This window comes from Saccharibacillus qingshengii, from assembly GCF_013185195.1.
Taxonomy (GTDB): Bacteria; Bacillota; Bacilli; order Paenibacillales; family Paenibacillaceae; genus Saccharibacillus; species Saccharibacillus qingshengii.
Genome location: NZ_JAAZWC010000016.1, coordinates 54,855 through 112,525, shown reverse-complemented (window position 1 = coordinate 112,525; position 57,671 = coordinate 54,855). Strand labels below are relative to the sequence as shown.

At 52.8% G+C, this 57,671-nt stretch carries 48 protein-coding genes (2 of these 48 cut by a window edge); 16 read left to right on the top strand and 32 right to left on the bottom strand.

The features are described from left to right. A protein-coding gene (locus HRQ60_RS14810; protein ID WP_172196684.1) for an S-layer homology domain-containing protein crosses the window boundary here: on the bottom strand, positions 1-96 show its beginning. It extends 933 nt beyond the left edge of the window; only the first 96 of its 1,029 coding nucleotides appear in the window; the start codon lies at positions 94-96; its stop codon lies beyond the left edge, outside the window. Between the two features lie 221 nt (positions 97-317). On the opposite strand from HRQ60_RS14810, the gene HRQ60_RS14805 reads away from it, so the two are divergent. From HRQ60_RS14805 to HRQ60_RS14790, 4 genes are all read left to right on the top strand, one after another. Beyond that, a complete protein-coding gene (locus HRQ60_RS14805; RefSeq protein ID WP_172196682.1) occupies positions 318-1,076 on the top strand; it encodes a Crp/Fnr family transcriptional regulator in 759 nt (252 codons plus the stop codon). Between the two features lie 147 nt (positions 1,077-1,223). Next, a complete protein-coding gene (locus tag HRQ60_RS14800) occupies positions 1,224-1,523 on the top strand; it encodes a hypothetical protein (RefSeq protein ID WP_172196680.1) in 300 nt (99 codons plus the stop codon). Between the two features lie 4 nt (positions 1,524-1,527). Continuing rightward, entirely contained in the window at positions 1,528-1,953 is a 426-nt protein-coding gene (locus HRQ60_RS14795; RefSeq protein ID WP_172196678.1) for a hypothetical protein, read from the top strand. Positions 1,954-2,242: 289 nt separating this feature from the next. Further along, positions 2,243-2,503, top strand: coding sequence for a hypothetical protein (locus HRQ60_RS14790; RefSeq protein WP_172196676.1), 261 nt, complete (start codon positions 2,243-2,245; stop codon positions 2,501-2,503). A gap of 228 nt (positions 2,504-2,731) precedes the next feature. On the opposite strand, the gene HRQ60_RS14785 is transcribed toward HRQ60_RS14790, so the two are convergent. From HRQ60_RS14785 to HRQ60_RS14765, 5 genes are all read right to left on the bottom strand, one after another. Continuing rightward, entirely contained in the window at positions 2,732-3,049 is a 318-nt protein-coding gene (locus HRQ60_RS14785; protein ID WP_172196674.1) for a hypothetical protein, read from the bottom strand. Positions 3,050-3,168: 119 nt separating this feature from the next. Continuing rightward, positions 3,169-4,293, bottom strand: a complete 1,125-nt coding sequence (locus tag HRQ60_RS14780; RefSeq protein ID WP_172196672.1) for a hypothetical protein — start codon at positions 4,291-4,293, stop codon at positions 3,169-3,171. Between the two features lie 121 nt (positions 4,294-4,414). Beyond that, on the bottom strand, positions 4,415-6,280 hold the full coding sequence (locus tag HRQ60_RS14775; RefSeq protein ID WP_172196670.1) for a hypothetical protein: 1,866 nt from the start codon (positions 6,278-6,280) through the stop codon (positions 4,415-4,417). 740 nt (positions 6,281-7,020) lie between these two features. Further along, positions 7,021-9,096 (bottom strand): DUF927 domain-containing protein, encoded by a 2,076-nt coding sequence (locus tag HRQ60_RS14770; protein WP_172196668.1) that lies wholly within the window; start codon positions 9,094-9,096, stop codon positions 7,021-7,023. Positions 9,097-9,270: 174 nt separating this feature from the next. After that, positions 9,271-9,453 carry a helix-turn-helix transcriptional regulator gene (locus HRQ60_RS14765; RefSeq protein ID WP_172196666.1) on the bottom strand — a complete coding sequence of 61 codons (183 nt, stop codon included), beginning with the start codon at positions 9,451-9,453 and terminating at the stop codon, positions 9,271-9,273. Positions 9,454-9,724: 271 nt separating this feature from the next. Here HRQ60_RS14765 and HRQ60_RS14760 point away from each other — a divergent pair, with 271 nt between their 5' ends. Then, positions 9,725-10,840, top strand: coding sequence for a tyrosine-type recombinase/integrase (locus HRQ60_RS14760; protein WP_172196664.1), 1,116 nt, complete (start codon positions 9,725-9,727; stop codon positions 10,838-10,840). Between the two features lie 86 nt (positions 10,841-10,926). Here the strand turns inward: HRQ60_RS14760 and HRQ60_RS14755 are convergent, their stop codons facing one another. The 4 genes from HRQ60_RS14755 to HRQ60_RS14740 form a co-directional block, all read right to left on the bottom strand. Next, positions 10,927-11,427 (bottom strand): TIR domain-containing protein, encoded by a 501-nt coding sequence (locus tag HRQ60_RS14755; protein ID WP_172196662.1) that lies wholly within the window; start codon positions 11,425-11,427, stop codon positions 10,927-10,929. Positions 11,428-11,439: 12 nt separating this feature from the next. Next, on the bottom strand, positions 11,440-12,894 hold the full coding sequence (locus HRQ60_RS14750) for an SIR2 family protein (protein WP_172196660.1): 1,455 nt from the start codon (positions 12,892-12,894) through the stop codon (positions 11,440-11,442). A gap of 274 nt (positions 12,895-13,168) precedes the next feature. After that, positions 13,169-13,747, bottom strand: coding sequence for a hypothetical protein (locus tag HRQ60_RS14745; RefSeq protein WP_172196658.1), 579 nt, complete (start codon positions 13,745-13,747; stop codon positions 13,169-13,171). 546 nt (positions 13,748-14,293) lie between these two features. Beyond that, positions 14,294-15,244 (bottom strand): sulfurtransferase, encoded by a 951-nt coding sequence (locus HRQ60_RS14740; protein ID WP_172196656.1) that lies wholly within the window; start codon positions 15,242-15,244, stop codon positions 14,294-14,296. 335 nt (positions 15,245-15,579) lie between these two features. Between HRQ60_RS14740 and HRQ60_RS14735 the strand changes: the two genes are divergently transcribed. From HRQ60_RS14735 to HRQ60_RS14720, 4 genes are all read left to right on the top strand, one after another. Continuing rightward, complete coding sequence (locus HRQ60_RS14735; protein ID WP_172196654.1) at positions 15,580-16,884, top strand: hemolysin family protein; 1,305 nt, start codon at positions 15,580-15,582, stop codon at positions 16,882-16,884. 101 nt (positions 16,885-16,985) lie between these two features. Further along, positions 16,986-18,050, top strand: coding sequence for a hemolysin family protein (locus HRQ60_RS14730; protein WP_172196652.1), 1,065 nt, complete (start codon positions 16,986-16,988; stop codon positions 18,048-18,050). Between the two features lie 341 nt (positions 18,051-18,391). Then, positions 18,392-19,810, top strand: a complete 1,419-nt coding sequence (locus tag HRQ60_RS14725) for an aldehyde dehydrogenase (RefSeq protein ID WP_172196650.1) — start codon at positions 18,392-18,394, stop codon at positions 19,808-19,810. A 258-nt stretch (positions 19,811-20,068) separates the two neighbouring features. Next, positions 20,069-20,779 carry an S-layer homology domain-containing protein gene (locus HRQ60_RS14720; RefSeq protein WP_172196648.1) on the top strand — a complete coding sequence of 237 codons (711 nt, stop codon included), beginning with the start codon at positions 20,069-20,071 and terminating at the stop codon, positions 20,777-20,779. 342 nt (positions 20,780-21,121) lie between these two features. Here HRQ60_RS14720 and HRQ60_RS14715 read toward each other — a convergent pair whose 3' ends face one another. The 12 genes from HRQ60_RS14715 to HRQ60_RS14660 form a co-directional block, all read right to left on the bottom strand. After that, complete coding sequence (locus tag HRQ60_RS14715) at positions 21,122-22,003, bottom strand: CHAD domain-containing protein (protein WP_172196646.1); 882 nt, start codon at positions 22,001-22,003, stop codon at positions 21,122-21,124. Between the two features lie 153 nt (positions 22,004-22,156). Further along, on the bottom strand, positions 22,157-23,083 hold the full coding sequence (locus tag HRQ60_RS14710) for an NADP-dependent oxidoreductase (protein WP_172196644.1): 927 nt from the start codon (positions 23,081-23,083) through the stop codon (positions 22,157-22,159). A 219-nt stretch (positions 23,084-23,302) separates the two neighbouring features. Then, a complete protein-coding gene (locus HRQ60_RS14705) occupies positions 23,303-25,330 on the bottom strand; it encodes a beta-galactosidase (RefSeq protein ID WP_172196720.1) in 2,028 nt (675 codons plus the stop codon). 583 nt (positions 25,331-25,913) lie between these two features. Then, positions 25,914-26,792, bottom strand: coding sequence for a carbohydrate ABC transporter permease (locus HRQ60_RS14700; protein WP_172196642.1), 879 nt, complete (start codon positions 26,790-26,792; stop codon positions 25,914-25,916). A gap of 51 nt (positions 26,793-26,843) precedes the next feature. Next, entirely contained in the window at positions 26,844-27,734 is an 891-nt protein-coding gene (locus tag HRQ60_RS14695; protein ID WP_172196640.1) for an ABC transporter permease, read from the bottom strand. A 180-nt stretch (positions 27,735-27,914) separates the two neighbouring features. Next, entirely contained in the window at positions 27,915-29,603 is a 1,689-nt protein-coding gene (locus tag HRQ60_RS14690; RefSeq protein WP_172196638.1) for a type 2 periplasmic-binding domain-containing protein, read from the bottom strand. 265 nt (positions 29,604-29,868) lie between these two features. Continuing rightward, positions 29,869-31,527: a response regulator transcription factor gene (locus HRQ60_RS14685; RefSeq protein WP_172196636.1), complete on the bottom strand. Its 1,659-nt coding sequence runs from the start codon at positions 31,525-31,527 to the stop codon at positions 29,869-29,871. A 28-nt stretch (positions 31,528-31,555) separates the two neighbouring features. Next, a complete protein-coding gene (locus HRQ60_RS14680; RefSeq protein WP_172196634.1) occupies positions 31,556-33,331 on the bottom strand; it encodes a sensor histidine kinase in 1,776 nt (591 codons plus the stop codon). Positions 33,332-33,512: 181 nt separating this feature from the next. Beyond that, positions 33,513-35,246, bottom strand: coding sequence for a methyl-accepting chemotaxis protein (locus HRQ60_RS14675; RefSeq protein WP_172196632.1), 1,734 nt, complete (start codon positions 35,244-35,246; stop codon positions 33,513-33,515). A gap of 183 nt (positions 35,247-35,429) precedes the next feature. Beyond that, on the bottom strand, positions 35,430-36,182 hold the full coding sequence (locus tag HRQ60_RS14670; RefSeq protein ID WP_172196630.1) for an amino acid ABC transporter ATP-binding protein: 753 nt from the start codon (positions 36,180-36,182) through the stop codon (positions 35,430-35,432). Positions 36,183-36,206: 24 nt separating this feature from the next. Further along, positions 36,207-36,875 (bottom strand): amino acid ABC transporter permease, encoded by a 669-nt coding sequence (locus HRQ60_RS14665; protein ID WP_172196628.1) that lies wholly within the window; start codon positions 36,873-36,875, stop codon positions 36,207-36,209. Between the two features lie 227 nt (positions 36,876-37,102). Next, positions 37,103-37,939: an amino acid ABC transporter substrate-binding protein gene (locus HRQ60_RS14660; RefSeq protein ID WP_172196626.1), complete on the bottom strand. Its 837-nt coding sequence runs from the start codon at positions 37,937-37,939 to the stop codon at positions 37,103-37,105. A gap of 275 nt (positions 37,940-38,214) precedes the next feature. Here HRQ60_RS14660 and HRQ60_RS14655 point away from each other — a divergent pair, with 275 nt between their 5' ends. The 4 genes from HRQ60_RS14655 (at position 38,215) to HRQ60_RS14640 (ending at position 43,720) form a co-directional block, all read left to right on the top strand. Continuing rightward, positions 38,215-39,309 carry an AI-2E family transporter gene (locus tag HRQ60_RS14655; protein ID WP_172196624.1) on the top strand — a complete coding sequence of 365 codons (1,095 nt, stop codon included), beginning with the start codon at positions 38,215-38,217 and terminating at the stop codon, positions 39,307-39,309. Positions 39,310-39,622: 313 nt separating this feature from the next. After that, on the top strand, positions 39,623-40,711 hold the full coding sequence (locus tag HRQ60_RS14650; protein ID WP_172196622.1) for a YsnF/AvaK domain-containing protein: 1,089 nt from the start codon (positions 39,623-39,625) through the stop codon (positions 40,709-40,711). Positions 40,712-40,876: 165 nt separating this feature from the next. Further along, entirely contained in the window at positions 40,877-42,007 is a 1,131-nt protein-coding gene (locus HRQ60_RS14645) for a YsnF/AvaK domain-containing protein (RefSeq protein WP_172196620.1), read from the top strand. Between the two features lie 147 nt (positions 42,008-42,154). Then, positions 42,155-43,720, top strand: coding sequence for a methyl-accepting chemotaxis protein (locus HRQ60_RS14640; protein WP_172196618.1), 1,566 nt, complete (start codon positions 42,155-42,157; stop codon positions 43,718-43,720). Between the two features lie 193 nt (positions 43,721-43,913). Here HRQ60_RS14640 and HRQ60_RS14635 read toward each other — a convergent pair whose 3' ends face one another. Next, entirely contained in the window at positions 43,914-45,020 is a 1,107-nt protein-coding gene (locus HRQ60_RS14635; RefSeq protein ID WP_172196616.1) for a M23 family metallopeptidase, read from the bottom strand. Further along, a complete protein-coding gene (locus HRQ60_RS14630) occupies positions 45,017-46,162 on the bottom strand; it encodes a WD40 repeat domain-containing protein (RefSeq protein WP_172196614.1) in 1,146 nt (381 codons plus the stop codon). The genes HRQ60_RS14635 and HRQ60_RS14630 overlap by 4 nt, the downstream gene beginning before the upstream one ends. A 96-nt stretch (positions 46,163-46,258) precedes the next feature. On the opposite strand from HRQ60_RS14630, the gene HRQ60_RS14625 reads away from it, so the two are divergent. Then, positions 46,259-47,028 (top strand): IS5 family transposase gene (locus tag HRQ60_RS14625; RefSeq protein WP_246281339.1). Its coding sequence is split into 2 segments (ribosomal slippage): positions 46,259-46,606 and positions 46,609-47,028, totalling 768 coding nucleotides; the frame shifts between segments, so codons are not numbered across the junction. A gap of 205 nt (positions 47,029-47,233) precedes the next feature. Continuing rightward, complete coding sequence (locus HRQ60_RS14620) at positions 47,234-49,078, top strand: flagellar assembly protein A (protein WP_172196613.1); 1,845 nt, start codon at positions 47,234-47,236, stop codon at positions 49,076-49,078. A gap of 108 nt (positions 49,079-49,186) precedes the next feature. Here the strand turns inward: HRQ60_RS14620 and HRQ60_RS14615 are convergent, their stop codons facing one another. Further along, positions 49,187-49,828, bottom strand: a complete 642-nt coding sequence (locus tag HRQ60_RS14615) for an XTP/dITP diphosphatase (RefSeq protein ID WP_172196612.1) — start codon at positions 49,826-49,828, stop codon at positions 49,187-49,189. Then, complete coding sequence (rph, locus tag HRQ60_RS14610; RefSeq protein WP_172196611.1) at positions 49,825-50,583, bottom strand: ribonuclease PH; 759 nt, start codon at positions 50,581-50,583, stop codon at positions 49,825-49,827. The genes HRQ60_RS14615 and rph overlap by 4 nt, the downstream gene beginning before the upstream one ends. A gap of 252 nt (positions 50,584-50,835) precedes the next feature. Between rph and HRQ60_RS14605 the strand changes: the two genes are divergently transcribed. After that, positions 50,836-51,393, top strand: coding sequence for a phosphatidylglycerophosphatase A family protein (locus HRQ60_RS14605; RefSeq protein ID WP_172196718.1), 558 nt, complete (start codon positions 50,836-50,838; stop codon positions 51,391-51,393). Positions 51,394-51,503: 110 nt separating this feature from the next. On the opposite strand, the gene HRQ60_RS14600 is transcribed toward HRQ60_RS14605, so the two are convergent. The 6 genes from HRQ60_RS14600 to HRQ60_RS14575 all read right to left on the bottom strand — a co-directional run. After that, positions 51,504-52,289, bottom strand: coding sequence for an enhanced serine sensitivity protein SseB C-terminal domain-containing protein (locus tag HRQ60_RS14600; protein ID WP_172196610.1), 786 nt, complete (start codon positions 52,287-52,289; stop codon positions 51,504-51,506). Between the two features lie 199 nt (positions 52,290-52,488). Continuing rightward, complete coding sequence (locus HRQ60_RS14595; protein WP_172196609.1) at positions 52,489-52,641, bottom strand: hypothetical protein; 153 nt, start codon at positions 52,639-52,641, stop codon at positions 52,489-52,491. A 229-nt stretch (positions 52,642-52,870) separates the two neighbouring features. After that, positions 52,871-54,601, bottom strand: coding sequence for a copper amine oxidase N-terminal domain-containing protein (locus tag HRQ60_RS14590; RefSeq protein WP_172196608.1), 1,731 nt, complete (start codon positions 54,599-54,601; stop codon positions 52,871-52,873). Positions 54,602-55,044: 443 nt separating this feature from the next. After that, positions 55,045-56,037, bottom strand: coding sequence for an MBL fold metallo-hydrolase (locus tag HRQ60_RS14585; protein ID WP_172196607.1), 993 nt, complete (start codon positions 56,035-56,037; stop codon positions 55,045-55,047). Positions 56,038-56,057: 20 nt separating this feature from the next. After that, positions 56,058-57,305, bottom strand: coding sequence for a sensor histidine kinase (locus tag HRQ60_RS14580; protein WP_172196606.1), 1,248 nt, complete (start codon positions 57,303-57,305; stop codon positions 56,058-56,060). A gap of 56 nt (positions 57,306-57,361) precedes the next feature. Beyond that, positions 57,362-57,671, bottom strand: partial view of a class I SAM-dependent methyltransferase gene (locus HRQ60_RS14575; protein WP_172196605.1) — the 3' portion only. Its footprint extends 431 nt past the window's final position; only the last 310 of its 741 coding nucleotides appear in the window; the start codon falls outside the window, past its right edge — the gene reads right to left on this strand; it ends in the stop codon at positions 57,362-57,364.

Sequence of the window (57,671 nt, the reverse complement as noted above, 5' to 3'; positions counted from 1 at the left end):
TGTTACAGCTGCCGCACTTACGCTCCCCGCTACAAGCGTTACGGAAAGCGTAACCCCTCCGATCACCCCCAGCAATTTCTTTTTAAAAGTGTTCATTCTTTTATTCCTCCATCATTTTCAAAGTGAACTACCCGTTCATCAAAAAATCCGTATCGTTTGCTTGTCAAGAACCGTGTCCATGGGATACGGGCATTTCTTGTTGCTTCGGACACCCGCCTACAAGCAAACTCTAAAAAGGGCTTATGCAAATCAAACACTAAGTTTTATAATAAAGATTGGAAAATAAAAGATACACAAGAGAATTGAGGGGTGCGCCATTGTACCGTTCCGTAACCGACACACCGTTTTTTAAAGATATTGTTCATCAAGAAGATCACGAATGGGTTGCGACCAAATTTCGAGAAAAGAAATTCAACAAAGGCCAAGTGCTGTACATGCACGGCGATGAAGGTCACGAGATGTACATCATTAAATCCGGTGCGCTCAAGATCTACCGTCAGGACGAGAATCGGGAAATTATCTTCGGACACCAATTCCCTGGAGAAGCGATTGGCGAACTTGAGATCTTCCACCACGATAACCATCGTACAGCGTCTGTAGCTACCATGGAGAAAACATCTCTTTGGGTAGCGACCCGTACTGCAATGGAAGAACTGGTTTCACGCTATCCTGCCATTTTACGAAAAACGATCTACATACTCAGCGAACGTCTTAGCCAAGCGGATCGGAAGCTCGAATATCTGGTGTTCCTTGACGTCAGGATTCGTGTAGCCAATCTTCTGCTGGATCTTCATTCCAATTTCGGAAAAGAAACTGAAACAGGCACACTAATCGATTGGAAAATCACACAACAGCATTTGGCCAACATGATCGGTGCAGGTCGGGAAAGTGCCGCAAGAATCCTGAACGAATTTCACGATCAAGACATCATCGAACTGAAAAATCGCCGGATCTACATTTTGAAATTGGACGCGCTAAAAAGGCTGGCTGGGGGAGAAACCCAACCGGGCGATGAACGTCTTTGGCACTCCACACATAAGTATGACCTTAACACGTCACATTTTCGAAATCTATGATGCTTTGTAACCTGCTTCCATTATAGCGGATTGACGCCGGTTTTTCTGTGCGTACTTCCGCTATTTTTTTGTGTCCTTCCGCACAAATCCACTTTTCGGATACAGGGGTACATTGGATCTTATTGTCGAACTCCAGTGGACCATGCTTTGATCGTTTTAGATTTTAGTAAAGGAGGAAGCGCAATAGGGAAATTTCTTTTAGGTAAAATTCTAGTAACGGAAGGCGTACTGAAAAGCGTCAGTGAAACGGATCAAATGATCGCATTGAACCGTCATGCACAAGGAGACTGGGGAACAGTTTTTGAGAACGAAGCGTTGACCAACAATAAAGGAATGCTTAAAGGCGGTCGTTTGTTATCCAGTTATTTGAGTGAACGGGGCATCCCCTTCGATGTCGTGACGGAAGCGAATCGGTCATTGACTTGGCTTAAACTTCGGGAGGAATAATAATTTGAGCTGCACAGCCTTTTATGAAGCGGCCTTTTTGCGATTTCTGGGTCGCTTGAGCGAAGAAACCGAACCGGACTTGGGGCTGTTACATGCGGACAGCGATGAACACTGCGAATTCTTTCTTCAAGTCTCTCCGGTTCTGCTCCAAAATCGTTTACGTGCCATTCTTAACGCGATGATTAGCGAGTTTAGCATGGAGAATGCCGAAGACGTTGCCATGGAAGCCCATGTAGATCCGCACCGAATCCGAGTACAGGTGACGGAATCTTGGATCGAAATTCTGGTCGTACAGGAGAACGACCAAATGATCTTTGCCGGCGTGAGGTACAGCAAGGAAACGAAAAAACTGGTGTACCATCTGCGACTCGAAGCACTAAGAAAAAGCTTACAGGATTTGATTTTGCTTGACCGTATGGGTGCTTTGTGAAAGATAGTCTGGTTGTCTTGGAAGTGTACGAATACGAAAACATCCGTTATCGAGGACACCCATGTACAGTTGTGCAGGGGCTGGTTCTGGAAGCCGGTTTATCGGCCGCAGATTTTACACTTATTATTCGCTCCAAGAGAAAGGATGTGGTGAAACTACGACTCGAAGACCATCGATTGTTTCCTATGCTAAGTCGCAACCTGGACGTTATTCTGAGATTCCTCGATCTCAGGGAGAACACCTGATAACCGGAAAGAAGCTTTGTTCAGATACAAGAAAAACTTGTCACATGTACGGTACACTTTGGGAAGACGTGCTTATAAAACTCCGGCCGCTACTGTCAGTTAAGGACTACACTCGCTTTAAACAAGCCCGATTGATAGACATTTTGGAGAGCCGAGCTTACATCAGGCTTGCTCGTAAGTCTCACGAACCCCACATTAAAGAAGGTTACGAAGGAATGGTGGCCGCCATTCTGTATGGGCTTCTTGGTATGGAACTTGAAGTTAACATCATTGGTGAGGATGAACCACTCAAGCACGTTGAATAAATCAAAAACCTTTAAAAGAAAGGAGCACAACCATGCCAAGACCTTTACCACGCGCCGATTGGGTAAAGAAATGTCTGAACCCTGAATGCGAAAGTACAGATCTCTTGCTTAATCCCAACGGCAAGAAGCACACGAATGCTGTAGTAAAATGCAACAGTTGCAAGATGAAATTTGAGGTAATGGCTTTATAAAACAGAGTGGGAGGCCACTTGGCCTCCCGTTTTTGTATCAATGTGCTGCTTGAATACTATTCCAAGCTCTTTCCAAAAAATCACGAATATCGCCGCAGCCTAACTCCACGTAGGTTGGACCCACTTGTATATCTCGTGGATCAGTATCATTCGTTCGTTGTTTTACAAAAATATCTTTGCTTGTTTGAACAACAACTACAGAGGTTCTCCCCTCCGTTACACGCACCACCGTTTCACCATTCGGTTGAGTAGCGGGAAATACTTCGGCCCCACCTACAGAAAATACAGCTTTTTGCCCAATCTTTGCTTTCACTAACCCGGCTGTAACATCGCTTGCGAATTGTTTAGCGTCCATAAAAACCTCCATGTATTAAGTTCAAGTTCGTTTACGAGCAAAATATGGAAATCCTTTTTTCGTCAAGGTATTTTAAAAGCGGGGAAGAGCACCAGCCTAGCTCCTCCCCACGCAACTTCTTAAAAGTCGTCGAAATCCCCCATATCTTTAGAAAGGATGCGAACACTTTTCAGCTTTTGGCTTTGATTGAACAGATTTTGCTGTTTCGCTGACTCGATCTGATGCCGGAGATACCGATCACCATCCTTACCTTTCTCCCGGTACTTATCGCCACAGGGGGATTCTTTAAATATTTTCCGAATTTCGTCAGGAGAAACCCCACCTTCTGCGAGTCGTGCACAGATGTGAAAATCCCGTTCACTTCTGGTTCTAGCCTTTGAGTTTTTCACGAAACTCCGATATGCATCCAAATTCGGAGCGTTGATCTTGCTTGCTAGATTTTTATCGAATTTTTGCGTTCGCTTCAAAATCTGAGCCACGCTCTTACTCACCAGAATATCAGAAAAAATAACGGGGGCAAAATCCACGTCAGGCCTCTTCTGTACCTGTGGGAAATGTTCAAAATCTGTAAGTGTGTATCGAAGACCCGGATCAAAGTGAATAATTTTTACGCGCTTCGGGCTGTTGGGGTTTTTACGATGATAGCCTGCCGGCACTCGCATAAGTCGCATCGCATCACCACACGCATCGGCGCCCGTGTAAGCTTCAAGACGACGATTCATCTGGACTACATCTTCGACGGGATAAGCAGCATCGAGCAAAAAATACAGGTGGTAGCCTCCTGGTGTGGAAACGATGATGCTTGGGAAGGGCTTTAAATTCGCAATGATCTCGGCCGCTTTCGCTTCAGCTACTTGAAGATCTGCATCAAGAAGTTTGAAGTCGATGTCTAGCCAGCATGATGGTGCTACAGAAACGTCCGAGCGCGCGGCTCTGACATACCTTTCAGTGTTCCGGTCATAAATCCCGCGATCTCTCGGACACACTGTGTAAAAAATGCACCCGCTCTGATTACTGGCACAAGCGTGTTTACAAATCTTGCTGAGATTTTCTCTCTGGATGCGAAATGTTTTGGTTCGCATATACGTTTCCCTGATTGGCTTATCACAAATTTCGATAAAATGCTTTGATCCCATACTTTCGTCAAGAATTGGCATATACAGTGCTTCCAGGAAATCGCTCAGGTCAACAGGTTTGTTTACCGACTTGAATGCTACATGTTCACAAAATGTTTGAATGGTCATCAGGATTCCCCCAGTTATGTGGTTTGGTATTCATGTTAGTCAGAGCGCTGTACCCGCGCTCTGACTGCATTCAGGATCTTACATCTGCTCTAACATGACGCCCTGTTGATGTCAGTTCGAATCAGAAAAAGTCGTCGCCATCTTTCATCAGATCTTCGAAATCTCCAGGCTCGAACTCGTCCGGATAAGTTTCGCATAGCTGCGTGAGATCAATCGAAAGTACGCGATGCGTACGTCCGGCAATGGATTTTAGGAAGTTGACAGATTTTACGAATCCACCATCGTCAGCATTATCTCGAAGCTTCATCACGATAGCACGCGCAGACAAGCTGTCCTTGCTATAGCCTCCGGCCACAGCTTCGATTAACGGTTGCTGCTTGAAGTGGCCGAAAAGCCGATCGTTCTTAAGCTCAACAAGAAACTCGCCTGGTTTGAAGATTTTGTCATAACGGTCGCGTACGGTGGCCATGATCTCGATGAGCTGGTCGCCGAAAGTATTTTCCGGACCTGCGGCAAGGGATGCAACTGCCTCAACAGCTTCATCGAGCGTGTACACCTCGATACCGAGCTCGTTACATAGCTGTAGGCCAAGCAGTAACCCAAACATTACACAAGCCGCATTCTTCCTGTTTCTCGGCGAAGAAAAATCTTTCTCAGCTACAGCTTCTGTCGCTTGTTTAAAAAGCCCATTCCAAGAACTTTCATTTTGCAGCAGCCAGCGCATGTACCCACCAACGAACTCGATTTTCTTTGGAATTTTGCAAAGTTCGGCAAAGGCCTCGGGATTTTGCTCTTTGCTTCGTATGGCGACCGCAACAATGCGCTCTTGGCAGGCTTGGTCAAGTATGGGATCTTCGCCTGCTACGATGAGCGGAGCTAAAAGATCGTAACGAACAAGTTCTTGACTCGACTGCCCTCGGCTGTCGTCCCTTCGATCGTAGGCATTTCGAAGAATTTGCTTAATGGAAGCTGCTTGCGGCAAACTTTCCCGATATTCGTCAAGGTACACCGGCAGTGAATTGGTCATGCTGAGTCGTTTGAGCACTGGAAAGCGTCTTTCTGTCGGCAATGCCTTTGGGTCTTTGTGGCCTAGAAACTTCAGCAGTTCTGAAATCGTCGACGTTTTGCCCGCACCCTTCGAACCGTAAAGTTGAAGCGACGGGAACTTTACGCCAAAGTGCTGGAATAGCGGCTCTTTGAGCACACTGGCAAGAATCCAACCCAGCAAGACAAGCAATTTTTGTCGCGCTCCGATGCCGAGAACCGTGCTTAAGAACTGCTTCGCCAGAACCTTCCAGGCATCGCGTTCAGGTACCGGTACATCGTACAGATCACTATGAGAATCACCTTTTTTAGGAAGCAAGACAACAGCATCCGAAATGCCTTCCGGTTGGATCACGCCATCCATGACAAGGAATCCTTCACGACGGAATCCCAGTACATCGCTGGCTTTTACCGTTCCTCGTACAGATTTTCGCAGGTACATTACGAGAAGTGCGTATTCTGCCGCAGTGCCTGTAACCACAAGTCCCATGATCCCAAGCGCTTGAATAAGATTCGACGCGGTTGAGATGTCTGAGACTTCGACTCTCCGTTTTCGGTATACGCGCCCACCAGACTCCACAGTCATGATGTACTCCTCGTGTCCCGTTTTTTCGTTAACCAGCAGAGTTGCTTCCAGCGTGAAGTTCGTGAGGCTTTTGGTTTGATAGCTATCGCCGACCTTCGATTTGACGATGTACCCCACCGGGGTTAAAAATAGTTTTGAGCCGTTGTGCTCCGCCAGCCAAGCAATCGGCTTGCCTGCAATAGGCGCTGGGATTGCGGATTGTTCAGCTTGTACCGAAGAGTCTTCGACATCTGGCGTTTCGCTTACAGGGGCCTGCCCGTCTTGCAGAATATTCGAGACGGCTCCTTCAACGGTAACTAACTGCTTCGATGTTGCCTCTTCTTGCACTTCTGATCGTTTTTTCTCGACGTTCGCCATAATTTGGCACCTCCGAAATGTAGTTTGACTTCCAGCGTTCCGCACTTGCACGTGCCCGAATCCGGTTTTCAGGCACAAAAAAATGCGCACCCGTAACCGAAAGGCCAGACTAAGGCCGTCGATTATTCGGGCAACGCACATCATTCATAGACTATTCAACATTTATTCAACACAAATGTACTCGAAGTTTAGAGTTACGTCAACCCCGAAATTGTCAGAAAAAACGACTTAAAATTGCTCCACCCTCGCGTAGCGAAGGAATAGAGATCCAAAAAAATTTTTGCTGGCTGTTTACCGCTCTGCATACACGGGTGCACATAAAAACAGCCTTTTGTCAGCAAAGCTACATAGCATTGAAAATCTCTTTAATTATTCCGATCGGTTTGTTTGGTTTACAGGCGGTCCGTATATGCTATCGAAGTCAGGTTCTTTGCCAACAAGCTAAGAAAGTTCTAATCAGACCTGTAGACCGTTTAATGTGCCCAGAAAATATAAAATACACAAAACGAATATATATCCATGAACATATGTGAAGATCAGTCTGCATGGTATACGGGTATACAGAAGAGGAAGAGAGGATATTTTTTATTTTTTATTTATTTTATTTTTATTTTTACTTTATTAGTTTTATTATGTAGACCATGTATCTTCGAACGTAGACCACCCCTATTTTGATTGTAGACCGCATCCGTATAAAGAAGCCCCAGCTGGATTGGCCGGGGCTTGTTCAGTCTTTTCTATTAAAGTCTAGACGCAATTTTCACTACATTGCTCAAGTCTGCCCGTTCAGCCCCTGTATCAAGGGCTTCTTCTGCGGCAAGCAACTCTTTCACTCGACTCATTCTAATAACGGAACACGAAATGCGCGCCCCTCCGATCATAACGGAGCTTACATAGAGCATCTTTGTTTTTCCGTTGCCGCGATTCACAATTTGTCCGTTTAAAACGCCAAGCTCTTTCCACTCGTCTATGATGTTATCTGCAATGTAACCAGCATTGTTTAGGTACTTTTTCAGTTCGTCATTTGTGAAGAAAAGTACATCGCATTGCACGCCTGCTATCTCCCTTGTACCAAACTTCCCAAGCTGAGCGTGGTTCTTATTATTCCCTGCAAAATGCTTTTCGTGGTTTGTAACGGCGAAGTTATAGACATCAGACAAAGCTTCTACGCTTTTTGACTTTCCTGCGCAGAGCGACTCCATGTAAGAGATCACGTCACTGCAGAGCGCAGCTACCTCTTCTTTTGTAACGACATCAAGATCTAGAATTTCTACAAGCAGATCGAGAACCAAGTGCATGCACGCCGCATATGTGAAGAAAGTCTTGTACTTCTCGTTATCAAACAGCACGGATGCCTTTTTGCTTGGATTCTCGTACATAGACAGATAATCTGCAAACCTATCTGCTACATCTTTACGGTTAGGAATCACGTAATCAAGAAAGGCGTCAAGCGCCAGGCCATAGCTATCATTAAGTGCAGCCCCAAGTTCCTTGTGCATACTACCCATAGCAGCAGGATCATTAAAAATGCTGCTGAATACATCTCTGACGTTTAGCGGAATCACACGCCGTGTAAGTCCGTCATTCTTCACACGAGATAATATAGAGCTTTCACCGCTTGCTACTATAATGGACGAAAACCGTCCGTCATCCCGGCTTGTCCCTTCAGATGTAGCTTTGTCGCTAAGAGTCGAATTGAATACATTGTAGAGCGCATCTTCAAGCACTTCGACGCTCGCTCTATGGGACTCTTCATAGCAAACTACATGGCTATTATGGAACCTGACTACGGAGTTCATCCCAGCGACTGTAAGTCTCGCGCACGACCGCATGAGTTCAGATTTTTCTTTTGAGCACCCAATGGGATTAATTGCTGTGTACTGTAGCAAGTTCTTGCCTTTGCCTTTTGGACCGAAAATGTCTATTGTTAGGCAGTTTCCCGGAATTACGGCCCCATCTATGATCGCGTTTATGAAAGGCGCTGCGTACACGATAAGCGACAAAGGGTGCTTAACAAGTACGTTTAGAATGTCTGATACATTTTTCTTTACATCACTACCAAGCGTTACATATCCAAGGTCCAGGCCACGTTTTAGCTTGATGTCGTTTACGTTTATGATCTGGTCACTTGATCTCGGATTTATAAATTCGCTGTAATCTTCCGTCCATCCTATGGAGGTGTAAACCTTCAGTGTTGGAATCAGGTGCTTGTTCAGATCTAGATAGCCTTTCAGGTATTCAGACAGTTCGTCAAACTCCGATATCCTTCTGTTTTTCAGCAAAATAAGGCCGTTTGAAATGCACTCATCGCTGAACTTCTTGCTTGATGTATATATCTCTGTATCTGCGACGCTAAAATACGTCCAGGCTTTTCTCCGTTCATCAAAGAAACAGACCTCTGTGTAGGGCTTGTTTGTCGTTTCGGACATGCGGTTTCTTTTCCCAACAGCTTTGCCATCATTCATATGCTGGCTAATGTGGATGCCAAGTGCTACAAACTTTTGGTGTGCGGGTGCAACAGCAGCTTTGTGACCAGGGAACGTGGGGTCGTGATATAGCATATAATCGAAGACGGCCGATGCTTGGATATTGGGATCACATATAATATCAGCAACTACGCCTTCTTCCGTTTTATCGGGATGCAACTTCAAGATATGTTTTATGATTTCTTGTCTAGCTTCAATATAACTCAACTTGTTCTCTCTAGCTGTAGATACGATGCCGCAGTTCAAGGCGTGAATCGCATTTCCAAGCGTAGCGCTGTATTCCATAGATTGTCCATTTTCTAAAACGAATTTTTCTATATAGTTTTGCATCGTTATTGTCTCCTTTTATTTGGAGGCGTCCGATACCCAAATCTTGACGAAAAATTTTTCTGCATATTTTAATTAAAGTGAAGATTTGGGTATCGGACGCCTGTTCTTATTTGCTTTTTTCAACTCCGACGTGGGCGTCGGGGTTTTCTTTTTATCCGGCTTATGCAGTTCTAATCAAACTGTTCTTTTAGCATTTTCTCGCATCCATTCACGCACTTCACTGTAATCGAATCTTGGTCTTCCATTTTGCGAAATGATATAGACGGGCATGCCTTTGTTTCTCAAGCGAAGAACATGTCGACGACTGATTTTTAATTTTACACATAGTTCTTGTAGCGACAGCAGTTCTTCCATCATATTTGTGCCTCCTTTCACTTTTATCAAAACATGGCCCTGTATTCTCGCACAATTATTTCATGTCCCCAAAAGTCCCGGCGTGTCTCCTTGTGTCTTACCAACAAATCGAGATCGTTTCATAATCTTGACGCCTGTGACGCTAACAAACTGGCAATTTGGGTTTAACGGCGTTCTCCCCAGTTAAACGCGTTTAACTCCGTTATACGAAGTCCCTTGATTCGTTGAGTTTTCGCATTGTTTGCTTTTCTCGAAATGAGAGAGGAGGAATGAGATGCGAGGCTGCGTCTCCAAACGAAAAAACGGAACGTACGCGTACACGGTCGAGATGGGCAAACATCCGGAAACGGGAAAACGTCGGCAAAAGATGAAAGCGGGGTTCGCCACCAAGAAAGAAGCCGAGCAAGCATTAGCCAAAACGCTAACAGAACTTGGGCGGGGAAGTTACATTGAGGAAACGACGGAGAGCGTGCAAGATCATTTCCTGAACTACTTGGAGTTAAAGCGCCCTAACGTCAGGCCGGGAACAATGAAGACCTACAAGTGGCTGGTGAACTACCACATCATCCCAAAACTTGGGCAGATCCCGATAGCCAAGCTCAAACCGGCGCATCTTGTCGCGATGTACGAAAGACTGCGGGTTGAAGATGGATTGTCGCCGCAGTCTGTGAACCACGTTCATAAGGTTTTGCATGATGCGCTAGCTATAGCTGTAAGACATGAGTCTCTTCATAGAAATGTGGCTACACTGGTCAAGCCGCCGAAAATCCCAAAAACCAAAACGAAAGTCTGGACGAATGAGGAGCTTTCACAGTTCCTCAGCTACGCAAAGCCCTACCGCTACTACATGATCATCCTGCTGGCAGCCGCTTGTGGACTACGCCGAGGCGAAGCTCTTGCACTCCGCTGGATCGACGTTGATCTGGAGGCAAAAACCCTTACTGTCAGGCAATCCTACACGCGCGGCGAGCATGGTCACGCCTTCCATGAGCCAAAGACGAAAGCCGGGATTCGAACGATTGCGATGCCGGAAATTGTAGTTGCAGCGATGAAACGACAAAAAGCCCTGCAAGCGCAGGACAAGCTGGCCGCAGGACCGAACTACACAGATTGTGGGCTGGTTAGTCAAACCAAACGCGGTTTGCCGATCAACCCGTATTATTTTGAGGCACGATGGCTAGACATGCTGAAGAAATCCGGTATGCCTAAGATCCGGTTTCACGATCTCAGGCATACGCATGCTTCGCTGCTGCTCAAGCAGAATGTGCATCCGAAGATTGTATCGGAACGGCTTGGACATTCTTCCGTAGGCATTACGCTTGATCGTTATTCGCATACGTACGGGATTGATTACAAGGCTGCTAAAGAAATGGATTCTCTCTTACATTAAATGAAGCAAGATAGCTTCCCATTAGTTTAATCATTGGGAAGCTACCTTACAACCTCTTAAATCCAATATAGATTAATTTTACGAACTTATTTATAGTTTTTTCGAATTCTAATCGCTTCATCAACCCAAGCGGAGATATTCGTACTAATATTATCGTATACATAAGTACTAGTTTTAAAAGGAGGATCGTAAGTTTTTACAACACTAGACATCTTTACTTTTTCATTCCCTATTGTGAAACTATCGAACGGGTTTTTTCCTTTTGGGGATTGCACTCCTTTTATATCTTTTAAATTGTGTATATGAATTCCCAGTACACCTTTATTATTATTCCAAGACTCTCTTATCTCATAGTCAATCCACTTTCTCCCTGCAGTCTTACTACCAATAAGTACTATCGTACAAGACCTGCCTTTCAATTGATCGTCAATCCAACTTTTTATTGCTTTTTCTCCACCTCTTTTAACTTTTTCCCAATCGTTATCTGAGATAGTCGCATTTCCAGAAATAGAACCTACATTTCGAACTTGAGAAGCACGCCAATTATCCGGTTCATAATGAAAACTGTAAAACGCTTTGATGGCCATATAAAGTTCTCCTTAGGATTTTAGGGATTTTTGAATCGCAGTTTTAATAAACTTAAAGATGTTATCAACCATTTTTTCGTTAGATATCTCCTTATCAGCAAGACTGCTGAATAACTCTTCAAACTCTGTATCCACTGTGAACGGATAGTAAGAGGAAAGATCAAGCTTCATTTTTTCCCACAGTTTTTCTGCAACATATCCCGTAGCACCAACTGGCACCAAAATATTATCGAGTGATTTTGCAATTTCGAATTCGTTTTCAATTCCTTTTGCTTCAACAACTATTGAGTCAACTAATTTGTTACCAAAAACAAAAATGCTGATACCAGCTCTAGATATCATATCTTCACGATATTTTTTCCATAACTCATCTCTATTCATACTTCCTGTTTCACTTTGGGGAAAAGGTCTTAAAGTTAATTGCCCTTCATTATTTCTTTTTTGTTCTACATATATTTCTTCCAAAGATCCATTTATTACAAAACTCCCTACACCCAAACCGAATCCCGACACTATATCAAAGTTTTTTTGAATCGCAGATTTGCTTAATAGATGTATGAACTGTTGAGCCTTCTTTTCTTCCCATGCACCATATTCATGCGCACTTCCCGAAATGAATACAGTATTACGTTTTAAATTTTTTTCTAGAGCAGATAATATAACCGTTATTTCATTGTAGTCCTCTAAAAGTAACGTATTGATATTAAATCGTTTTAAATCTTTGATAAAGAGTTCTTGTTTTCTTACTCTATATTGATACTCCATTTCTGGCTCATTTTCGTTCTGCATAACTTTTTTCATCATGCAGTAATGTCTTCTTTGGTGATTATTGTAAGTGCTTCTTACTCTACTAAGAATGTAATCAAGATTGGGATCAGTAAAACTAAATCCCAGAAACAAAAATGTTTTAGATACTAAGTCTCCGCTAAGTGCAGTTATAAAAGGAGCCATTTTTGAGAAATAAACTTCATAATCATCTTTAATAATTACGGCACTGTCTGCATGACTAGCATCTCCATGCATCTTGTATACTACTGCATCTCTTTTAGGTGTTGTAGTAGCTAACTGATTCACAGTAAATTTGACATCAGATACTTTCCCTTCATCTTCAAGAGATTTTTCAATCAATTTATCATAATTAGTTGTCCAATATGTTGAAATCGGGAGTCTAGCTAAAATCTTATGATTTTCTGTCGCTCTCTTATTGCGTGTGAACTCTGCAACAATACGTTGATTAATTGCATTCCTGTTACCTAAATTCTCATTAGCATGGTATTGAGCTAAACCTACCAAATCATATTCTTTGTCTATATCTAAAGATAACTCATCTGCAAGGGGTCTTAACAACTCATTCCAATCCACAAAGCCTGCTGGCATAGACAATCCAGCCCCTGCAAATACAACAGCATTATTTTCCTGAAGTTCCTTCGTATAAAATTTAATAAATTCCTCTATTTCTTTCTTCAAATAACCCACCCCTTATATTGGTTGCTAAGAACAAAAGTTGCATGTGTTCTACTATGATCATCAAAACTATTCTATAATTTTTGCAATTCAGGTTTTAGCTGATATAGCACATCTAAAGGATGAATATTGTTTGAAGGGAGAGATTTATACGCCTCATATTTTCGTTCCCACATTTGTATTTCATCTTCAGATAAACTAAGAAGGTGCTCAAGCGGCACATCATAATTAACTTTTAAAGTTCCTTCTTGAGCATATGTTGCCCTTACATCTGTCCTCACATATGTGCGGTGTGACGGTGCACTTTTTTTCGTAATTTTTCTGATGTAGCTAACTCATGGTAAATCCAAGGGGAATATGTTTTATTGATCGCTTGTTGTGTATTGATAGAATTTGGAGTGTTGAGAAAAAATAGAGTTTCAGTCTTATCCATCATTTTGGTGAGTGCTGTAGATAGCATCATATGAACATGACTTGTGGAGTAATTGCGTAAATTATAATCATACATCCCATCTTCTTTTCTAAAGCAGTATTCATTATCAATTTGCTTTAATAAATCATTACAATATCCCCATATGCACGAATCGATAAAAGCAACTAAACCAAATCGTACTTTTAACCATCCAGCTATTTCTAATGCTGAGTTTTCATCGTCATGAGAATGTGAGATAAAGACATCTGCTTTAATTGTAGGGAACCAATCATCCTGTAAGCGACTTCCGTCTATGCTGCCATCCCCTAATAAGAAATCCTCTAAAGCACCGGTTACTTTTCCTTTCACATCTTCATAAACTTCAAGACCTTTACTTTTAAGATAAGCGGATTGATTTTCTTGACGAGAAAGCTTAAATCCCACAAAGATAACAATTACCTCCCAAATTTAAGTTTAAAAAATTCTAAGAATAAAATATATTAAGCACTAAACAGATCGTATGTTCGCAAATAAATTATAGCATGCTTTTTATTTCCATCAATCATTATTAACGAATTTTCAGCTAGAAAAAAGTAAAATCTCCGTTGCTTGTACTTAATATGACACATTCAAACCACTTCTTACAGGGCAAAAGTATGGCGACTTTATACCTAGCATTTTTGGCTTGTTAGCTTTTCGTTGATTAAATTGAGAAGATCGCTACAGTCTCTTTGATTCCACGTTGCACCTCTTCGGCTCAGCGCCTTGTTCTTCCCGTTATTTCTACACGTCCCGCATATTCCTGGGGCGTGTATTTCTTGCTGCCTACAGAAAACATTTTCTCCAGCCCAGCGTTGACTTCTTGTTGACTTCAGGTACATTGGAATACTGCAAGGCAGCCATCCCGATCTTCTGCACCGTGTACTTCTGCAATCCCCCGCAATACAAAAAAGCCCGCGTCCGCCGCGGGCTTCCTTTTCAAACCAAACCTTAAACCTCTTCCCCCGTCGCTACCGGATTATCGTCATACGAGATCCAGTCGCTCCAGCTCCCCGCATACAGCCGCACGCTCTTGAATCCGGCCTGTTCCAGCGCCAGGATGTTCGGAGTCGCGCTCACGCCGGAACCGCAGTACACGACGATCTCGGCTTCTTTGTCGATCGCCTCGAAGCGCTTCTCCAGCTCCTCCGTACTCTTGTACGATCCGTCTTCGTTGAACAGGTCTTTCCAGAAGAAATTGATGGCTCCGGGAATATGGCCGCCGACCTGATCCATCATCTCGTTCTGGCCGAGGTAGCGGTCGTGCGCCCGGGAATCGATCAGGACGGGGGTGAAAAAGACTTTGGGATTCACGGCTGGAGGGATTTCGATATCCTGCACCGGCAATTCGCCGCGCTGGGCGGCCATTTCTTCGTGTACGCTCTCCACGATCTGTTCGGCTTTGAGCGTGCCGACGATGCGCTGCACTTCGTTCACGTCGGTCAGCAGATGATGCTGCACGTCCGGCGTAAACGATGAAGGCACGCGTACCGCCTGCTTGTCGTCCACCGGGAAGCCGGCCTGTTTCCAGTTCGAGAATCCGCCATCCAGCACAGCGACGTTCTCGTGTCCGAGCCAGCGCAGCATCCACCACAGCCGGGCCGCGTTCATGCCGCCTTCATCGTCGTACGCGACAACGCGCGTATCGTTACCGATCCCGAGCTTGGCGAGTTTCGCCGCGAACACTGCCGGATCCGGCAGCGGATGACGGCCTCCGTGATCGCCGGCCGGCGCGGACAGATCCTGCTTCAGATCCAGATGGATCGCTCCCGGGATATGCTCCTGGGCGTAAGCTTCGCGGCCCACTTCAGGCTGTCCCAGCGTAAAGCGGCAGTCCACGATCGTCTGCTCGGGTTCATACAACCTGGCGAGCAGCCATTTGTTCGATACGATACTTTGCATGTTGATTCGATCTCCTCTCCACAGCGCAAGTTTTTCTCAGAATAGCACCTTCGCCACGGGAAATCCAACGAATCGCTTCCGGGAAATTTTGTCTGTTTTTAATTTAGTCATAAAACTCAAACGCGAAGCTGTATGGTTACTAAAGGTTATGGTATAGTAACAAGTAATACATTCAGGAGGGAGGCAGCAGACTTGGGAAGGCGCTGAACGATCACTTTACGTTAAACACCGTTTCTTGGACCTGTCTCTTTCAACCGGAAATCCCGTTGGAGAGGCGGAACTGTCTCAATCGTTAAAATTTCACTGGAGGTGAACCCCTCGTACGAGGGAACTTATTGGACCTAATGACAATCGTCAATTTATTGATTCTGGCCGTACTGCTCGCGCTTACCGCCTTCTTCGTCGCTTCGGAGTTCGCGGTCGTCAAGGTACGGATCTCCCGGCTTGACCAGCTGATTACGGAAGGCAGCAAGAAAGCCGTAATCGCCAAGAAGGTCGCCGGCGACCTGGACTATTATCTGTCCGCCTGCCAGCTCGGTATCACCGTCACGGCGCTGGGACTCGGCGCGATCGGCAAACCGGCCGTCGAGCTGCTGCTGTATCCGGTATTCGACTGGCTCAATGTCTCGGCATCCGCCTCGTCGGTCGCTTCGTACGCCATTGCCTTTTTCCTGGTGACGTTCCTGCACGTGGTCGTCGGCGAGATGGCTCCGAAGACGCTGGCGATCCAGTACGCGGAAAAGATGACGCTGCTGCTGGCTTCCCCGCTCTACTGGTTCGGACGCGTCATGTATCCGTTCATCTGGGCGCTTAACGGCGCGGCGCGCGTTCTGCTTCGTCTGTTCGGGGTCAAGCCCGCGGGACACGACGAAGTGTATTCCGAAGACGAGTTGAAGATCATCATGGCGCAGAGTTACGAAGGCGGCGAAATCAATGAAACGAAGCTGTCTTACATGGAAAACGTCTTTTCGTTCGACGAGCGCGTAGCGCGCGACATCATGGTGCCGCGGACGCAGCTGGTCACGATCGACAAGGATATGGAATATGCGGAATTGATCAAGGTGCTCGACGAGAACTACTACACCCGCTATCCGGTCACCGAAGAAGGCAGCAAAGACCGGATCATCGGGGTCGTCAACGCGAAAAAGATGCTCCCTCACATCATCGTCGGACGCGCGCGCAGATTGGAAGAGTTTATCCGCCGTATTCCGATCGTATCGGAAGCGACGCCGATCCAGGAAGCGATGCTCAAAATGCAGCTGGAACGCATGCATATGGCGCTTGTGGTCGACGAGTACGGCGGTACCGCCGGCGTCGTAACCATGGAAGATGTGCTGGAGGAATTGGTCGGCGATATCCGCGACGAATTCGATGCGGACGAGATCGCCGAAATCCGGCAGACGGGCGAACGCGAGTACGCGGTCAGCGGACTTGTGCTGCTCGACGAGCTGGAGAAGCGTTTCGGCATCACCTTTGAAGAGCGCAGCGATACCGATACGATCGGGGGCTGGATTCAGCACCGGATGGGAACCGCGGCTCTTGAAGGCGAAACGCTGCTGGAGAACGATCATGTCTGGACCATTACGGAAAAAGACGATCTGCAGATCAAGCGGGTGCAGCTCAGCTACAACGAGCAGTAATCCCGGTCCCGATCGGTCGTCGAAGTCCCCTGATTCAATCTAACCGAATATCCAAATCCCAATTATGCTGGAGGTGAATCCCTCTTTTTTGAGGGAATTTATTGGACGGATCAATTGCGTTAAACCTTTTTCTGATCGCCGTGTTTATCGGTCTTACCGCTTTTTTTGTCGGCGCGGAATTTGCCATACTCAAAGTCCGGATGTCGAGACTTGACCAACTGATCGCGGATGGCAACAAAAAAGCGGTCATGGCCAAAAAAGTCGCGCAGGACCTGGACTATTACTTGTCCGCCTGTCAGCTCGGCATCACGATTACCGCACTGGTGCTCGGCGCGCTCGGGGAACCGACGGTCGAGAAGATGCTGCACCCGGTCTTCACTCATTTCGATGTGCCGGAAACAATCGCAACCGTGCTTTCTTACGGGATCGCTTTGGCACTTGTCACTTTCCTGCATGTGGTTATCGGCGAATTGGCTCCCAAGACGCTGGCCATCCAGTTTGCCGAGAAGATGACCTTGATGCTCGCTCCTTCGCTGTACCGTTTTGGCCGAATGACGGCTCCTTTCATTCGTCTGCTCAACGGTTCCGCCACCCTGCTGCTCCGGTTGTTCGGCGTCAAGCCAGCCGGACACGAATCGGTTCACTCGGAAGAAGAACTGAGATGGCTGGTCGAACAGAGTTACGAGAGCGGCGAGATCAACAAGACGGAACAGGGCTATCTGCGCAACATCTTTGCTTTTGACGATCGTACGCTTCGCGAGATCATGATTCCCGAGCACAAGATCGTTAAGATCGCCAAAGAAGTGCCGCAGAGCGAACTGGTCGAGAAACTGAGCGAACACGAGTATACGCGTTATCCGGTGACGAACGGCAATCCGGATACGTTTATCGGTTTCGTGCACAGCAAGGAAGTGCTGACCGCCATTGCGGCGGGCAGAGACGGACGGATCGAAGGATTTATCCATGCGCTTCCCCAGTTTACCGAGACGGCCACCCTGCGCGAAGTCATGCTTGCCATGCAGCAGAGCCGCGTGCATATGGCTTCCGTAACGGACGCTTCCGGGCGGACGATCGGTCTGGTCACCATGGAAGACATTCTGGAAGAGATCGTCGGCGATATTCGCGACGAAGCGGACGGCGTCAGACTGCCGCTTGCTCCTCTCTGATCGCGGTACGGGCGGATTCGTCCGCTTGACGCTCCGTTCGAAACGGCTCCGGCTGCCCCTTTGCGGCAGAACGGAGCTTTTTTTGTTTTTCTTTTCGTCTACCGGATGAAATCGTTTCTTTTTATTCGATTTTTGTGCCGCTCCCCCTTCAATGTGGGTAATAGAGTTATTGAGGTCGTTTTGTGCCGGACGGCTTCTGCCGCGAACCCCACCGGCAGCAGCGACAAGCACGGCGCACCCGGCAGGTTTGACTTTGACCCTTCCCAAGCTCTATGATTTTTACAGAATCTTAAATGGTATTTTCCGGTTCACGCATTCCACCCCCCGAGGAGGTCGACCCTATGATCGAACAGGATACGCTTGCAAAAGAATGGAATTCCGAAGAAGTGACGCAGATGCTGGAAGAGCATCACGCCTTCTACGATACCGACCGAACACGCAGCTACAAATTCCGTATTCGGCGTCTGGAGAAACTCAAAGCCGCGATCCAGCGTTACGAACCCGCACTGCTTGAAGCGCTGCAGGCGGATCTGGGCAAGCCGGCTTTTGAAGCCTACACGACCGAGATCGGCTTCGTCCTGAACACCATTACGGAAATCAGCAAAGAGCTGTACCGCTGGTCCAAGCCGCAGCGCGTAGCGACGCCGATTACGCTGGCCGGCGCAAGCAGCTTCGTGATCAACGAACCTTACGGAACCGTGCTGATTATCGGTCCGTTCAACTATCCGTTCCAGCTGGTCATGGAACCGCTGGTCGGCGCGATCGCGGCCGGCAACTGCGCGGTCGTGAAGATGTCCGACAGCACGCCGAATGTCTCGCGCGTCGTGAAGCAGCTGCTTGCGGACGTGTTCGAAGACCATTATGTCCGGGTCGTCGAAGGCGGCAAAGATACGGTCAACGCGCTCATCAACTCGCCGTTCGACTATATCTTCTTCACGGGCAGCACGGAAGTCGGCCGGATCGTCGCCCAAGCGGCGGCCAAACAGCTGATTCCGGTGACCCTGGAACTGGGCGGCAAAAGCCCGGCGATCGTCGACAAACAAGCGGATCTGCGTATGGCGGCCAAGCGGATTATCTGGGGCAAGCTCGTCAATGCCGGCCAGACCTGCATCGCGCCGGATTATGTACTCGTCCATGAGAGCAAGAAGATCCAGCTTCTGATTGCGCTCAAGAACGCGATTCGCGAGTTCCTCGGCGAAGACATGCAGAGCAGCCCGGACTTCGGCCGGATCGTTAACCATCGCCACTTCGACCGTCTGACCGAAATCCTCGCCAAAGATAAGGATAAGATCGTCTTCGGCGGAAACGGCGACCGCGATACGAAGTTTATCGAGCCGACCCTGCTCGATATCGATTCGTGGGATACGGCAAGCATGCAGGAAGAGCTGTTCGGACCGATTCTGCCAGTGCTGACCTATACGGACCTTAACGACGCGATTCGGCAGGTCAACAGCCAACCGCGGCCGCTGTCGCTCTATCTGTTCACTACCGACGAAGAAGTCCAGAACCGCGTACTGGAGAAAGTTCCGTTCGGCGGCGGATGCATCAATGATACGCTGCTGCATGTCTCCAATCCGTATCTGCCGTTCGGCGGCACGGGAGCTTCGGGGATCGGTGCCTATCACGGCCTGCACAGCCTGAAGACGTTCTCGCACCAGAAGAGTATCCTAAAAAGACCTTCCGCCGAAAGCGGATCGACGATGTTCTTCCCGCCTCACGGCGATGAACAGCTCAATCTGGTAAAAAAACTGCTCAAATAAGATGAGGATGCCGATCCGCGGCCACGCGGTTCGGGTATCTGCCAAAGCCGTTTCCCGCGGAAGTTTTCCGCAGGGAAACGGCTTTTGGGCATATTTGTACGCACCTTTTGCTGCCTCACGCGGATTGGATCGGATTCCGATAGCCGCGCTGCAACCTTTTGTCTCCCTACAGCGTCTGGGGCAGTAAGAACGACAAACGAAGCGGAATATGGACAGCCGATTCTGCGCCCCGTCCGCCAACCCGAGGAGGAATCATTCATGAATAAGAAAAGCGTAAGCTCCGTATTGGCAGTATCCGTATTGTCCTTGTCACTCGGCGGCCAGCTGTTCGCGGCGGGTGCCGGATTCGGCGACCTGAACGGCGTCACCGGCAAGTCGAAGATCGAATCGCTCAAGAACCAACAGCTCGTCAAAGGAGTGAGTCCTTCGTCATTCAATCCGCAGGGCATCCTGAATCAGGCGCAGGGCGTACAGTTCATCGCCGGCGGCCTGCAGCTCAGTCTGGCGGCCGTCTCGTTCGAAGCCGGCAAAGTGCCGATGGCCAGTGACTTGTTCCCGTCTATTTCAGACGACGCCTGGTATGCGGAAGCATTTATCAATGCGCATTTCAACGGAATCGAGATTCCCGAATCTGTCGATCCTTCCGCTCCGATGACCAAAGAAACCTACACCCATTATCTGATGCAGGCGATCGAGAAGACGCATAATCTGCCGATGATCAATATCAAGCCCCAACCGCTCGGCGACGAAGACGAGCTGACGATCGAGTACCAGGGTTCGATCCAGCGTGCGCTTGCTCGCGGCCTGGTGAAGCTCGATGCCCAAGGCGATTTCCATACGAAGTCCGAAATCACCCGCGCCGAAGCCGCCGTCATGCTGTACGACTCCCTCGAATTCCTGAAGAAACTGCCGGAAGCTCCGGCTCCTTCGCCCGATATGCCCGCCGACCCGGAACCCCCGGCCAAATAAGGTGGCGGCCTGGTTCTGACGGCTGCTCCCTTCATCTTTCCTCCCGACAAAAACGGCTCCCTTAGGGGAGCCGTCAACGTGTCGAGAAAGGTCTGCTTCCGAGTGAAGCGAGGAGGCGAAGGGAGAAATTCAGTGAAGGAGCTAAAGCATTTCGAAGAAATGCACTTCGGAAGCTTATGCTATAGTTCGCCTTTGAAATCGGGAAAATTCCATTGAAATTTGATTTTTTTTCCCGATTTCAACACGCGACCGGAACGAATTTCTCCCGCAGCCGACAAGCTTCTCTTACGAATAGGACTTTCTCGACAGCCTGACGGCTCCCTTAAGGGGAGCCGTTTTTCATTATAATTCGCCGATTTCGCTTAAGGATTCTTTTAGCTGTTCGTCGAGCCGCTGCCGGAAAGCATTCCAGCCGGCTTCGTCCGCGCCCAGAGCTTCCGGACCGTAATCTTCGGCAATCTGAATCCGTACATGCCGGTCGTTGATTTCGCCAAGCCGTTTCTGTACGCTCTTGAAGTGTTCGGCTTCTTCGGCCTGCTTGTCGCTGAGAGCGAACGCGGCCGCCTCGGCCGTATACCGGCAGCGCTTGGCCGCGATCCGTACCTGATGCAGCGCCTGCAGCGCTTCTTCGCTGTACAGCCCTTCGCGGTCGGCGGTTACCTGATACGTATGCCGTCGTTTGCGGTAATCGTCTTTGAGATCGCGCAGTCCGGCGCGGACATCCGCACGTTCGGCCAGCTCCGGCAGGCTGTCATTGAGGAACGCTTTCCAGCGCCGGTCCAGCTTGCCGTTCACGATCTTGGGCAGCCGGGTACTCAGCTTCTTGCGCCGGCTGCGCCGTTCTTCTTTCTCCAGCTTGGCCATCCGTTTGAACAGCTTCGCTTCTTCTTCGCGTCCGGCTTCTGCCGATTCTTTGCGCAGCTGCTTGAATTCGCCGATCAGTACATCCGCGTCCCGTACCCGTCCGAAGCGCTTCTGCGCCTGTTTGATCGGGCGATACAGCCCTGTCTCGTCGTCCGGATCGATGATCGGCAGCAGCGTCAGCAGCTTGCGTGCACTGACACGAGCCTGATGCACATTTTCGACCTCGTAGTCTTTCAGTGCCGCCCGGCTCCTTTTTCGAAACTCGGTGTAGAGTTCATCGAGCGCTTCCCGCCACTGCGGAATCAGACCCGGTATTTCTTCCTGCATGGTTAACGCATAGGCTTCCTGCTTATTGCTCATCGGACTCGACTCCTTCTGTAGTGGACTCCCTCTGCCTGCTTTACCGCTGTCTATCTGTATCATTACCCGAAAAAAAGCCTCCCGTTTGCCGGAAGGCTTTCTTTTTGCGAATTTTACAAAAGCGGACGGCGAAAAAGGTTCAGCTGCACAAGTTTATTTCTCGCGAATGACGATTTTGCCGATCGCATGATGGCTTTCGCTTTTGGCGTGCGCATTGCGCAGCCCTTCTTCGCTCAGCCAATGCGTTGAATCGATCACCGGCTTCAACTTGCCCTGTTTGATCAGATCGGCCAGTTTCTCAAGCTGTTCGCCTTTGGGCTCCATCATAAAGTGGGCCGTATGGATGCCGAGATCTTTTGCCAGATTTTCGTCCGGTTTTTCGAGGATCGAGACCAGATGGCCGCCCGCTTTCAGCACTTTAAAGCTTTTGTGCTGAATATCGCCGCCCATCGTATCGAGTACCATATCGTAATCCGAGAGCACCTCGGAGAAGTCTTCTTTTTTATAATCGATAAAATGATCCACGCCAAGCGATTTCAGCAGTTCTTCGTTCTTGCCGCTGGCCGTCGAAGCTACTTCGGCTCCCAGGTGTTTGGCGATCTGGATCGCCATGGTGCCGACACCGCCGGCTCCCGCATGGATCAGCACTTTGTCGCCTGCTTTGACTTTGCCATGGTCGACCAAGGCCTGCCAGGCCGTCATTCCCGCCAGAGGAATCGCCGCCGCTTCTTCGTAACTCAGATTATCCGGTTTTTTCACCACGACGTCCGCGTCTACCGCCACATACTGGGCATAGGTTCCGAACACTCTCGGCCGGGCAAATACCGGATCGCGCAGTTTGAAGCGGCTGACGTTGGCTCCGACTTCTTTGACGATACCGGCCACATCTCCGCCCAGAATCAACGGAAACTCGCCGGCAGCGGCGCCCATCGCCCCTTCCCGGATCTTGGTATCCACGGGGTTCACCGATGTTGCATACAGCTTGATCAGGATCTGGTTCGCATCGATCTTCGGTTCGGGTACGTTCTGTTCATGCAGCTTATCCGGTCCGCCAAACTCGTTAATCACGATTGCTTTCAAATCTCATCCTCACCTTTCTGTAGCAGGGTTGACCTTGCTTCCTCTGGTATTACCCTTCGTGTTCATGGCAGACCCTTTCCAATCCAAAAAACCCTCCTTCCGATAGGGAAGAAGGGTTCGAACGGGCTTGTTTCAACGATGTCAAGCCGCAAAAGGCGTTCGACGGAACCAGGTACAAAGCCGAGTCGCCGGGTCCGAAACCAAGCGCTTTTTACTGGGCTAGACGGTTCTCCGGCGTTCCAGAACGCGAACATCGTAAGGGGCAAGTTCAAGTTCCGTACCGACCTGCTCCCCGCTGCTCAAGTCGAGATACACCCGATTGTCGAGCGGGAACGTGACCGATTCCGGCGTATAATTCTGCACGAATACAAAGTCGGTCTCGCCGTCCGTACGCAGATGCGCCGATGTGCCTTCCGGCAGTTCGACCTCCAGGGTGCGGCTCACGCCGGCACGCGCCGTCAGCGCCGAGTAGAAGTCGCCTTGGAACGATTCGCCGGTACGCGCCGCCATATAATACGCTTCTCCCCCACCGAATCGGTTGACGGTCAGCGCCGGTCGTCCCGCGTAGAAATCGGCCGTGTACTCCGCCAGGCTCTGCGCACTCTCCAGGTGGATGAGATCGCACATTTCGGAAATCTCGTATTCGCCGGACAGGCCCAGTTCGCCGCCGCCATTCAGACGCAGCGCGTTGCGGTCGCGATCATGCAGGCCTTCGAGTTCTTCCGACCAGATGCCGAGCACTTGGCGCAGAGGACCCGGGAATCCGCCGAGGAAGCACAGATCGGTCTCGTTTACGATGCCCGACCAGTAGGTGACAACAAGCGTTCCGCCGTTTTCGACGAACTTCTCCAGACGCTCGCCCACGCCTTCGCGTACCATGTACAGCATAGGAGCCACAATCAATTTGTACTTGGCAAAATCGGCATCCATGCTGATCACATCCGTCGGTACGCCGAGCTTCCACAGCGCTTCGTGATGGCTCTGCACGGTCTGCTCGTACTTCACGCCCATATTGCGCGGACCCTGCGAGTCGTTGACGGCCCAGCGGTTCTCCCAGTCGAAGATAATCGCCGTCTCGGCCGGTACCGATGTTCCGACAACCCGGTCCATGCCTTCAAGGGCGGAGCCGACGTCCGTCACATCCCCGAATACCCGGGTATGTTCGTTCCCTACGTGATCGACGACCGCGCCGTGCAGCTTCTCGCTCGAACCGCGGCTCTTGCGCCATTGGAAATACTGGACGCTGTCCGAACCGTGTGCAACCGCCTGCAGCGAGGAGAGCAGATGCACGCCCGGACGCTTCAGCTTGCTGACATCCTGCCAGTTGGTCAGGCTCGGGGTGCTCTCCATCAGCAGGAAAGGACGCCCGCCCTTGATCGACCGGACGATATCGTGCATCATGGCAATCTTCGCGGCCTGCTTCGATTCCGTATCGGCATCATGCCAGGTCGGGTAGCTGTCCCAGGACAGGAAATCGAGAGCGTCCGCGAATTTCCAGTAGTCCAATCCTTCGTAAAACTCCATAAAGTTGGTCGTGACCGGAAGATCCGGATTGATCTCCCGCAGCGGCACCGTTTCGTGCTTGACGAAATCGACCGTGCGCTGCGTGACGAACCGGCGCCAATCGAGGTTCATCGCGTGCACCTGCTTCTCACCGTGCGGAGCCGGAGATTCGACCTGCGACCAATCCGTTACGGTGTGGCTCCAGAACGTGGTCCACCAGGCATGATTCAGCTCGTCGAGCGTACCGTACTTCTCTTGGACGAATGCGCGGAACTCGGCTTGGCACAGCTCGCAGTGGCAGTCGCCGCCGAACTCGTTGGAAATATGCCAACCGATGACGGCCGGATGCTGCGAGTAACGCTCGGCCAGTTTGCGGTTGATGATCGACGTCTTCTCGCGGTAGACCGGCGAAGTCGGACAATGATTATGCCGGAATCCGAACAGATTGCGGACGCGGTTCTCTTCGGTGCGCAGCACTTCCGGATACTTCTGCGCCATCCAGGCCGGCCGCGCCGCGCTTGGCGTCGCGAGCAGCGCGTAGATGCCGTTTGCCGCGAAGCGGTCCAGCACCTGATCGAGCCAGTCGAACGTGAACACGCCTTCTTCCGGCTCCAGCATCGCCCATGAGAAAATGCCGACGGACATCACATTGCATTTGGCCAACTTCATCAGGCGGATATCTTCTTCCAGCACTTCTGGGTAACGGAGCCACTGCTCCGGATTGTAATCGGCTCCGTGCAGCATATGGGGAACTTTGTCGCTCACAGGCGGGTACACATAAGTCACTTGGGTCACTCTCCTTCTGATATATGAAAAAAGGGGGGGATGGGGGATGCGGCGTTTGGGAGGCGCTGCGGACAAAGGGGGTTTCGATCTAGGGTGAGAATCGAATTTCAAAGGCGAACGCTCCGCTTCTGCACCTCCCTTTGTCCTCCACTTGCCGACCGCCGGCGAGGTGGGCAGGGAAGGACGAGATCATTCTTCACTAAGCTTCGTGCTGCCGGAACGATTTCCTCTATTCTGTCGTTCGCTTGGATCTGGCGAACAACAGCCGTTCCTCTCCCCTCCTCGGAGGCGAAGGGAACGGCTGAACGAGTCATGCGGCATTCGCGCTTTCTTTGGTGAAATTCGGCAGCGTGCGTACCGAGCGAAGAGGTGAAGGAGTCGAAGATCGCCTTTGAACCCTGATTTTCACCGCTAAATGTGTACTGAAATCGGAAAATCAGGGTGAGACAGCGATCGCAGACCCTTCACCCCGCAGCGCCTAAGTACGCACACCCACCGCCGTCTTTGACCACAGCAGCCGAACCCCGGGATGACGGTCGGATCAGCCTTTCACCGAGCCGACCGTCATGCCTTTGACGAAGTATTTTTGCAGGAACGGATAGACGATCAGGATCGGCGCGCTGCCGATAAAGATCTGGGCTGCTTTGACGGTTGTCTGCGAGATCAATTCCATTTCTTTCGGATTCATGCTCATGGAGCTCATATCCTGCTGAATGATAACCGTCTGCAGGAATGTGGCGAGCGGGAAGTCTTTGGCATTGTTGAGATACAGCAGTCCGTCGAACCAGGAGTTCCAATGGAACACCATGCTGAACAGCGCCACGGTTGCGATCGAAGGCAGGGAGATCGGCAGGAAGATGCTGAACAATGTGCGGAAATGGCCGGCTCCGTCGATCAGCGACGCTTCTTCCAGTTCTTTCGGAATGCCGCGGAAGAAATTCAGCATTAAGATGACCAGGAAGGTATTGACCGCACCCGGCAGGACCAGCACCCAGAACGAATTGATCAGACCCAACTTTTGAATCACGATATAAAAAGGAACCAGGCCGCCGTTGAAGATCATACTGAACACGAACAGCCAGGAGTAGACGTTGCGTCCTTTGAATACGCTGTTTTCTTTGGACAGGGCGTATGCGGCGAGGAACGTAATCATCAGCGTCACCGCCGTACCGATAACCGTCCGCAGGACGGATACCCAGAGCGAATGCAGGAACAGCGGATTGGCGGCTGTTTTTTTGTAGGCTTCCAACGAGAAACCGACCGGCCAGAGGCCGACGAGATTGGCATCCGCGGCCGCTTTGGCACTGAACGAGACGGCCAGAACGTGAATCAGCGGAATGATGCACAACACGGCGAGAAAGATCAGAAAGCAGGTATTGAAGACGCTGAAGATGCGGTAGCCTTTCGTTTTATGATACATGGAAATCCCTCTTTCCCCGGATACGGACCGCGCGGCTGCGCGGCGTCCGAATTAGAAAATGCGATACCCGGCCCATTTGTAGGCGAGACGATACGAGATCAGGATCAGAATCATGCTGATGATCGATTTGAACAATCCGACTGCCGTTCCGAAGCCCATTTCCCCGTTGAGGATGGCGGTCCGGTAGACGAACGTGTCGATGATGTCGCCTTTTTCGTACACGAGCGGGTTGTACAGGTTGAAGATCTGGTCGAAACCGGCGTTGAGTACATTGCCGAGTGCGAGCGTACCGACCACCATCAGAATCGGAATCAGCGACGGAATCGTAATATGCAGCGTCTGCTTCAAGCGCGTGGCACCGTCGATCTCGGCCGCTTCATACTGCGAAGGATCGATACCGGCAAGCGCCGCCAGGAAGATAATCGTGCTGTACCCGAACTCTTTCCAGATATCCGACAGGATCACCGTGAATCGGAACAAATCGTTGTCGCCCAGGAAGAAGTAAGGCCCGAATCCGAAGAATCCGAGAGCCCGGTTGACCAGGCCGCCGGTGGCGAGCAGGTCGATCAGGATGCCGCCGAGGATGACCCATGACAGAAAGTGCGGCAGATAGACAAGAGTCTGAATCCCGCGCTGCAGCGCCGTTTTGCGGACTTCATTCAGCAAAATCGCAAAGACGAACGGAACAATCAGATTAAAGACCAGTTTCAGTATGGCAATAATGAGCGTATTCCAGATGACCTGGACGCTGTCTTCCCGTTCGAACAGATAGCGGAAATTGTCCAATCCGACCCATTCGGAGCCGCCGATGCCAAGCCAGGGTTTGTAATCCTGGAACGCCATCACGATACCGCCCATCGGAATAAAACTGAATACGATCAGAAAGATCATCGCCGGCAGAAGCATCAAGTGGAGCGGCCAGGTTTTTTTTAACGTTTTCAAACGGGATTCCTCCTTCGACTAAAAAAGGGCACGGGAAAGCAAAGGCCGCAGGGAAAGCTCCCTGCCGCCTTCAATCTCCGCATTTGCCGCAGAGCGTTTCGATCTTGACCGCAGCTTCCCGCCTGCCGTCCCGCTATCCGCCAGATTAGGCGAAGCGGAGCGGCAGCTGCGGGCTGCGAATTACTGTTTGACCTCATCGTACCAGGCATTCACTTCCTGGGTGATCTGATCGCCGCCTCCGGCTTTCCATGTGCTGACGAACTCGTCGAACGCATCGGCCGGTTTTTTGCCGTAGATGATTTCGTTGAACGTCTGGTTTTCCATCTTGTTGAGGTAATCCATTTTGCTCTTCATCGTTTCGGTCGTCGGACCGGTAAACATGTTCTTGTAAGAGATATCGTCCTGCTTCAGCAGAACCTGCGCCGCTGCCGGCGTTTCGGGACCGTAGTTGACCGCAACGTCTTTTTCCAGCTTGGTCTTCGGTTCATTGCCTTCGGCCAGACTCTGCAGGGCTTTCATCTGAGCATCCGGAATACGGGCGCCGTCGCGAACGAGCAGGTAGCGTACGACGTTCACGTAACCGCCGTCGATCTCTTCGATCGGAAGCTGTTTGCCGTTGGCATCAAGCTGGTAATCGTATCCCGCGAACAGGCCGTTGTCGTAAGGGCTGCCCGGCTCCGGATTCGCATAGTTGTCGAACAGGTAGTTCTGGTAAGTGAAGAAAGCTTCCGGATGTTCCATGTCTTTCTTGATCAGGGTCACGCCGTTCGTGAACTGCGTCCCATGTCTCATCGTTTTGCCTTCCGGTCCGACCGGAATTTCGATTGGGGTCCAGACCGCGTTCGGTGCATTTTGCACGGTGTCTTTGAGCGGCCAGCCGCTCATCCAGTAAGGTCCCGGGATCATGCCCGCCGTGCCTGCAACTGCCGGCTCCGCGGTTTTGTTCTCGTCCCACAGCGCCGCTTCCTGCGGAATATAGCCTTTGGCCAACCAGCCGCTCAGCTTCTGCAGACCTTCCTTCATGGCGGGGTCGGTCGAGCCGTATGCCAGTTTGCCGTCTTCGCCCAGGTTCCACTGCTGCGGCAGCGTACCGTAAGCGCCGAAGATCCAGGACGGATCGCCCATCCAGGTATTCATCGAAGTCTTGAAACCGATGCTCAGCGGAACGACCTGATCCGGCGACAATCCGTCCGGATTCTGGTTCTTGAACGCGTCCATGACTTTTTCCATCTCGTCGATCGTCTTCGGAGCTTGCAGGTTCAGCTTATCCAGCCAGTCCTGACGGATCCAGAGCAGATAATCGTGGTTGTAGGCGTAATCGAGTACCGGGATCCCCATTTTCTTGCCATCCCGCATATAGGCGTTCCAGACGTTGGGATCCTGATTCATCGCTTCTTTCCAGGTGTCGGATGCATATTTGTCGAACAGCGGACCGACTTCTTCGTACATGCCGGAGTCGATCAGATCCTGCGCGATCTGGTTGTCGGCGGTACCGATCGTCAGCAGATCGGGCATATCCTGTCCCGAAGACATGGCCAGACGGAGTTTGGTGCCAAAAGCGCCGTTGGTATCGGTGACCGACCAGAGCGACTTGATCTCGATGCCGAATTGTTCTTTGGCCCATTTGGTCGCTACGCTATTTTCGATGGTTTCGCCATTTTTGAAAGTCAGGGCCGGATCGACGCCCCATGCAGTCGAAAGGGTAACCGGCGGATCATATTTCTCTTTGTATACGTTCTCAACGCTTGGCGCCGAACCTGCCGCGCTTTCTTCCGTTTTGCCTCCGCCGGAGCAGCCTGCGAGCGTCGTTGCCAGCATTGCGCCGGCCGCGAGCAGCGGCAGCCATCTTTTGCCGGATATCGCTTTCATGTTGTTTCCCCCTCGTGTCATCTGCCTTGCTTCTTTATTATAGGGGGAGCTGCGGACACGGCCTATGTCGCGTTTGAAACATTCCTGCACCTTTGGAAAGCAATACGGCTGCAAAAAGCAAAAAGCGGAAGCGCGGACGGAGGGGGATCCGTCTGCGCTTCCGCGGGGGAGGATTCAGGGGTGAAAGCTGAAACTACTTAAGACCAGGCGCTGAAACAGTTGGACATCGGTCGATGGCGCTTCGCGCCGTCTTTTCTTGTCCGTTTCAGCTATCCCTAAATTCATTGGGGGTCATGCCGTATTGTTTCTTAAACATCTTACTGAAATACTGGGGGTTCTGATAACCCAGTTCGCCGGTGATCTCGTAGATCTTCTTGGAGGAATTTTTCAATAAATGGGCGGCGCGTTCCATGCGCATCCGGATAATGTAATCGCCCAGCGCTTCTCCGGTTTCGGCTTTGTAGATCTTGGACAGGTAGACCGGGTGCAGATAGACCTGGTCGGCCAGGGTCTTGACGGACAAATCCCCGTCCAGACCGGCGCCGACCAACTGGCGGACCCGGCTCGCGATCTTGCTCCGTCCTTCGCCGCCGCTCTGCGACATCTGCTCGGCCAGACCGTCGAGTAGACGGACTCCCCAACTGCGCAGGCGCTGGGGATGCTGGACCAATCCGCGTGCCAGTACGGGATCGAACCCTTCCTCGCCGCCAAGTTCGCCGACCGGCTGACCTTCCCGGTGCGAGATGAACAAGAACGCATTGGTCATCCACAGATAGATCTCATACATAGGCGGACCCGCCAATCCGGCCCGCTCCGCGGCATCGAACACGCCGGACATCTTCGCCCCGGCTTCTTCCCATTGATGCGACTCCAGCAGGTGCAGCAGGGTCGGCGGCGCGTACATCGCTTCGGCCACGCTGCCCCGCCCTTCTCCCGTCGCCAATCCGGCGGAATCCGAGACGGCTCCGCCCGCTTCCGCGGCGCGCAGGTCGGCATATACGGTCCGTCCGCCCATACCCGCGGCATACAAAGCGCTGAGCGTCCGGCGGTAAGCCGCCGCCGGACCGCCTCCGCCCAATTCGAACACGGTCGAGACCGCCAGCGAGATCTCGCCTTTCAGATACAGCCGGACATGTTCGCCCAGTTTGTCGAGCCGGCGATCCAGTCCGCAGGCGGTCTCTTCCAGCGCCATTCCGCCGTCAGCTTCGCTCGGCTGAAGCAGCAGCACCAGGCAGCCGTGCGGCCCGCTGCCGTACCAGAGCGGCTGGCCGCGCAGCACTTCCTCGGCGATATTCCCCGCCGCGAAATCCATCAGCTCCAGCGAAGGCGCGTCCATCGACGCGAACCGTCCTTCCAGACGCGCGAGCAGCATCAGCGTCGGCCGTCCGGACCGAAGTGGCAGCTCGTAGGCATCCAGCTGCTCTTCCAGTGCGCGGCCGCCCAGTTCCCGGCCCAGCAGCAGTTCGTGCAGCAGATTCTCGCGCAGCACTTTGTAATCCGATTTGCGGCTGTAGAGCAGCCGGTGGACCTTGTCGAATTCGTCCCATTCTTCCCGCAGCGAATCGATCGCTTCGGAAACGGACGTCACGAATTCCGCGTCGTCCACCGGCTTCAGGATATAGTCACTGGCGCGAAGCTGAAGCGCTCTTTTGGCATAATCGAAATCGCTGTGCCCGGTGAGCAGCATACAGCGCACGCGCGGCCAACGCCGGCCGATTTCTTCGATCAGCTGCAGACCGTCCATGCCCGGCATCCGGATATCGGTTACGACCAGATCGATCGCCTCTTCTTCCATGATCCGCAGAGCCTCCGCGCCGGAAGCGGCGCGGCGCACGGTGCTCACGCCGATCTCTTCCCACGGAATGGTCAGCTCCAGACTTTCCGTTACATAAGTTTCGTCGTCGACAAGCAGTACTTCGATCATTCCGGCAGCCCCTTTCTCTCTATCAAACTTAGACGGAGCGTCTGCGCAGTGTCTCTTCTCCGTCCGATTCCTTCACCGCGTTCTCGTTCCATTTCAGCATTACGGTCAATCCGCCGAGTTCCGACTCTTCGGTGCGGACGCCGGCTTCCCGGCCGCCCCGCAGCTGCAGGCGCTGATTCACATTCCATAACCCGCAGCCGGTTTCTTCGCTCATGGGCTCGGCAAGCCGTCGGTCCAATTTCGCACGCTCGCTTTCTTCCAGCCCTCCGCCGTTATCTTCGACGCGGAGAACCACGCTGCCGGCGGCATCGAGCAGACCCGAGATTCGGATCATGCCGGCTTCGGCATGCGGTTCGATTCCGTGAATCACGGCATTCTCCACCAGCGGCTGCAGCATGAGCGGCGGCACGTACAGATCCAGCAGGGCGCTCGGCAGATCCACCGTATAATCGAGCCGGCTCATGCGCATCTTCTGGATCTCCAGATAATGCTGGACGAACTCGACCTCTTCGCGCAGCGGAACCAGCTCCCGTTCCTGCCGCGTGGTGTAGCGATAATATCGGGACAGGCTGTGGGACATGGCCACGACCGCGTCCATCCGTCCAAGCTTCGCCATACTGGTCACAAAGGACAAACAATTATAGAAGAAATGCGGATTGATCTGCGACTGCAGCTGCTTCAACCGGGCTTCTTTGACATGCAGCTGCTCCAGATACACATGCTCGAACAGGTTCTGGATTTTGTCGACCATCCGGTTGAAACGATCCGACAGGAAGCTGAACTCGTTTCGCCCTTTCGGCTTGATCCGGACCGCGTAATCTTCCTGCTCGAGCTTTTGAAAACCCCGGATCAGCTGGCGGATCGGAATCTGTACCTGCACATACAGCAGATAAGCCGCCACCGAACCCATCACGAGCAGGGTCAGAATCGACGAATAGAACAGCAGATTCGACTTGCGGATCGGCTCCAGCATATCCGCCATCGGCATATAATCGATCAGGTACCAGCCGGTCTCTTTGGAGAGCACGATGCTGACCATATAGGAATCCCTGTCGATATCCACCGTGAGATTATCGCTTTCCGGCAGCGGCGACAGTTTCAATTTTTCCAGCAGCTGCCCGGTCAGCTCGTGTTCCGAAGTGCGATTGTAGATCACGCCCATATCTTCCCGGTAATAAAAAGGATCGTGCCGACCGTCGGTCTTGAATTTATCGAGCATATTCTGGATATTGCGGCTGTCGAATTCAAGTTCCACAATCGTTTCCGCTTTGAGCGCCGGATTGTCGATCCCATAGGGCGCAACCGTGAACCAGGAGAAGCGGAAGATGTCTTCGCTGCCGTCTTTGGCCCGGTTCACCTGCCAGCCCGGCTTGATCTGCGCCTGCAGCTGGGCCGGATCATACGCGCGGGCATCGTTCTCGGACACGACCCGGCGAAGGGAAGGCGAATACAGGTGCAGGCGGCTTTTCCAATTCGACGAACTTTCCTGGATACTCAGCTTGTTCTGGATCCGCTTGACCAGATTGATTTCGTCGAGATTGAAGTAACCCCCGTTCGTATACAGCTTGCGAAAACTTTCGATGTCCGGGTCATGAATAAGCAGATTCGGCCACGAAGCGAGCATCTCGATATTGGTATTGACCTGACTCTGGAAAAAAGCCAGCTGGTTCCGGTTCGATTCGCCGAGTTCCTGCCTCAGCACATCGGTCGTCGTCTTGTTGGAGTACCCGTACAGCAGCGCGACCGGAATCCACATCAGAATCAGAATCAGGATCATCTTGGTAAAAAGGTTGGCGCGGGGCATGGGACTTCCCTTCCTCTCGGTAAAATGCGGCATGGCCGCGCAGTATCCGCATGGCAAGCTCACTAATTGTAAGCGGTGACAACGCAGCCGGCAAGAGCATTATCGCAAGATTTCGGGTATTTTGATAACGAAAAAGGAAGCCGTTCGCATGAACGGCTTCCCTGTACGATCGATCGGACCCTTAAATCTTGAACTTGGCGATCAGCTCGCTGAGTTCGACCGCCATCGTATTCAATTCTTCCGAAGAATCGGAGACGCTGCCAAGCGATTCGCGCTGCAGCTGCGAAGCCTGCGTCACTTCCATGGCGCTGCCCGCGGATTCTTTCGCGATTCCGGCCAATTCGGTGACGGATGCCGCGACTTCTTCCGAACTTGCGGACATTTGCTCCGTTACGGCCGACATATCTTCCGTCTGGGTCGAAACGCCGTCAATCGCCGTTTCGATCCGGCGGAACGCTTCGCCGGTATGCTGCGACAGTTCCATGCCGGTCTCGACTTCGTGCATGCCTTCTTCCATCAGCACAACCGCTTCGTCCGTTTCCTTGATCATCAGACTGAGGATCCCGGAGATTTGACTGGCCGAAGCTGCCGATTGATCGGCAAGCTTGCGTACTTCTTCCGCCACGACGGCGAATCCTCGGCCGTGCTCGCCGGCTCTGGCCGCTTCGATCGCGGCGTTCAGCGCCAGCAGGTTCGTCTGCGAAGCGATACCGGAGATCAGTCCGGTAATCCCTTCGATCTCGCGCGAGCGCTCCTGCAGCTGGCGAATCCGGGAAGCGGAACGTCCGACCGATACGCTTATCGCCGACATCTGCTCGCCGACGCGAACGATCGACTTGCCGCCCGAACCGGCTTCGGCTTTCATATCGGAAGCCGCTTCGGATACCTGATAAGCGGTCTGGGCAATCTCCTGGATCGCCCGGGACATCTCTTCCATCACTCTCGACGTTTCTTCCGCCGAACTTTCCTGCGTTCTTGCACCGACGCTCATGCGTTCGGCACTCTCCATCACGCCGTTCTGTATGCGTACATTTTGCTCAACCTCGCTTTTGAGGACGGAAGACGACTCCGCCGCCTGCCGCGCACGGTTTTGGACACCGGCAATGATCGTCTTGAGTTCAATCGACATTTCCGAGAATTTGCGGTTCAGATCGCCGAAATCGTCTTTGCGGTCGGTAGGCAGCTGAACGTTAAGATCGCCTTCGTTCATCTGTTCGATCGCTCCGAACAAGTCCCGAATCGGTCTCATCATCCGGCGCATCATGACGAACTGGATCGCCAGGACCAGCAGGATGCACAGTACCATAACCAGCAGGGAAGTACGCAGAATTTCGGAAGTGTTCTTGGCGATATCCGCGGCGCTGATATCCAGCCCCATGACCGCGATAACCTGTCCCGAAGAATCGGTGACCGGCTGCAGCAGGCTGACCCAGTTTCCGTAGGCGTCCGTATAGACGTTGGTGCTGAACGGAGCGTTTTGCTCCACGACATGCGCCATCGCTTTTTTCATCTCGTCGGGATTTTCATACAAGGTGCCCGGCGCCATGCCCGCTTCGGCCAGGTGGTTCGGAGCGCCGATGATGACTTGGGAACCGTTCTCTACTTTGGCGCTGAATACATAGGCTTGGGCTACATTGGAGTTCAGTTCCGACACTTGGTTCAAGCGTTCGGTCAGAAGCTTGCCGGGTTCGCTGTCCGCAGTCGGATTAGCCGCCACTTCGACGATCAGCTCCGAGCTTACCTGCTCCCGTACGTAATTCGCGACACCGATATACTGGTTTCGCAGGCTGTCGAGTGCCATATTCTGCTGTAATTTCACCGTGATGCCTGTCAACAGGCCGCCGACCAATACGATCCCCAGCGCAATCATAATCATGTTTTTCGCGAAAAACGTAAGCCTGAACTTCTTTTTCATCAATTTCCCCCGCCTTTTCCCGTTCATAAGCCTTTATAAGCGGCCACGATTGTTTTTCGACGAAAAAACCTTATTTTTGAATAGTTTAGGGGAAATAAAAAAAGAAATAAAAAACCACCCGATCGATTTCGATCCGGCGGCGTGGGAAAGACCGCTGTTGGGCGGTCGGAGAGTCGCGCTATCTTAGCCTTCTTTTTCGATCAGCACATTCAGAAACTGGGCCGCACGGGCGCTGGACGGGTTGTGGAGCACCTGATCCGGGCGTCCCTGTTCGAGGACGACGCCGTCGTCCATCAGCACGACCGTGTCGGCGGCTTCGGCGGCGAACTTCATCTCGTGGGTAACGACAACCATCGTCATGCCTTCGGCGGCAAGCTGCTTCATGACTTTCAGCACCTCGCCCACCAGCTCGGGATCAAGCGCGGAGGTCGGTTCGTCGAACAGCATCACCTGCGGATCGGTTGCAAGCGCCCGGGCGATCCCGACACGCTGCTGCTGGCCGCCAGACAGCTGATGCGGATACGAGTCTTCTTTGCCGCTCAGTCCGACTTTGGCCAACAGCTCGGCGGAACGTTTGCGCGCTGCCGCCTTGTCTTTCTTTTGGACGATAATCTGCGCTTCCATGACGTTCTCGATTGCGGTCTTGTGCGGGAACAGGTTATACGACTGGAACACCATGCCGGTGCTTTGACGCAGCTTAAGAATCTCCGCCTTGCTCGGCTTGTGGCCGGTACCGAATTCAAGCACCGAATCGCCGAGTTTGAGCGAACCGGCGCTTGGCATTTCCAGCAGGTTCAGGCAGCGCAGCAGCGTCGTCTTGCCGGAACCCGACGGGCCGATGATGACGAGCACCTTGCCTTTTTCCAGCGACAGATCGACGCCCTTGAGCACGTCAAGCGTTCCGAACGATTTATGCAGATTGCGTATTTCAAGCATGTATTTGTCTCCTCTCCGGCCGTATTAAGAAGCCGAGAAGCGGGCCAACCGCTTCTCCATGACGTTCTGCAGCGCATTGAGCACCGTGCAGAGAACCAGGTACAGTACGGCTACTTCACAGTAGATAAGCAGAGGCTCATAGGTAACTGCCTCGATTTGTTTGGACACTTGAAACATGTCGACAACGGTGATGGTAAAAGCGAGCGAAGTGTCCTTGACCAGGCTGACAAACGAGTTCGACAGCGGCGGTACCGACACGCGGGCGGCCTGCGGCAGGATAATGCGGCGCAGCGCCTGTCCGCGCGTCATGCCAAGCGAATACCCCGCTTCCCATTGTCCGTTCGAGATCGACTGGATGGCGGCGCGTACGATCTCGGAATTGTAAGCACCCATATTCAATGTAAAACCGATGATCGCGGCCGGGAACGGATCGAATTTGATCCCGATACTCGGCAGTCCGTAGAAAATGATAAACAGCTGCACGAGCAGCGGCGTTCCCCGGATGATCCATACATAAATGCCGGCGATCTGGCTCAGTACCGGAACCTTCCACAGCCGCACCAGCGCCACGAGAACCGCCAGCACCAGTCCCAGCGCGAACGAGATCAGTGTCAGCGGGATCGTAAACTGCAGGCCGGCTTTGATCATTGGCCACAGCGAATCGATCAAGATTTGAATTTTGCGTTCATCCATACTCTGTTATACCCCTCTCCAGACCCAACCGATTTAAAAAAAGCCGTCTATCGGATCATTACACCCAATCCCCCGGCTCCGAACAAAAGGAAGGGGGCTTCCGCGGAATTCGCCTGCGCGAATCCGAAGATAGCCCCATGCGGTTGAAACCGGGCACGGCTTCTTCCGTATCAGTAGTGCGGATAGAAGAACGCGGCGCCGATCGGCGCTTCCCTGCTCTTCCTTACTTATTTCGAGACGTCTTCGCCGAAGTATTTCTCGGAGATCGTGGCATACGTGCCGTCTTCGTGCATGTCGGCCAGCGCTTTGTTGACCGCTTCGATCAGTTCCGGCTGGTTCTTGGCGAATACGCCGCCGCTTTGCGAAGCGTCGTCGGCTTCCGCCACGACTTTGAGCGCGATGTCCGGTTTTTGTTTCTTCAGGTCGAGGAACGACAGGTTATCGTTGATCGTCGCGTCGACGCGGCTGGAGTTCAGTAGGCCGATCGCCTGGTTGAATCCTTCGATCGGCACGATTTCGGCGCCGTTTTGCTTGGCAATATCGGCCAGGTTGCTGGTCAGCGACTGCGCGGACTTTTTGCCTTTGAGATCGGCCAGCGATTTGATGTCCGTATTGTCTTCGCGCACGATCAGAACCGCGCCGGAAGAAATGTACGGATCGGAGAAATCATATTTTTCTTTGCGATCGTCGCGGATCGAGACTTCGTTGAATACGGCGTTGAAGCGTCCGGCGTCGATCCCGGCCAGCAGGCTGTCCCACGGCGCTTCCACGAATTCGGCTTCTACACCGAGGCGTTTGGCTACTTCGCGGGCGATTTCCACATCGAACCCGGTCAATTCGCCGCTCTTATCGTGGTAAGTGAAAGGGGCATAAGTCCCTTCGGTGCCGATCACCATCTTGCCGTCGGCTTTGATCTTGTCCAGGGCGCTGTCGGACTTGGCCGTCTCTTTGGTTCCTGTATTGGGCGCAGCTGCATTATCCTTGGCGGCAGTGCCGCTTCCGCAGGCGGCAAGCATAAGGGCCATCAAGATGGCAACCAGGCTGAGCAAAGTCACTTTTTTCATCAGTAAATTCCTCCGTTTAGATCTGAATGGGTCGTTCGACGCAGCCGGCCGGCTTGAATCCGTTGGGCCGCGTTTAGGTCGTGCAAGATTGAATTTTATACCCTTACCTAATGAAAGTCAATGGGGTTTCGTATAATTCCCATTAATTTTATCGGCTTTAATAAAAACATCCGATTTCCGCCTTTTTTACGCCCTTAAATATCCATCTCCGCTTTGAGCGTAAACAAGGCAGCTTTCGTTTAAATATACATATAGATCTGACTAGGAGGATATCCATGTTCAAAAATCGCTTTTTCGTTGTAGGAGCGGGCGTTGCCCTGATCCTGCTCATTATTCTCCTGGGAACGACGGTCAAATTCATCTTTACGCCGGTCGTATCGCTGGTCAGTTCGCTGGTCGTGCCGCTGCTGATCGCAGCTTTTTTCTATTACCCGCTGCGTCCGCTCGTACGTTTCCTTGAACGCAAGAAACTGAAACGTTCCTGGTCGGTCATGCTGATCTTTGTCGTCTTCATCCTGCTGATCGTGGGCGCTTCGTTCTGGGTATGGCCTACCCTGCGCGACCAGGTGGAGAGTTTCGTCAATAACGCGCCGCAGCTTGCGCAGGATGCCGTCTATCAGCTCCAGCAGCTGCAGAACAATCCGTCATTCAGCCGTTTCCTTCCGAATGACGCGGGTCAGAACCAGGAGCTGCTGGACCGCTTGTCCGGTGTGCTCGATACTTCGTTAACCTGGCTGACCGACAATATTACGGGGATGTTCTCGTTCCTGTCGAGCTTTGTGCTCGTCATTGCGACTTTCCCGATTCTGCTGTACTTCCTGCTTCGCGACGACCACAAGCTGCCTCCGTTCCTGATGAGATTGTTCCCGGCGAACAACAAGGAAGACGGCAGAGTGATGCTCGGCGAGATGGATGACGCGCTGAACAGCTTTATCGCCGGACGGGTAATCGTCAACTTGATGCTGTGCGTTCTGCTGTATATCGGGTTCCTCATCATCGGCCTGCCGTACTCGCTGCTGCTCGTTCTGATCTCGTTCTTCCTGAATTTCATTCCGTTCATCGGAGCGTTTCTCGCCGGAGTACCGGTGGGAATCGTCGGTCTGATCGAATCGCCGAGCATGGCGATCTGGTCGATCGTCATCGTCGTGGTGGCCCAGCTGATCCAGAACAATCTGCTGGAGCCGTTGGTATTCGGCAAACAGCTGGACATGCATCCGCTGACCGTTATCGTCCTGCTGCTTGTCGGCGGCGATGTCATGGGCATTCTGGGCATGCTGATCTGTATTCCGATCTATATGGTCGTCAAGATTGCGATCCGCCATGCCTACCAGATGTATATCAAGAGCAAAATCAAACATACGCTGGATTGAATTCCGATCCCAATCCGCATGCGGCCGCCAACCGGGTTTCCTTCTGGAAACCCGGTTTTTTGGTACTTGCCTGCCCGTTTGCTTAAGCCCCTATGTGCTTTCAGCGGTACATTAAGCATCCCTTTTTTCAAATTTGAAACACAATCAAAAAAATGATTGACTTTATAAAAAATTTCTGAACGAAGCGGTTTAGATTTCTTCGGGGGGGTTAAATATGGAACGTGGCAGGAAACATCGAAGCCTTGGAACAGCAGTATCCACGAATAAAAACACACCCAAAATTAAAGTTCCACAACAACGAGGAGGTACCACCATGACTAACAAAATCGTAGGCGTGTTCCATTCGGAAAGAGAAGCTTCCCATGCAATCGAAGACCTGAAAAGATCGGGATTCAGCACCAATGACATTTCCGTCGTAACACGCGACAAAAAAGACATGCGCAAGCTTGAAGACGAAACGGGCACGATGGCTCCCGAAGGCGCGGCAGGCGGAGCGGCTACCGGCGGCGTGCTGGGCGGCATCGGCGGCCTGTTGGCAGGTCTCGGCGCATTAGCCATTCCGGGCATCGGCCCGCTTCTGGCAGCCGGACCTCTGGCAACGGCACTTGCCGGCGCAGCTGTCGGCGCGGCAGGCGGCGGTCTGGTCGGCGGTTTGATCGGACTCGGCATTCCCGAGAACGAAGCCAAAGAATACGATACAGCCGTGGATCAGGGCGGTCTGCTCGTAATCGTCGATACGGAAGAAGCCAATCGCAGCGAAGTCACCCGTATCTTCCGGGACAATAACTCCACCAATCGGCGTTACGATGAGCAGATGGAAGATACCCGCTCTATCGACGCCAACCGGATGAACGATACGGCGTCCAACGATACGCTTTATCGAGATACTCCGGCTATGGGCGCAACGAACCTCGATGCCAATCGCATGAACGGAACGCCAATCGGCGAACGCGGATACGCGGAATCGGCAGATCTGAACGACCGCGATGAAGCCCGCAAACTTCGACTGCACGAAGAGCAGCTCGACGTCACGAAAAACACGGTACGCAGCGGCGAAGTCGAAGTTCACAAAGAAATCATCGAAGAGCAAAAAGCGATCGACGTACCGGTCAGCCATGAAGAAGTTATCATCGAGCGCCGCTCGGTCAACGATATTCCGACCGATGAGCCGATCGGCAGAGACGAAACGATCCGGATTCCTCTCACCGAAGAGCAGGTCGAAGTCAACAAGCGCAATGTAGTAACCGGAGAAGTCGAAGTTCATAAACGCGATGTGCAGGAAACGGAGCAGGTACGCGATACGCTGCGCCGCGAAGAAGCCCGCGTCGACAAGAACGGACAGGTCGAAGTTCGCGAAGGCGCGGAAGCACGCAGAGAAGACGCGACAACGCGCAGACCGTAACCACGGTCTCGGAAGATCTGCGGAGGAAGCGGCCGGGCGGCCGGTCTCCTTTCTCCATCCGAACGCGAATAAGCCCGGCTGAACAAACAGCTTGGGCTTATTCGCGTATTTGGACGGCCGGAAGATTTCGTTCGATATTCCATTCAGAACAGGAGGGTCCCCTCGATGGCGACTCAAAAAGTAGCAGGCATATTTCTTACGCAGCGTGAAGCATCCGAAGCAATCGAAGACCTGAAACGGTCCGGGTACGATACGGACGATATCTCCGTCATTTCCAAAGACCATCAGGACGCGGCCGCAATCGGCGAACAGACCGGCACCAAAGCTCCGGAAGGTGCCGCGGGAGGCGCTACGGCAGGAGGAATCCTGGGCGGGGTCGGCGGGCTTCTCGCCGGACTCGGCGCATTGGCCATTCCGGGGATCGGCCCGCTGCTGGCAGCGGGGCCGATCGCGACCGCACTGGCCGGAATCGCGGTCGGAGCCACCGGAGGCGGCCTGGTCGGAGGTCTGATCGGACTCGGTATCCCCGAGGAAGACGCGAAATCCTATCATGAACATATCGGCGGCGGCCGCATGCTGGTTCTTGTCGACACGGACAGCGAACACAAGGCGGAAGTCGAGCAGATCTTCCGCAATCATTACGCACTTAACCATACCCAGTTGGGCGCGGCGAGCGATACCGACAACCTGACGGTCGCCGCTCCGCACGAAACGGAACCGCGCAGCGAAACGCCGGTTCCGCAAGATCCGGCTGCCGTTTACCGGACGAACGACAAAGCAGAAGAAGATCTTAGCCGCGCTTCCCGAAGCCGTGCTCCGGCCGGAGAATCTACCCTGCAGCTTCGGGCGCAGCAGCTTGAGATCGACAAAAAGCAGGTTCGTACGGGTGAAGTCGAAGTCCGTAAAGAGATCGTCCACGAAGAAAAATTGATTCGTGTTCCGGTTACCCATGAAGAAGTGGTAATCGAACGCCGGGCTGTTGAAGACGGAACGGCGGAAGGTCCGATCGGACGGGATGAGACGATCCGTATTCCGGTCAGCGAAGAACGGATCGAAGTGAACAAGCATAACGTTATTACGGAAGAAGTCGACGTCTACAAACAGAACACACAGGAAAATCTCCATATCGAAGAAACCGTCAAACATGAAGAAGCGCGGGTCGAACACACCGGACAAACTTCGGTTAAGGCAAGCCCGGCAGAAGAAGCGGAAGACTTGCGTTCGTCCAATCCCCTCTCTTCCCTGCCGCAGGATCCGCCGCCGCTTCCTCCGCGAAGCGAACGCAATCGTCCTTAAGGAACCGACCAATCAAAAGTCCCATTTATCGCAAAACCGACTTATTTTCCCGCTCGAGCCCCTACATCTTTAGGGGCTTGTTGCCGATATAAAAAGGTGGGTCTTATGCCCTGTATCATCCATCTTATTAACGGGGGAAGTGAGTTTTTGAGTCATCTCGATTCTGTCATGTATCAGCGCAACAAAATTGTCATGTGGATATTGTGGTCCGTTTCTTTGATTTTGGGTGCCGTCAGCTTAAACCTCTCTCTGCCTATCCAACTTGCGGCTGTTGCCATGGGCGTATTTGCGGCCCTGTTCACCTGGTTGACGCTGACCAGAAAAGCACAGCGTGCCCTGCCTTATGCGGCGGCCCTCTTCTTCTTCGTCTGTTATACCGCCGTCCTGATGGACACCATAAACGTACTTGCGGCTCTGGTACCGGCCGTTCTGCTGCTGCTGTACCCGCGTTATCGCTATGTGCTGCTCTATTCGGCCCTGACCGCAGTCACCCTGCTTGTTTCTTGGATACGCGGAGCGGAGGTCTTCGTCCCTGAAGGACGGATGGTCTCGCTGATCTTCACGGTCGTGCTGTTTGTCATTATTGCGGGCATGGCCGTAGCGGTCGGTATGCTGAACGAGAAGCTCTTCGCCGATCTGGCCAAACAGCGGGAGAAGAGCCGGGCCGATACCGAGAAACTGGATGCCGCTTTCCTACAGATTCGGGACGCGGTCGAGGAACTGAGCCGGTTTGCCCGCAAGTCAAAAGAGAATCTGACCCTGAACGAACTGATTACCGGCAAGATTACGAACGCTTTCTCGCAGGTGGCGCAGGGAGCGGAAAGCCAGGCCCGCAGTGTCTCGGAGATTTCCGACAAAATGTCCGCCAGCGATCTGGAGATCGAAGGCGTGGTGCAGAACTCCACGATGATGCGCACGCTGTCCGAACATACGGCCAACGTCACCCAGGACGGTGCCGGCCGGATGGCCGAACTGCGTGCGCAGATCGACCAGGTCTATTCCGTCATGAGCGATACCGCCCACGATATGGAACTGTTCCGCGAACAGAATCGCCAGATCGCCCAGATTCTGACCACCATCTCCGAAATCGCCAGCCAGACCAATCTGCTTGCGCTTAACGCCGCGATCGAAGCGGCGCGTGCGGGAGAAGCCGGCCGGGGATTTGCCGTCGTTTCCGACGAAGTCCGCAAGCTGGCCGAGAATTCGCGCGAATCGGCCGAACAGATTGGCGGCATCCTCGGCGAACTGCAAAGCGGGACCGAGCGTCTGATGAGACAGGTCAACCGCGGCCGCGAAGCGGCGGAGAACGGACTCTCTGCCGCACGGCGTTCCGAAGAAGCGTTAACGGAGATCAACGAGAATACCCATAAACTGCTGGATCAGGCCGGAGAAGTGGAACTGCGCTCCGGCAAGATGAGAGCCTCTTCGTCGGAAGTATCCGGACAAGCGGCTGTGATCTCTACCGTTACCCAGCAGACGAATGCCGCCATGGAAGAAATCCTGGCCGGTATGGGCGAGCAAAAATACAGCACGAACCAAATGAGCGGAAGTTTCTCCCACCTGGAGAAACTGATCGGCGACCTGCAGGGATTGACCACGGCCAGAAGCGAAGAAGTATCCGACCTTGCCGAGACGGCGCCGAAACCGCGGCAGAAAAAACGCCGTTCTTCGCCGGACTCCGCGGCACAAGACAAAGCACAGGTCGCCGGTTGACCCGGCCAAGCGGCAGGTAGGCAGACGTTCCGGCCGGAATTAACCGGAAACCCTCCGAGGGGCTTGCCGGACCTGTTTTCGAATTTCGTCCGCAGCGTCCGCTTAGTCCAAACGTACACAAAAGCCTTTCCGGCAGATTCTCGCCGGAAAGGCTTTTGTCTGTTCAAACCGCCTCATCCGGGCAGCCTAGCTGCTATTGAATCGTAAACTTGCGTGCCGCCTGGTCGGCCCGGGCGGAAGAAGCGGCGTACAGCACCCGGTCCGGCTGCTTGTAGAACTGCGGCCACAGTCCGTGACGGTAGGCAGCCGACGCGGGAAACGTCGGGTCCGAAGCCCGGATTGCGGCGGCATATACGTATACGTCCTGCCCTTTTCGGGCACCTGTCGCTTGGCGAAGGTCGATCCGGTAGCGCATCGTTTGTGCCTCGTACAGACTGAAACGGACAGGCGACATCTTCCATTTCCCGCCCGCACCGATCTTGTAATGAAGCTGGATCTCGGCGGGAGCATTCCGGTCGTAACGCTGGGTACGCGGATTGTCGGTTGCGGCGTAAGCGGTCAGATACAGCCGATTGCCGCTCTGCCAATCAGAGGACAGATAATCCAGATCGGAACCGGCATTCCACGTCTCGGACGAAGTATGCCGGTACAGCGTATACAGCGGCAGCGTCCGGCTGCTGGATGCACCGCTCCGGCTTTGGCTGACCTGCTGGATATGCAGATGCGGGTTATAGCGTTTCGCACGGTCGACCGTGCCGATTACGGTTGTCTCGGTCACGTAATCGCCAACGCGCAGACCCGTGCCTCCGGCACCGGCCGGATCGATATGCACATATTGAATGTAGACCCCGTCGGGTGTTCCGTCTCCGTCGATGTCGTGATCGACAATTACGCTGCCGAGCTGGGCCGACAGGTCGGACTTGATCTCCGTCACTTTGCCCGGCAGAATCGCATAGACGCGTTCCCCGGACGCCATCGCCAGGTCCGCTCCGTTATGTGGGTTGGTACCGCTCACCACATGACGCGGCTGATTGGTCTTGCTCTCGACCGGAGCATAGCTCTCCATCAACCCGTTGGCATCGCTGCGCGCAGGCGTCATGGCGGGTGCCGTCGAGACTTTGACCCCGTACTGCTGAAGAAACCTCGCTCCGTAATCCGCCGCCGAGACCGTGGATACCGCACCGCAGGCAAGCAGCGCGCAGACCGCCAGCAGCGCCCGGCGGCCGCGGAGGATCCGCTTCCTTTTCTCCATAGTCCGACCAGCATCGGCCGCCGTTTTCTCCAAACTTTCCCGGTTCATCGCTTCGCCTCCCCTTCCACTTCGAGGGTATACGTCGATTCCGCCTGGGTCGTTCGGTTGCGTACCTGAACAAGCAGGTGTCTGCTGTCCGCCCAGGAGATGCCGAGAATGGAGCTGCCGGCCGGCTCCGCAATCGTCCGGCTGTCCAGCGTCTTCGTATCGATCAGGATCAAGGTCGATACGCGGCTTGAACGATCGGGCGCATTGATCACGGCGAAGTAACGGCCTTCATACGAAGCCGAAGCGGCGCGAAGATGATTCAATCCGCCTCCGCGGAATGTTCTCACCCGCCCGGTCGAAAGGTCGCGCAGGTTCAGCGAACCGTCCGCCGTTTGCGACAGCAGGTGGGTTCCGGAGACGGCGGAGACGGAGCTGCCCGTGACCAGTTTGGCCGAAGAACCGCCTGTACGGTCGACCTGCACGACGCCTTCGTCGCCCAAATCGAGATAGAAGCGATTTTTCGTATCCCAGCCAAGCAGCGTGTAGCCGGCTCCGTAGACCTTTTTTTCCTCGCCGGTGCGCAGATCTTTGATCCAATTCTCTCCATCTTCACGCCCGGACACCGCCGCGCTGCGGGTCGTCCAATACAGCAGAACGTTCCCGTCGGGACTGATCGAAGCCCGTTTTCCCCACACGATCATCTTCGACGAACTGCCGGCTCCTTGGCGGTAGCTTCCCGTTTGCGCTTTGAGAAAAGGCGACAGCGTCTTCGTATCGGGATTAAGCTTATAGAGGGAAGAGGCATACTCCACCAGCACCTGTCCGTCCGGCAGCGGGTGCAGCTCGTAGCCCAGATCCGGGGAAGGCAGCGGAACCCGGCGGCCGGCCGATTGCGTATACCGGAAAGTCAGCGTCTCGTTCAGGCCGTCCGCATTCAGTTTGGCATTAAATGTTCCGGTCGATCCTTCCGCAGCCCGGACACCGGCGCGAACCGCGGCACGTCCCGACGCCGGATCGATCGAAGCTGCCGCTTTGCGCTTATCCGCATTTCCCGGCAGCTGAAGCTTGGTTTCCTGCAGCACCGCAAGGCGCCCCGGCTCTTGGGCCGCCTGCGGCCAGACATCCGATTCGGCCAGCGCACTCCCCGACACCGCTGCCAGTATCAACAAACCCGCCGAGGCCGCTTTCAGTCTTTTTCCCATGTTTCATCCTCCATCCTCGTTTGGGTTCACCCTCCGATGCGCCCTAGGGCGTGTCTTCAAAATTCACACACCGTCATTTTGGGTTAAAACGGAAGTATGGAAACCAATAATCGCTACGAACTTCGCGACGACCAATGGGAACGTCTTGTCCACTTGCTGCCACCGGAGCGAACCGGAAAGAAAGGAAGACCGGCTCACGACAATCGGAACATGGTAAATGCCATGCTTTGGATCAATCGTTCCGGCGCTCCATGGCGCGATCTGCCTGCCACTTATGGGTCCTGGAAATCCGTCCATACACGCTTTAGACGCTGGCGGCAACTCGGAATTTTCGAACGCATCCTGGAACAATTGGCGAACGAACCGGACGAAGAAAGCTGCATGATTGATGCCACTCATGTTCGGGTTCACCAACATGCAGCCGGCGCAAAAGGGGGCGCTTCAAGCAGGCGATCGGACGATCCCGAGGTGGACTGACCACGAAAATCCATGCCATCGTCGATGCGCTGGGCAATCCTCTTCGGTTTCGGCTTACGCCAGGAAATTTTGCCGATTGTACAGTCGGTTACGAGATGTTGGCCTCTATGGATCTGCATGGACGTTTGGTGATTGCCGATCGGGGTTATGATACCGATCGAATTTTACATCTGCTACACAACCGACAAGCGACAGCTGTGATTCCAAGCCGGCTTCATCGGCGCGTTCAACGCCCAACCGATTGGTGGATTTATAAAGAGCGCCATTTAATCGAATGCTTGTTTAATAAGCTGAAAAACTATCGGAGATTAGCGACGCGCTATGATAAGTTGGCCGCTTCGTTCTCTGCTTTTTTATCGTTGGCTGCGATTGTGCTGTGGTTAGCATGAATTTGAAGACACGCCCTAATGTACCCGAAAAAAACGCCCGGTGCAATAAAACGGACAATATGGAAATCGTTGTTGAAAAATAGGTCCAAAGGTATTATCCTAGTGGTAACAAAGACTTATTCCCGTACTGCTCAAATAACAAGAAGTCCCGATTAAAATCGCTTTTCGCTGCCATACATTATCTTCCAAGAGGAGGCCTGCTCGCATGTCGGAAGCTCACCCGACGCCCGAAGCCGCATCTGCATTCGGCACCCATGACCCTGCCGTCACCGACGGCGAACTCGCCATTCCGGCTCCGCTGCCCGCCGCGGCAGACGGAAGTATTGAAATCCGGGAAGGCCGTCTCCATGTGACCGATCCGGTCGGAGAAGGAGATCCTTCCGTGCTGGTCCCGGCTGCCCCGCTCCGGTTCTGGCTGAATGGAAGCGAGATGCTCTCTGCTTCGGCCGTTCGTTCCAGCGACCGGATCGAATGGGAAATGCCGGATGAACCCCTGTACCGAATCCAGGTCTCGCCCGACCGGATGCAGGCGGTTATTCGCGTATTCGCCGAAGTGCGTTATGCCTGGAGACTCGAAGACGAGGGTCCCCTTCGCGTACTGTCGCCCAAAGCGCAGCCTGACCGGAATACGCCGGTATGCCGGCTGGAGATTGCCGAAGTGATGGCCGAAGTCGGTTCGCTTGGTATCCGCAAGAATCTCGATGTCCCGGCTGTTGTGCAAGCGCTTCAACAAGCGGACGGACAGCCTTTCGTTTTTGCGACAGGTCAAGAACCGCTGCCGGGCCTGGATGCCCGGCTGGACCTTCTTTTCGACGAGAAAATCGAAAATGCTTTCGAGGAAGCCGGAGGAGCGCTCGATTATCGCAGCCATCTGCGTATCCCGTCTGTCCAAAGCGGCGATCTGCTTGCGCGGCTTTTCCCTTCCGAACCGGGCACCCCCGGTTACGATGTGTACGGGGAGAAGATCGATCCTCCGCCCTTGCGGGAAATCGATGTTCAAGCCCGGCAGCATGTCGAAGTACGGGAAGACGGCACGTTCGCCGCGATGAAGGCCGGCCGGCCTTGTATCACGGAAGGAGCGGTCCGCTATCTGGATATCTCCGACGCTTACGTGGTTCCCGGAGACGTCAACTTGAAGACCGGACATATCGTATTTTCGGGCGACGTCGCCATCCACGGCAATGTGACGGACAATATGATCGTCGAATCGCTCGGTAACGTTTACGTATCGGGCGGCGTCTATCATTCGACCATCACTGCGGCCGGCCGGATTATCGTGCAGGGCAGCACGATCGGCAGCCGGCTGTATTCCGGAAGTTTCGGTCTGTCTTTTAACCGGCTGTACCATCTGTCCCGGCAGTTGAGAGACGAGACGGGCATGCTGCTGTCGGCTTCGCTCGCCTTGTACGCCGAGGTCGGCAAACGCGGACAATCCGCCCGTTTCGGCCAGATTGCCCTTCTGCTGATGAAGACCAAATTCAAAGACATCCAGCCGCATATCCGGGAACTGCTTCAAGTGCTTGTTACGGTCCAGCGCAGTACCGGCGGAGCTTCCAATGCGTTTGCCGACGACCTGAATCTGATGCTCTCTCCCGCCCAGATGATCGAATCGCTGGACGAAGATACCCTGCTTCGCCTGCAGGCCGGTCTTGAACGGGAACATTCTTTTATGACCGATATGCAGCAGGGCGAATCGGGGGTTGAATTGTCGCGCTGCCAGACCAGTACCGTCAAGTCGAACGGAGACATTACGATTCACCGCGAAGGCGTAATGCAGAGCGATTTGTATGCGACGGGTTCGATTCTTTTCGGGCATCCGGCCTCGGTCTGCCGCGGCTCTGCGCTTGAAGCCGAAGAACGTATCCATGCCCGTATTGTCGGCAGCGCCGGCGGCGCCCCGTGCATGCTTCGGGCCGGCAAAAGTATCTGCGTTCACCGGATGTTCGAAGGGAAAATCTCTGTCGGCACCCTTCATCGCGAAATCTGGAGCCTGGTCCAGGATTATACGTTCGGCGTCCCGGAGCCGGACGCGGCCGCCGTTACGGGCTGATTGTCTGCCTGCTGCGGACAGCACCGGCCGACAATCAAGAGATCTCGATCCTGCCTCCCATCCACCAAAAAGCGCGGAAACGAAAAGACTCTTCGTTTCCGCGCTTTTTCAGTTCAACTTGTCCAGCAGGCGTTTCAGAGCTTCTCCGCGGTGGCTGATCCGCTGTTTCTCTTCGACGTTCAGCTCCGCCATCGTCCGCTCGTACTGCGGCACGAAGAACAGCGGATCGTAGCCGAATCCTCCGGCACCCGCCGTTTCCGAAGTGATCCAGCCTTCGACTTCGCCTTCGGCTTCCAGGCCGCGGCCTGTCGCCGGATCGTACAGCACCAGCGCGCAGACGAACCGGGCCGGACTCAGCAGCGGCTGCTCCGTATCGTCTCCCTGGCGAAGACGCATCAGCTCGTCCATCAGCTTCGCGTTGTTGGCCGCGTCGTTGCCGTGTTCACCGGCGTAGCGGGCCGAATAAATGCCGGGTTCCCCATTCAGCAGCTCGACGCACAAGCCGGAATCGTCGGCCAACACGGGCAGCTTCAGGAAGTCACCGATTTCTTTGGCTTTTTTGAAAGCATTCTCCGCAAAGGTACTGCCGTCTTCTTCGACTTCAGGAGCTTCCGGATACTCGTGCAGGCTGCGTACTTCTTTGCCAAGCGGCTCCAGTGCATGTCTGAATTCACGTACTTTGCCCATATTGCGGGTGGCGACGACGACAATTTCCCGTTTTTCATTCAAACCGTCTGCTGCTCCGTTCATGCCAACCCTCCGATTTCGTGATTGCCGATCTTCAGCGCGTTTGCGCCCAAGATTTCGGTCTGTATCGCGATCATCTGCCGGACGCCCGCCTCGCCGAGTTCCAGCATCCGGTTCAACTCGGTGCGGCTGAACGGACGCTCTTCGCCGGTTCCCTGCAGCTCGACAAATTCTCCGGAACCTGTCATCACTACGTTCATATCTACTTTTGCAGCAGAATCTTCTTCGTACCGCAGATCAAGCAGCGCTTCTTCTCCAACCACGCCGACGCTTACGGAAGCCAGGAAATCCGTAATCGGATAACGTTTGAGCTTCCCCTGGGCTTCCAGTTTGTTGACCGCAAGGCACATGGCTACAAAAGCTCCGGTGATCGAAGTCGTCCGGGTGCCGCCGTCCGCCTGAATCACATCGCAATCGACGATGATCGTCCGTTCGCCGAGCGCCTGCAGATCGACGACCGAACGCAGCGCACGGGCAATCAGACGCTGGATCTCCATCGTCCGGCCGCCCAGTTTGCCTTTGGCCGCTTCGCGGATATTGCGCGTATGCGTCGCCCGGGGCAGCATGGAATATTCGGCCGTTACCCAGCCCCGTCCCTGCCCTTTCATAAATGGCGGGACTTTCTCTTCAATCGTGGCGTTGCAGATCACTTTCGTATCCCCAACCTGAATCGTAACCGAGCCTTCGGCGTATTTGTTCGTGCCGATCTCCAAGGTGACCGGACGAATCTCGTCCGGCTTTCTGTCGTTCCTGCTCACTTCGTTGACCTCCCGTATCCGTCTGTTCGACGCTTCGTTGTTTTCATTTTAACAAACTCGGCCGCTCCGCGCACATGTCTTCGGCCTTGAAGCGGGATTTTGTTTCAGCGGCGGCGAATATGTACACATGTTAGATAGATGGCACAGATTCGTCGATCAAGTGCGAATCCGCGCCGGAATTCACTTTACTCTGAGAAATCCGAGGTGACTGTCATGCAAACTCCCGAAAAACCGACACCCAAAGAAGAAAAAATGGGGATGCCCGAAAGCCAGAAATACTCGCTCAACAGCCGAAAAGTAGCCGAAGCGACCCGCAGCTGGCTGACGAAGCGCGGCGTCACGATCGAAGAAATCGCGGAACTCGTTCTTTTTCTGCAAAAAAAATATTACCCCGAGCTGACGATGGAAGAATGCGTGCATAACGTGGAAAAAGTACTCGAAAAACGCGAAGTCCAAAATGCCGTTCTGACGGGCATCCAGTTGGATGTACTGGCCGAAGAAGGCAAGCTGCTGTCGCCGCTGCAGGAAATGATCCAAAACGACGAAGGGTTGTACGGCGTGGATGAAATTCTGGCGCTGTCGATCGTCAATGTCTACGGCAGCATCGGCCTCACCAACTTCGGTTATGTCGACAAGCTGAAACCCGGCGCGCTCGAGCGGCTGAACGACAAAAGTCTCGGCCCTGTCCATACGTTTCTCGACGATATCGTCGGCGCGATCGCTGCGGCCGCCAGCAGCCGGATCGCCCACAACAAGCAGAGCGAACGCGAAGTCGAGATCGAGCTGCCCAAAGAACCGGGAGACGATTGAACAATTCCCCAAACTCCAGATCGGATTCACGCAAAAAACGCGCCGAACGGGAGTGATCCTTCGTGGATCACTCCCGTTCGGCGCGCTTGGAAACGAGCGGCCCGGCGGTGTCAGCGGACGAACAGCTTGCTGCGACTGCGTTTGCGGTAAAACGGTTCGCCTTCCGCTTCGAAATAGGCATCGAGTCCGCTTCGGCCGTCCAAACGAAGAAAATCGACAGGCGGATCGGACGCCCGGGATGCGGACACCCGGGATGCGGAAGGCCGACTGCCGGCGGCCCGGACGACTTCGTTCCAGTCCCCGTCCGCTTGCACGGCAATCAGCGTATGCGGCGGCTCGCCGGTCTTGGGATTGAAGTGATGCGCATGGTACGCCAACTTCACATTGGGCAGTCCGAGAAAGATTTCGGTCAGTTCATTCAGCAGATCATTCGGTTCGGAGTCCGGGTTTCCCAGAATGATCGCGGTCTCCGGATCGAGGGTATAGCTTGAAGGAGGACCCAGCAGACTTCCGTCTAGAATCGATTCGATTTCGGCGGCAGAAAACGATTTGGCGAACTCTCCGCCAGGGTTCAGCCAGACATCGGAGCCTTGCACCCGTCTGAACAGATCCATCGCATTCATCGATACATACTGCATTTCGCAATCGAGAAACTGCTGCAGCATCTTCAGCGAACTGAATACGGGCAGATATAGGCTGCCTGCCACTTCCAGACTCGGCAGTCGAATGGCTGTATGCTCGGGAAGCCTTCCGTTCTCCGTTTTCGCTTCCCCGTCCATGTGCAGCGTATACAGCTCCGAATGCTGAAGCTCCTCATAGAACTCTCTTCTCCGCGACGGATCTTCCACAGCGGCGGACAAAGCTTTTTCCAGTTCGTTCTGAGGTTTGAATCTCATGGCTTCTCTCCTATTCCTGATCCGATCAGTGCCTTGCAACCGGATTGCCGTCTAAACCTCGAGTCACACAATTTCGGTAAAAAAAGGTTTTAAAACGTTTCTATGGATATTGTATACCTGTTTAGGGATAAAATCGAAAAAGAGGATTCCTTTTGGAGGAATCCTCTTGAATATTTATCCTTATCTTCTGTCTTCCTACTTACATCGACTTGATTTCCGCTTCTTCGTCTTCACGAATACGGACCTCTTCGAAATCGTCGTCTGTCGAATCGACATACCCTCTCAGCACATCGTCATAATAATCGTCGTAATCGTACCATTCTTCATAAAGGCCGGATTTTCTCTCAAACATAAGGATCCTCCTCCTGTTTCGGGAATCCGCGGAAGACTTCCGCTTCTTCGCCGTTTATGAAGTTTTTCTACCGTTAGCGTACAGGAGGATCCCTTTGTCGTCAAAAAGGAAAAATCGCTTTTTGAAACTTTAAATACGCATAAAGCCGCGGGGCTCCTTGACTAAGCGAGCCCCGCGGCTGTTTTGAACGTTTTGCGAAAAATTTCTTATCCGGACGAAATGGCGAAGCTTACATCGATTTCGTCAGCGTGATCATCCAGTTACTGCTGTTGACGTTGAAGTCCCAGCCCAGCAGGCCCGTGATGAAACGAAGCGGTACTACAGTTCTGCCGTTCTCGTCCGCGAAGACTTCGTGGCCGATCGCCTGTCTTTTGCCGTTGACTTCCATGAAGTCTTTGCCCAACCAGAATTTCAGCGTGTCTTTGCCGGCCATCACCGTCACTTCGTTCGCTTTTTTATTCCATTTGACTTGGGCGCCGATTCCTTCGCTCAGGAAGCGCAGCGGTACATAAGTGGTGTTATCCCAAACGCGCGGCATCGTATCCATCTTGGTCGTTTTGCCGTTCAGCGTCAGGTTCGGGCTTCCAATCTGCATTTTGACCGTCATCATTTTACCCGGCATTGGTGCAGGGGTTGCCGGAGTCGTAGGTGCCGGTGTCATAGCCGGTTCCTGGAATTTAGGGTTGTATTGGTCCACGATTGCGCCGCTCAGCAGTTTGCCGACATCGAACATCAGGGCATAGCCTTCGCGCTCCGTTTTGTACGAACCCGTGTAATCTTTGGCTGCGTATTGATCCAGAACTTTCTGCACTTGGTCTTCATGCGCAGTCAGTCCGGCCATAGCTCCGGCTTCCGGAATACGGTTCTCAGTTGCCGCGTTCAAGAAGGCTGCCATTTCTTTGGTGAATTTCGTGATTTGAGCTTTGGCTGCCGTAATGGCCGCTTGGTCTCCGCTCTTCACAGCCGCTACATACTGCGCCTGTACGTTAATGTGGTCGGTTGTCCACAGTTTCTCGAACTGGTCCGCTCCCGCATTGCCGTAGACCGAAGCGATCGCCGCTTTGAAGTCTTTGGTGTTGCCGGCTTCAGCCGTTACAAGCGCGCTGCTGCTGGCGCTCATGCCGTCATACTGCTCCTGCATTTGCAGGGTAGCCAGTGCGAAGTGTTCCGCGAACAGATAGTTCAGAGCGGATCTCAGATCGCCGGCAGGCGTATCGGATTTCGTGTTCTGGAATTTCTCCGGCATCTGCGTCACGATTGCCGTCGACAGCGCTTCGCTGATCGTGAACATCGTGTTCAGGCCTGTACGGTAAGACATGTATGCGCCGGAGAAGTCGCCCGCTACATATTTATCGAAAGCTTCCTGGACTTGATCTTCGTGGAGACGAATCACTTTTTCAGCTGTAGCCTGCGGCAGTTTGCCGCCCGTTGCTGTTCCAAGGAAAGCCGAGAATTCTTTGACAAATTTCTCGATGTTGGCTTCAGCCGATTGTACGCCCGCCATATTGCCGGCTTTTTGCGCTTTGACCAGATCGTCGGTCGCTTTGTTGTGGGCACTGAAGATGCGTCCGAATTCGGCTGCGCCTTCTTTGCCGTACAGCGATTCGATCGCCGGCAGCATGTCGCTTGCGTTCTGGTTCAGTGCGGCGAAAGAAGCGGCTGCATCAGGCGAACCTTCGTAGGCTTTGATCATCGAATCGACGGCCAGTTGATAATGTTCGGACAGGAGATGATCGAGAGCCGATCTCAGTTCAACCGCAGGCGTCGTAGTCGAAGCCTTCATGGTTGTCATCTGCGCGGCGGCGGCTGCAATGCTCGTTGTTGTCGTTGTGGCAGCTTGGGCCGGAGCCGCTCCCGCTACCGTAGGTACGATCAGAGCCAATCCAAGTACCGGCATAACCAATTTCTTAGCGTCAAATTTCTTCGAATTAAGATTTTTGTTATTGAACATTTTAAACATTGTCAATTCCTCCATTTGTTTATCTGAATTTTTGTTATTTCCTGATTTCCGTTGTTTCCTTATGTGTTTGTGCTGCTTACATGTCATGAAACGCAGGCTTCATGAATTTGGATCACACAAATTTTAAATTTTCTAAATTGTTTTTCTTGAAACGAGAATTGAAATTTTGTCCAATTTTTTTGTTAATTTATATTTCTCGTAATCTTTTTGAGGCAAATATAGTTGTCGGCTCCTTTTATATAAACCTCGTTCAAAAGAACTAACCAATCGAAATCCAATATTTTAAGTATTATTTTTAATGACTTTTGGCACGTGAAAAAAGCCCCTTTCTTTTGAAAGCCAGGCTTCACCCCAAAAAGCTTTCGCTCCCCTAGGGAGTCGAAAGCTTTTTGGGGTGAAGCTTCATTTCTTGGGACTTTCCAGGCTGCAGATCCTCGAACTGTTCAGATCAGGCCGAAACGAATTTCTTCCTGGCCGAAGCGTTTGGCTTGTCCGCGGTCTTCCAACTCGACCAGATGCGCAATTGTCTCCGACAGCGCAAAACGCAGCTGATGGATACCCAGCGAATCGCCGAACACTGCCATGCAGATTCCGTAAGCCGTCTGCGGTTCGCCGTGCAGCAGCTTCAGCATCCGCTCCAGCCGCTCTTCGTGATGATCCAGCAGCTGCCGGGTTCGGTCTTCGAACTTCCCGAACGGATCGCGATGGCCGGGGAAAGCTTGGCTCACCCGAAGCTCTCCCAACTTCCGAAGCCCGTCCAGATAAGAGCGAAGCGGATGTTCGTCTCCTCCGGGCGTGTACGAAATATTCGGGGAGATCCGCGGCAGCACCGCATCCCCGCACAGGATCAGCCCTGTCTTTTCTTCATAGAAAGACAAATGTCCGTCGGCATGACCGCCCGTCTCGATCGGCTGCCAGAGACGGCCGCCGAAACGGATCGGCAGTCGGGCTTCGATAACGGTAATTTCGGGCTGGGGTTCAACCTGCGCCCGAAACCCCGCCAAATGCTCCGGCAGCTGCGCCATACGGTCGTCAGGCATTCCGTGAAGACGGTATAGCGCGAGCGAATCCCCGACGAATCCCGAAGCTCCGGCTTCATCCGGTATACGGCCCCAATTCCGCCAAGCCGCTTCACTTGCCGCCTTCGACATCCACACCTGGGCGCCGCTTCGCTGCTGCAGCCATCCGGCTAGGCCGTAATGATCGGGATGATGATGCGTCAGCACGATCGAAGCGATCTCCTGCGGACGGATATTCAACTCGCCCAGCGCCGCGTCCCAGGCCGCCTCGTTCTCGGCCGAACGGGGACCGGGATCCACGATCGTCCATCCGTCTTCGCCCTGCAGCAGGTAGCTGTTGACCCAGCGCAGCGGAAAAGACATCGCCATGCGTACCCGGATCAGTTCGTCGTAGCTCGTTATTCGTGATTGGCTCATCCGTATCTGTGCTCCCCTTCCTACTCGCGGCCCGAAGACCGGTCGTTTTTCTCCATGGCCAAAATGGCATTCAGCATATGCAGTTTGCGAATCGGCTTGGGCACGATCGAGCGGAAGAAGTCGCGTTCTCCGTCTTCGATCTTCTCGCCCAGCCAGGCCAGCAGAAACAGATTCAGATCCGGAATCTGATGAAGTTCCCGGAAGACTTCGCCTCGTCTAAGCGTACTTCCATCGATGAATACGACGTCGAAGTCGCCCATGCCTACTCGCTCCACTAGATTACCATCCATCTCCGGCGAAGATTCCGCATGCGCGCCCCACCCTTGCAGCATATCTACAATCGTATTCCGGCTGGTCGTCTGACGATCGACCACAAGGAAACGCATTCCTTCAAGCACGTCGTCTTCGAACGGAATCGACGGCAAATCGGTATAACGTTCAAACGTCATCAGAATTTCGATGACCGTTCCTTTGCCGATCTCGCTGGACACCTCGATTCTCCCGCCCAACAGTTCGATCAGGTTCTTCGTGATAGTCATGCCCAGCCCGGCTCCTTCATAAACGTGATGCGCGGACTCGTGCACTTGCGTGTAGACATCGAAGATATGTTGCAACTGTTTCTCCGACATGCCAATCCCGGTATCCCGAATCGAAAAGCTGACCGCAACTTCGTTTTCTTCCAGAGAAGGGACTCGTTTGAGCTCGAATACGACTTCTCCCGTGTGTGTGAATTTGATCGCATTTTGCATCAAATTGAGGAAAATCTGTCTGACTTTCAGTACATCCCCGACAACGAACAGCGGAATTTCCGATTCGACGTCCAGAATGACTTCGACATTTTTGCTAAAAGCCTGCGGGGCAAGCATATAGATCAAATCTTCAACGGTATTGATCAGATCGAATGGATTATGGGCAACCGTCATTTTTCCTGCTTCAAGACGGCTCATATCGAGAATGCTGTTGACGAGTTCCAACAATGATTCGTTGCTGCTCTGGATGATTTCCATATAATTCTGCTGCTCTTCGGTCAGCTCGGTCTCCTGAAGCAGATCGCTTATGGCAATGATCCCGTTAAGCGGATTGCGGATCTCGTGACTGAGAACGGCGACGAAATTCGCTTTGTTTTTCGATTCCTGCTGCGCTTCTTCCCGCAATTTCCGCTCTTCCTTCAGCAGCAGCTGCATCCGGTGAAGCTCTGTCCGATTACGGCTGCACTCTTGTTCGAGCTCTTCTATTTTTTGATACAACGCTTCTTCTGATTTGGACATTTCTAAGCACCTCTTCAAGCAAGCATAATAGTGCTATTTACCCTCAGCTTGCCTGCTTATAACCTTTTCCCCACAAAAATCATCCGCGGCGACTCTTTTTCGTAATGTTTCTCGTCGTAACTTCCCCGAACTTCACCCAGCTCCAGTTCCGCCTGCGCAAGCAGATGCGCAAAAGCCTCCCGCGTATACAGTTTGACCCGTTCGTCGTATTCGCGGCGCTGCCCGTTTCCTGCTTGCTCCGGCAGGATCGTGATATGCTTTTTGACGAATCCGTCTTCGATCTTCCGCCGTTCCTCGATCTTGAGACCGTCGTCTTCACGCTCCGTGTACGGCTTCAGATGACGCTGCACATAAGGCGGATTCATA

What these genes read in the sequence shown, in the direction of transcription:
- HRQ60_RS14670 (WP_172196630.1), bottom strand. Translation starts at nt 36,182, where the DNA reads ATGCTTGAAATACGCAATCTGCATAAATCGTTCGGAACGCTTGACGTG.
- HRQ60_RS14690 (WP_172196638.1), bottom strand. Translation starts at nt 29,603, where the DNA reads ATGAAAGCGATATCCGGCAAAAGATGGCTGCCGCTGCTCGCGGCCGGC.
- HRQ60_RS14680 (WP_172196634.1), bottom strand. Translation starts at nt 33,331, where the DNA reads ATGCCCCGCGCCAACCTTTTTACCAAGATGATCCTGATTCTGATTCTG.
- HRQ60_RS14590 (WP_172196608.1), bottom strand. Translation starts at nt 54,601, where the DNA reads ATGTTTAAAATGTTCAATAACAAAAATCTTAATTCGAAGAAATTTGAC.
- HRQ60_RS14635 (WP_172196616.1), bottom strand. Translation starts at nt 45,020, where the DNA reads ATGAACCGGGAAAGTTTGGAGAAAACGGCGGCCGATGCTGGTCGGACT.
- HRQ60_RS14720 (WP_172196648.1), top strand. Translation starts at nt 20,069, where the DNA reads ATGAATAAGAAAAGCGTAAGCTCCGTATTGGCAGTATCCGTATTGTCC.
- HRQ60_RS14600 (WP_172196610.1), bottom strand. Translation starts at nt 52,289, where the DNA reads ATGAGATTCAAACCTCAGAACGAACTGGAAAAAGCTTTGTCCGCCGCT.
- HRQ60_RS14700 (WP_172196642.1), bottom strand. Translation starts at nt 26,792, where the DNA reads ATGTATCATAAAACGAAAGGCTACCGCATCTTCAGCGTCTTCAATACC.
- HRQ60_RS14765 (WP_172196666.1), bottom strand. Translation starts at nt 9,453, where the DNA reads ATGATGGAAGAACTGCTGTCGCTACAAGAACTATGTGTAAAATTAAAA.
- HRQ60_RS14595 (WP_172196609.1), bottom strand. Translation starts at nt 52,641, where the DNA reads ATGTTTGAGAGAAAATCCGGCCTTTATGAAGAATGGTACGATTACGAC.
- HRQ60_RS14775 (WP_172196670.1), bottom strand. Translation starts at nt 6,280, where the DNA reads ATGGCGAACGTCGAGAAAAAACGATCAGAAGTGCAAGAAGAGGCAACA.
- HRQ60_RS14645 (WP_172196620.1), top strand. Translation starts at nt 40,877, where the DNA reads ATGGCGACTCAAAAAGTAGCAGGCATATTTCTTACGCAGCGTGAAGCA.
- HRQ60_RS14585 (WP_172196607.1), bottom strand. Translation starts at nt 56,037, where the DNA reads ATGAGCCAATCACGAATAACGAGCTACGACGAACTGATCCGGGTACGC.
- HRQ60_RS14715 (WP_172196646.1), bottom strand. Translation starts at nt 22,003, where the DNA reads ATGAGCAATAAGCAGGAAGCCTATGCGTTAACCATGCAGGAAGAAATA.
- HRQ60_RS14780 (WP_172196672.1), bottom strand. Translation starts at nt 4,293, where the DNA reads ATGACCATTCAAACATTTTGTGAACATGTAGCATTCAAGTCGGTAAAC.
- HRQ60_RS14660 (WP_172196626.1), bottom strand. Translation starts at nt 37,939, where the DNA reads ATGAAAAAAGTGACTTTGCTCAGCCTGGTTGCCATCTTGATGGCCCTT.
- HRQ60_RS14685 (WP_172196636.1), bottom strand. Translation starts at nt 31,527, where the DNA reads ATGATCGAAGTACTGCTTGTCGACGACGAAACTTATGTAACGGAAAGT.
- HRQ60_RS14580 (WP_172196606.1), bottom strand. Translation starts at nt 57,305, where the DNA reads ATGTCCAAATCAGAAGAAGCGTTGTATCAAAAAATAGAAGAGCTCGAA.
- HRQ60_RS14725 (WP_172196650.1), top strand. Translation starts at nt 18,392, where the DNA reads ATGATCGAACAGGATACGCTTGCAAAAGAATGGAATTCCGAAGAAGTG.
- HRQ60_RS14760 (WP_172196664.1), top strand. Translation starts at nt 9,725, where the DNA reads ATGCGAGGCTGCGTCTCCAAACGAAAAAACGGAACGTACGCGTACACG.
- HRQ60_RS14785 (WP_172196674.1), bottom strand. Translation starts at nt 3,049, where the DNA reads ATGGACGCTAAACAATTCGCAAGCGATGTTACAGCCGGGTTAGTGAAA.
- HRQ60_RS14655 (WP_172196624.1), top strand. Translation starts at nt 38,215, where the DNA reads ATGTTCAAAAATCGCTTTTTCGTTGTAGGAGCGGGCGTTGCCCTGATC.
- HRQ60_RS14615 (WP_172196612.1), bottom strand. Translation starts at nt 49,828, where the DNA reads ATGAACGGAGCAGCAGACGGTTTGAATGAAAAACGGGAAATTGTCGTC.
- HRQ60_RS14740 (WP_172196656.1), bottom strand. Translation starts at nt 15,244, where the DNA reads ATGCAAAGTATCGTATCGAACAAATGGCTGCTCGCCAGGTTGTATGAA.
- HRQ60_RS14705 (WP_172196720.1), bottom strand. Translation starts at nt 25,330, where the DNA reads ATGCTGCACGGAGCCGATTACAATCCGGAGCAGTGGCTCCGTTACCCA.
- HRQ60_RS14605 (WP_172196718.1), top strand. Translation starts at nt 50,836, where the DNA reads ATGGGGATGCCCGAAAGCCAGAAATACTCGCTCAACAGCCGAAAAGTA.
- HRQ60_RS14630 (WP_172196614.1), bottom strand. Translation starts at nt 46,162, where the DNA reads ATGGGAAAAAGACTGAAAGCGGCCTCGGCGGGTTTGTTGATACTGGCA.
- HRQ60_RS14770 (WP_172196668.1), bottom strand. Translation starts at nt 9,096, where the DNA reads ATGCAAAACTATATAGAAAAATTCGTTTTAGAAAATGGACAATCTATG.
- HRQ60_RS14675 (WP_172196632.1), bottom strand. Translation starts at nt 35,246, where the DNA reads ATGAAAAAGAAGTTCAGGCTTACGTTTTTCGCGAAAAACATGATTATG.
- HRQ60_RS14790 (WP_172196676.1), top strand. Translation starts at nt 2,243, where the DNA reads ATGTACGGTACACTTTGGGAAGACGTGCTTATAAAACTCCGGCCGCTA.
- HRQ60_RS14620 (WP_172196613.1), top strand. Translation starts at nt 47,234, where the DNA reads ATGTCGGAAGCTCACCCGACGCCCGAAGCCGCATCTGCATTCGGCACC.
- HRQ60_RS14755 (WP_172196662.1), bottom strand. Translation starts at nt 11,427, where the DNA reads ATGGCCATCAAAGCGTTTTACAGTTTTCATTATGAACCGGATAATTGG.
- HRQ60_RS14665 (WP_172196628.1), bottom strand. Translation starts at nt 36,875, where the DNA reads ATGGATGAACGCAAAATTCAAATCTTGATCGATTCGCTGTGGCCAATG.
- HRQ60_RS14650 (WP_172196622.1), top strand. Translation starts at nt 39,623, where the DNA reads ATGACTAACAAAATCGTAGGCGTGTTCCATTCGGAAAGAGAAGCTTCC.